Here is a 55711-nt window from a genome sequence, read left to right on the forward strand (position 1 = left end):
GGGTGGTTGGTACCGGGGTTCTGCCCGACGACGAAGATCAGCTCAGAGTCGTGGATGTCGTCCAGGGACACTGTCCCTTTGCCGATGCCGATGGTGGGGTTCAGCGCCGAGCCCGAGGACTCATGGCACATGTTCGAACAGTCCGGCAGGTTGTTCGTACCCAGGGCCCGGGCGAACAGCTGATACATAAACGCGGTCTCGTTCGCGGTCCGGCCCGAGGTGTAGAAAACGCACCGGTCAGCCGTGGTGGCCCGGACGTGTTCACCAATCAGCTCGAAGGCCTCCGCCCAGGAAATCGGGGAGTAGTGGGTATCGCCGGCGCGGATCACCACCGGTTCACTCAGCCGGCCCTGGTTGCCCAGCCAGTACTCCGTCTTCTCCGACAGCTCCTTGATGGAGTGATTGGCCCAGAACTCAGCGCCCACGGTCCGCAGGGTGTTCTCCTCGGCCACCGCCTTGGCCCCGTTCTCGCAGAACTCGGCGGCCTTGCGCTTCTTGTCCGATTCCGGCCACGCGCAGCCCGGGCAGTCGAACCCGCCCCGCTGGTTCAACCGCAGCAGCGACTGGGCGGTGCGGGTCACCCCGGCCTGCGCGACGGCACGTTCCAGGGCCACCATCACGGCCTTCACGCCCGCCGCTTCGGTCTTGGGCTTGTGGACTTCGAGGTCGTCCTCGTTGATGTCTGCGACGGGGGCGGGCTGCTTACCGAACTTCATTGTTCCAACTTCCTTACCGGCATACGTCCTACCGGTCCTGTTGCACTGCTGGTCCTGTTGTATTGCTGACGGCACCACGAGGGCGCGCCAGGTCTTCCCTGGCGCGCCCTCGCTGGCACCGATGGTGATTCCACTGCTGAAGGGTCCGCCGCCTACTGGCCGACCTTGGCCAACGTTTCCTGTTCGGCCGCGATGGTGGTGTTGTCGCCATGGCCGGTGCGGACTACTGTCTCCGGCGGGAGGGTCAGCAGGCGTTCGCGGATGGAAGCCAGGATGGTGGGGTAGTCGCTGTAGGAGCGCCCCGTAGCGCCGGGGCCGCCGTTGAACAGCGTGTCACCGGTGAAGACCGTTCCTTCACTTTCCAGGTAGAAGCAGGTGGAACCGGGGGAGTGCCCGGGCGTGTGGATGGCCCGCAAAGTCGTCCCGCCTACCTCAAAGACGTCGCCGTCGGCCAGTTCCCGGTCCGGCTTTGAGTCCGGGTAGACCTGCTCCCAGAGGACCAGGTCTTCCGGGTTCAGGTAGATGGGGGCGCCAACGGCGTCGGCGACCTCGCGCGCGGCGCCGATGTGATCATTGTGGGCGTGGGTCTGGAGGATGGCCAAAACCTTCCGGCCCTGGACCTGGTTGATGATTGCGGCGGCGTCGTGCGGGGAATCGATGATCACGCATTCTTCGTCGTTGCCCACGATCCAGACGTTGTTGTCCACGTCCCACGTGCCGCCGTCGAGCGAAAACGTGCCCGAGGTGACCAGGTTCTCGATCCGGACGCCCATCAGGAAACCGCCGCCGGCTCGATCTCAACGACGGAACGCAGGACCTTGCCCTCATGCATCCTGGCGAAGGCCTCCTCCACCTGGTCAATGCCGATGCGTTCGGTAACAAACGCATCCAGGTCCAGGTTGCCCTGCTTGTAGTGCGCCACCAGCATCGGGAAGTCGCGGGAGGGCAGGCAGTCGCCGTACCAGGAGGACTTCAGCGACCCGCCCCGGCCAAAGACGTCCAGCAGCGGCAGCTCGAGCTGCATGTCCGGCGTCGGGACACCCACCAGCACCACCCGGCCGGCGAGGTCGCGGGCGTAGAACGCCTGCTTGTAGGTTTCGGGGCGGCCGACGGCGTCAATCACCACATCTGCACCGTTGCCGCCGGTCAGGGCCCGGATGGCCTCGATGGGGTCTTCCTTGCTGGAGTCGATGCCGTGGGTGGCGCCGAGGGACCTGGCCATCTCCACCTTGTTCGCGTCGATGTCCACGGCAATGATGGTGGTCGCGCCGGCAAGTTTGGCCCCGGCGATCGCGGCGATGCCCACGCCGCCGCAGCCGATCACAGCCACGGACTCACCGCGCTTGACTTCACCGGTGTTGATCGCGGCACCGATGCCGGCCATCACGCCGCAACCGAGCAGGCCGACGGCGGCAGCATCAACCTCCGGATCCACCTTGGTGCACTGCCCCGCAGCGACGAGGGTCTTCTCGGCGAAGGCGCCGATGCCCAAGGCCGGGGAGAGCTCCGTGCCGTCCTCCAGCGTCATTTTCTGCGTGGCGTTCGCGGTGTTGAAGCAGTACTGGGGCTGGCCCTTGGCGCAGGCACGGCACTCACCGCACACGGCACGCCAGTTCAGGATCACCCGGTCGCCCGGAGCAACCGAAGTCACGCCGTCACCGACCGCACTGACCACGCCGGTGGCCTCGTGGCCCAGCAGGAAGGGGAAGTCATCGTTGATGCCGCCCTGTTTGTAATGCAGGTCCGTGTGGCAGACCCCGCACGTGAGGATATCCACCAGCGCCTCGCCCGGACCCGGGTCCGGAACCAGGATGGTCTCCACTGAGACCGGGGCGTTCTTTTCCCTGGCAATGACTGCCTTGACTTTGTGAACCATAAGCTGGTTTTCCTTTCCTGAGCCCGGGACTCCAGGCCGCGGTATTCCGGGCAGTTCAACCGGCCCGGGTTCCACCTTCTCATTGCTGGCGCTCCGCACTCCAGAACGCGTGGCCGGCCAGGCCTTCTATTGCGTAATGCACAACACGATGCATATAGCGCGTACTCGAAATATGTCAGCCGTCACGAGGGGTGTCAATAGAACGGCCCGGTACTACGCTGCGCCCATCTGTATGTTGGCAAGTTATTTGCAACATCTAGCGCAACTCGGCTCTTGTCACTGCAACGCCTGGGCCTTCTACCTTCGGATGCTCCCGCGCGGCCGCGCTCAGCGTGTGCTCGATGGCCAGGGCTGCAGGACAAGCGGGGGCCATTGACTATGGCGCTGATCACCCATACGCTGTTGCAACAAGGTTGCGGTGCTTGCAACTGTGCCGTCTCCCGCTTAGAAGAACCGCAGAAAGGCCCACCACGATGACCATCACCACCGAGAACGCCACCACCGTCGCCGAACTGGAGCGCACGAAGGTCCTCAAAAACGGCGAAAAAGTAACCCTCACCTTCTCGGACGCCGAGTTCGAACGCAGGCTCGCCGGGCTCCGCCGCATCATGGCAGAGAAGGACCTCGACGCCGTCGTCCTCACCAGCTACCACTCCATCAAGTACTATTCCGACTTCCTGTTCACCACCTTTGGCCGCTCCTACGGCATGGTGGTCACCAAGGATGACACCGTCACCGTCACCGCCAATATCGACGCCGGAATGCCTTGGCGGCGGAGCTACGGCGACAACATCGTTTACACGGACTGGCGCCGCGACAACTACATCTTCGCCATCCAGGAAGTCCTGCGCACCCGCGGCATCAACCCGCGCCGCCTCGGCGTCGAGGACGACTCCCTGCCGCTGGACAACCGCAACAAGATCCAAGCCGCATTCCCGTCCGCAAACCTGGTGGACGTGGCGCAGGCAGCCATGCGCCAGCGCATGATCAAGTCCGCCGAGGAAATTGAGGTCATCAAGCACGGAGCCCGGATCGGAGACCTGGGCGGCGAAGCCATTCGCAACGCCATCGCCTCCGGGATCACCGAATATGAGGTCGCCCTGATCGGCACCGAGGCCATGGTGCACGAGATCGCCCGGACCTTCCCCAACTCCGAAATCCGCGACACCTGGGTGTGGTTCCAGTCCGGCATCAACACCGACGGCGCACACAACTGGGCCACCACCCGCAAAATCCAGGAACACGACATCCTGTCCCTGAACTGCTTTCCCATGACCTCCGGCTATTACACAGCCCTGGAGCGCACACTGTTCTACGGCGAGCCCGATGCACGCTCCCTGGAGCTGTGGAACATCAACGTCGAAGTCCACAAGCGGGGCCTCGAACTCATCAAGCCGGGGGCGGTCTGCAAGGACATCGCCGCGGAGCTGAACGAGATTTACGTGGGTCATGGCCTGCTGGCCAACCGCACCTTCGGCTACGGGCACTCGTTCGGCGTCCTCAGCCACTACTACGGCAGGGAGGCCGGGCTGGAACTCCGCGAGGACATCGACACCGTGCTCGAACCGGGCATGGTGGTCTCCATGGAACCTATGATTACGGTCCTGGACGGCCAGCCGGGCGCCGGAGGCTACCGTGAGCACGACATCCTGGTGGTGGGGGAGGACGGCGCGGAGAACATCACCAAGTTCCCGTTCGGTCCTGAACACAACATCATCGGCGCCTAATTTCCGCGGAAGCGGCGCCATCCAGGTGGCGCCGCTTTCGGCCGCCCTTAGGGAATGATGGGTAGCACCATGAGCGCAACAGAATCCGAGAACACAGGCAACGGCGACAGCAAGGGCGCTTCCGTCATTGTTAACGCGGTCGCCGTCCTCCGGACCTTCACGGCAGAGGAGCCACTGCTGGGGGTCACCGAAATTGCCAACCGGGTCGGGCTGCACAAAAGCACCGTCTCCAGGATCCTGGCCACCTTCGAACAGGAACACCTTGTGGAACGGGACGCGGAGACCCGCCGGTTCCGGCTGGGACTCGGATTGATTGCCGTGGCCGGACCACTCTTGGCCGAACTCGAGGAGCGCCGCGTTGCCTACCCCGTGCTCCGCGAACTGTCGGAGCAGACCGGCGAAACCAGCGCCCTCATGGTGTGGAGCGGTGATGAGTCCATTTGCGTGGAGCAGATCGCCAGCCACCACCAAATCAAACACACTACTCCGCTCGGTGCGCGGTACAACGACGCCCTCAGTGCCTCCGTGCAGGTGTTTCTGGCCCACGAACAGGAACCCCGCGTCCGTTCGCTCCTCAGCAGCGGCGCCATCACGTACCCGGGACTTGAGGAGTCGAGCCTGGACGCCTACCTTGTCCGGTTGAAAGATGACCTCCAGCGCGGCTGGGCCATCAATTACGGGGAAACCTCCATCGACGAAGTGGGCCTCGCAGCACCCGTTTATGATCATCGCGGCGAGGTGGTGGCCGCGGTCCTGATCCCGGCGCCCCGGTTCCGTGTATCCCAGGACCGGCTGCAGGCGCTCGGAGAATCCTGTGCCGCCGCGGCCGGGAAGGTTACGGCCCGCCTGGGTGGAAGGTTGCGCGGGAGCGCCACGTAGACTGGCAGGATGCGGTTGGTAGCAAGTGACATTGACGGAACGATCCTTGGGCACGATGGCAGGATCAGTGACCGCACCGTCCGCGCCTTCCACGCCTGCCGGGACGCCGGCGTCGAACTCGTGTTTGTCACTGGCCGGCCGCCGCGCTGGCTGCACCCCCTGCAGGACCAGCTCGGCCACGCCGGCACGGTCATCTGCTCCAACGGCGCCGTGGTCTGGGACCTGGAAGCTGAACAGCTGGTGTCCGCCCGCGCCCTGGCCATCGAGTCCGTGCTGGAGATCCGCCGGATCATCAAGGAGCTCCGTCCGGCCGCCCTGTTCGCGGCGGAAACACTGACCGGCTTCCACCTTGAACCCGGCTTCATCGAAAACGGGTCCAGCGAGCTGCTCAGCGAGTTCACCCCGGCGCCGCTGGCCGAGACGCTCACCGCCGACGACGCCGTCGTGAAGTTCCTGGCGATCGTCCGGGAGGGCACTCCGGACGACTTCCTGGCCGAGGTGCGGCCCGCCGTCGAACATCTGGCCGCCGCCACGCACTCCTCGCCGGGCGTGTCCATGCTGGAGCTGTGCCTTCCCGGCGTCAACAAGGCCGTGACGCTCGCCGAATATGCCGCCACGCTGGGCATCGACGCCGCCGACGTTGTGGCGTTCGGAGACATGCCCAACGACATCGAGATGCTCCGCTGGGCAGGCCACGGCTACGCAATGGCCAGCGGGCACCCGGAGGCCATTCTCGCAGCCGGTCAGCAGGCACCACATTTTGACGACGATGGCGTGGCCCAGGTTCTGGAGGCCCGGCTGGCGTCGCTGGGTGTCAAACTTTCCTAAGCCCAATTCACAGCTGGCGCTCACCTTGCGTTCACTTCTGCTTCGTAGCGTGGGCCGGGGGAGCCAACACCTCCCCTTTTCGGCTCAAGGGGTAACGATGGCAAAAAACGTCAGGCGCGACGCTGTTGATGTGCCGCTGCGCAGGGCAACGCCCGCGCCGCATTGGAAGCAGCTGAGCCAGGGCGACCGCGTCCGCGTGGTCTTCTCGCCCGGTTTCGAGGCCGGCGGCCTGGTGGACGCCATCACCGGGGACCACACGGCGGTGTGGATTAACCTCGACGGCGGACGGGGCCGCACCATGCTGCACTGCAGCGACGGGGCGGAAGTTTTTGCCGAAGAGGAGTAAGCCTCTGCAGCAGCACCGCAGGTCCGGGGACTCCGGTACGCTCGCAGGGTGAGTTTGCCGTTCTTCAGCAGCCCTGGTGCTACCGGTCCCCAGCCGCCTGTCGCCATGGCCCACCGCGGGTTTTCGCAGGAGGGGCTGGAAAATTCGATGGCCGCGTTCCGCGCCGCCGTCGACCTCGGCTACCGGTACCTGGAAACCGATGTGCACACCACTGCGGACGGCGTTGTGCTTGTCTTCCACGACGACACGCTGGACCGGGTGACGGACGGGATCGGGCGGGTCGCCGGCCTCACCGCCGCTGAAGTGGCCCGCGCCCGCATTGATGGCCGTGAGCCGATCCCGACCTTCGATGATCTGGTCACGGGGCTGCCCGGTGTCCGCCTGAACGTGGACGTCAAGGACTGGAACTCCGTCCGGAGCCTCGCCAGTGCGATCGAACGCCACCAGGCCCACTCCCGCGTCCTGGTCACCAGCTTTTCGGACCGGCGACGGCGGGCGGTGCTGAAGCTGCTGAGCCGTCCGGTGGCGTCGTCGGCCGGGGTTGTCTCCGTGGGCCTGTTCACCGTGCTGGGCCGGGTGCTTCCGGGCCCCCTCTTCCGGTTGGTCCTGCGCCCGATCCTGCATGATGTCCACGCGCTTCAGGTTCCCGTGCGGTACGGGGCGATCGAAGTGGTCACGCCCGGATTTGTGCGCCGGGCTCACGCAATGGGACTGGTGGTCCATGTGTGGACGGTCAATGATCCCGCGGAGATGCGCCGTCTGCTCGAGCTCGGCGTGGACGGGCTCGTGACCGACCGGGCGGACCTGCTCCGGGACGTGCTGCAGGAGCGCGGCGAGTGGCAGGGGCCGGAAAGGTCCCAGCCTCCCCAGGCCTGACGAGCGTTTCCCTTGCCGCTTGGTCTGTTACGGCCCCAGCCCGTCCGGATGTCGTGGATCAGGTGGCCGGGGGCCGGGGGGAAGGTCACGGAACCTGCCCGTCTCCGCCCGTAGGGGCCGCGGCGCTTCCCGTGAGCCCGGTTGCCTCTGTGCTTGTCGTCCCGGCCCCGGCCGATTTCCGTGCCTCGTCTTCGGAAGGCGCGTCATCCTGCTCCGATGCCCTTTCATCGATGTCGCCGCCAAGGGGAGCATCTGATACCGGACCCGGAGCTGCGCCGGGCTTCAGGCCAGGAGCTTTTTGCTTCTCCGCTTCCATCGCATTGGATCCCTCGCTGATGGTGGAGTGAACTTCCACGGGGTCGTTAGGATCTGTGGGGTCGGGAACGTCCAGTTTTTCCGTGGCCTTGCTTGTCCCTGCAAGGTCCTCCATGGCGTTCTCCGCTGCCTTGCCGATGCTGTCGCCGATACCCATGAGACTGCTCCTTCTGACATCGTGTGCCGGGCGCCCCCAGTGGACTTCCGGAGATTACCCTTCCAGAATTATCAGCATGCTTACAATTAGTCCAGAGCTGGGGTGCCAGACCACGGCCGGGCAGGAAGGGCGAGCACAGTGAGCAGCTACCATCCGGAAAACGACCCCGCGAACCCGGACCAGCCGGGCAAAAATCAGCCGGGCAAAAACCAGCCGGCCGCCAACGGTTCCGGCGCCGGCCAGCAGGGAGGCCGGGACTCCGCCGGCTCGGCCAATCCCGACCCGGCGGCGGGCAACGTCACGGGGCTGGAGCCCGGCGGTGGAGTGCCTCCCGGGGAAACTCCTCCGGCTGAGGACCAAATGAGCGCCGACCAGGGCCGCGACGAATAGTCCGCAGCGGACAGCGACTGTTCACAGGTAACGTCCGGCCGCCGGCTACGTCTGGGCGTTCAGCGGACCCGCCGGCTCTCAGCGGGGGTCGGCGGGCGGAGACATCCGGCCGGAGTCCTCAGTGCCGACGAGTTGGCGCTTCAGCCCATCCAAATCGACGCTGGTGTTCCAGCTTGTCCAGTCCTGTGGCCGGACCGACGGCCTGCCCAGCAGGTAGCCCTGCCCCGCGCTGATTCCAAGCTCCGTCAGGACCTTGAGTTCGCCGATTGTCTCAATGCCTTCCGCGACCAGAATGGTGCCGATCTGCCCGGCGAAGTCCACCAGGCAGGCAACCATGGCCCTTTGGATACCGTCATTGTCCACGCCGCCGATGACGTTCCGGCCTACCTTCAGGAAATCCGGCCGCAGGTGCACCATCCGGCTCAAAGCGCCGGCCCCCGAGTGGGTATCGTCCACGGCGATGCGCAAGCCCTTTTCGCGCAGCGGGTTGACGGCTGAAATGAACTGCGGGTACTCCTCATTGCTGATGGTTTCCGTCAGTTCAAGCACCACGCGGCTGATGGGAAGGTCGATGTGCTGGAACAGTTCCGGCAGCCGGGGGTCCAGGCATGACGTGGGCGAAATGTTGAGCGAAACGTAGAGATCCCCAGGAAGCTCCCTGGCTGCAGCAGCGGCGGATCCGAGGGCTGAAAATTCGAGGTTCGCGCCCAAACCAACAGCCGCCGCCTCCGCAAACCACAGTTCCGCGGCTGCGCCGTCATCGCTGACGAAGCGGGACAGTGCCTCGACTCCCACTACGGTTTCTTCGGCAAGCCCGTAGATGGGCTGGAATGCCGTCATCAGCATCTGGCTCTCGAGCAGCGCGCTGATGCGTGACATGCTGCGGATCGCATCGATTTGTTCAGCGAGTTTGGGTGGGACGGCCGTCGGTTCGAGGCGCATCTTCCGGGCGCTGTCCAATGTCTCACCCGTATTGGCGTCGCTGCGCCGCGTTTCCAGGAGATACTCCAGCAAAGCCCGTTCGGGCACGCCAGGATTCTCATCGAGGCTGTTGCTAAGACGCTGCCGGACAGCGGCACCGGACGGATCCGGATCCGCCATAACAGCGGCGATGATTCCCCACGCCTGTACACGAACCGACATTAGCTACGCCCCCAGTTGACGAAGTAATGACCCAATGGCCCTTTTTTGTTCAATTTCCAACCGCTTCTAAAGTCCTGCGCTGCTGATAAGCCGCGATGCTCACGGCGACGATAATCAGACCCAGCACGATGATCGTATATCGGGGCGAACAAAAGCGCAGTAGTTTTCGCTTTACTGTTTCGCGCTTTCCGGTTGGGCCGCGAGCAGTTGGGGGACCTGCTCCGGAGGGACAGGCCGGCTGAAGTAATAGCCCTGGGCGCTCAGGCAGCCCAGGCCTCGGAGTATCTCGGCCTGCTCCGCAGTCTCGACGCCCTCCCAGACAGCCTCCAGGCCGCAAGCGCGGACGAGTTGCAGGACAGCAGCCACCAGGGCCGGCTGCGCGGGATCGGTGCCGAGGCCGGTGATGAGGGAACGGTCCACCTTCACCCGGTCCACCGGCAGCCGGCGCAGGTAGCTGATGGATGAGTACCCGGTCCCGAAGTCGTCGATCTCGATCCCCACGCCAAGCCCGCGCAGCCCGCCCAGCGAGTAGCGGTCCAGCTCGTTGCCCTTGACGATGGCCACTTCCGTCAGTTCCAGGACCACCTGCTCCGGCCGGACACGTGTCTCCTTGAGGACATTGCGCACGTCCTCAATGAACTGAAGGCTTTGCAGGTCGGTGGCGGAGATATTGATCCGGACGGAAAAATGGCTGTCCACGAGGGACCCATCGATCCATTGACGAAGCTGGCGCACTGCTGTGCGAAGAACCCAGAAACCAAGCTCGGAGATCAGCCCGGCATCCTCGGCCAGTGGGATGAACTCATCCGGCATGATAAGCCCGCGCGTCGGGTGGTTCCATCGGACCAGGGCCTCCACGCCTTCGATCCGGCCGGAGCTGAGCTCCACCACGGGCTGGTAGTGCAGCGTCAGTCCGTCACTCTTGATCGCAGCCCGGAGGTCCTCCACGAGCTGGCTGCGGAGCCTGCGGACCAGCAGGAGGCCGGGCTCGAAGCGGTGGAGCCTGTTCTGGCCTTCGGCCTTGGACGCATACATGGCGACGTCGGCCTCCATCAGCATGTCCTCTGGGGTCTGCCCGGCATTGCCGACACTCAGCCCGATACTCGCGCCGCAGCGCACGCTTCGCCCCGGCAGTTCAATGGCTTGATTCAACGCCGCAAGGACGCGGTGCCCCACGATGGCCGCCTGGTCTGCAGAGACCGCCGGCATAACGATCGCGAACTCGTCCCCGCCAAGGCGTGCCACGACGTCGGTGGCACGCACCGCGCCGCGGATCCGTTCCCCTACCGTGATCAGGACCTGGTCTCCGGCGGTATGGCCCAGGCTGTCGTTGATGGATTTGAAGGCATCGAGGTCAAGCAGCAGGATGACAGGCCCTTCATCGGGTTTGTCGTCGTTAATGGCGGCGCGCAAGGCATCGATGAGCGCCGAGCGGTTTGCCAGGCCGGTCAGCGGGTCCTGCATGGCCATTTTCTGCATTTCCAGGTGAGCCTCATGCAGCAGCCGGGTGCGCACCTGCACGCGCTGTTCAAGTTCTTCGTAAATGATTTGCAGGTCCTCGGCCAGGAGGTTGGTGCCCATGATGATGGCGTCGAGTTCATCACGGGCTTCGGATACCTCGATCCGGGAGCTGAGGTCTCCCGATGCCAGCCGGACAATGCCCTCCAGCAGCTGGGAAAGCCGGGGGTCGTTGTCAGCAAACATCGGTCCTCCTTCCGGCGCTCAGTTGGCCTGGTTGCGGCAGGAATCCAGCGGGAGGCTGACGGTGACCGTTGTGCCTGCGCCCAGGGTGGAAGCCACATCAATGCGGCCGCCGTGGCGCGCCACGATGTCCTTGGTGATGGCCAGGCCCAGTCCGCTTCCGGGGATGGCTCCGGACATGGCATTGGATGCACGGTAGAACCGCGTGAAAACGTGGTCAATTTCCTCGCTGGAGATGCCAATGCCGGTATCCGCGACGCTGACGGTGGCCCACCTGGTGCCGTCGGCCGCCGCATGCGATTCGCTGCCCACCTCGATCCGGCCGCCGCTGGGGGTGAACTTGATGGCGTTGGACACCAGGTTGGTGAACACCTGCTGCAGCTGGACCTCGTCCGCCAGGATTTCAGGATCTTCAGGCAGGGGGTCGACGGCGATGGTGACGTTCTGCAGCTGGGCCAAAGGACGCAGCGCGCCGGCAACAAGGTCCAGGGTTTGTCCCAGGCGTACCGGGGTGAGATGCATCAGGTTGTCATCGTGGCCGTTGCGGGAAACGCTCAGCATGTCCTCGATCAGCATCCGGAGCCGCTCCGTGTTCCGCACCACGATGTCCAGCATCTGGTGGACTTCAGGGGACACCGGCTGCTCAGTGCTCTCCTGGATCATGTCCAGGTACGCCATGATGGACGTCAGCGGCGTCCTCAGCTCGTGGTTGACCGTGGCGAGGAAGTCTGTTTTCGCCTTGTCCAGCTGCTGGAGCTGCTTAACCACCTGCTGCTGGCTGCTGATCAGGTGGCTTTGAATCAGCCCGTGCGCGGCGTTGCCCGCCACGTGCTGGATCAGTCCAAGCTCCGCGCGTGACCATTGCCGCGGCTGGTCACGCATCATGATCCAGATAATGCCCAGCGAGGAGCTTCCGTCGCCCATCGGCACGGCCAGTAACGACGCGGCGGGAGCAAGGCGCGGGGCGCTGGATGCTTCGCCCGCCCTTGCGTCCTCTTCGGACCCGTCGAAGGAGAGCGTCTCGGCGGCTGCCCAGAGCACGTTGGCCGTGTGCCGGGCAGAGTCCTCATCAGGAAGCGCTTCGGTGGAAAGTTTTTCGAGCCCGGGCCTGGTCCACGTGGCGGTAATCGGGGGAACCCGCTCGTCCTCAAAAGTGGTGAGCCGGACGTGGTCGGCTTTGAACGTCCTGCCGAAGCCCTCTACTACAAGGTAGGCAATCTCCTGCGGATCGTTGGTGCCGCGGACGGCAGCCGACACCAGGCGCAGCTGCTCGCGGAGACCTTCGGCTTCCTGCCGGGCGGCGGCCCGCCGGGAGACCTGCCTAATGAGTGCTGTGGCCCGGTGGACCAGTTCTTTGGGCGGCACAGGTTTGGCGACGCAGTCGTGGACGCCGGGGGGCTGCATGGCTGCGAGTTCAGCGGGGCTGTCCAGGTCCACCATCACCAGGACGGGTGCTTCTGCTTCCACCGCCGACAGGGACGTATCAAGCACGACGACCGACGGTTCGCCTGCTTTGAGCAGGGCGGCCAGCCCGCCTGCATCCCCTGCCGTGCGTACCTCGTAACCGGCGTCACGCAGCGCCTGCGCGTTAACCGCCAGCCTTCCGCCGTCGGGGTCCGCCATCACAGCGGTGCGGGGCACAGTCGAGTCCCACGGCATGTCAGCCGTCACAATGCCCCCTTCGATCCCAGTTGAGTACATTGTAGGGCTGGCGCAGGCTGTATGAACCCGTAGAAGTTGAACATCCCGCAAGAGTGACGAAACAACCGGAACCTGCACGGCCGCCGCACTGCAGATTGGGCCACTTTGCCGCGGTCCGGTGGTGGGCACCATATATTTGATCCGTGTCCTCCCCAGCGAAATCAGTCCGCTCTGCCTGGCAGAAGTACCTGATGATCCCCAAACTTGTCCGGTTGTCCCGTTCCGCGCACAAGGACCGGGCGGTGGCGTGGGACAGGTACTGGGCAGGCATCAACGTGACCGGCGCGGGTGGTGAGGTTCTCTGGGACTCCGGCAGGGACAGCGAATTCCTGGGGTACAAGGATGTCCTGGTGCGCCACCTGGACCCTGAGCTTCCCGTGGTGGACGTGGGGTGCGGGCACGGCACCTTCACGCGTGCGCTCGCCGGCGTCTTTCCTGACGTGATAGGCGTAGACGTCTCAGCCCACGCCGTTGGCCGCGCCCGGACGGAATCCGGAGGGGACGGCAACAGTGCGCGGCGCCTGCGCTACGAGGTGCGGGACATGACGGCGCCCGGTGCTGCAGCCGGGTTGGCGGGCGGTCGCGGGGCCAACGTCTTCATCCGCGGCGTGTTCCACGTGCTCAGCACTGATGACCAGCTGGCCCTGGTGGAAAACCTGCGGCTCCTCGCTGGCAGAGGCGGAGCCGTGTTCCTTGCGGAAACGAACTTCCAGGGAAACCCCGTGGATTATGTCTCATACCTGGGCGCCACCACCAGGGGCATCCCGGCGCCGCTGGAGCGCGCCATCCGCGAACTGCCCATGCCTGGCCATTTTGGCCCGGCCGAACGGGCGCGCGTCCTTCCCGACGAGACTTGGGAGCTCCTCGAGGACGGGGCCGTCGACATCCAGACGAACCAGATGACGGACGTGGCCGCACAGAGCCTGATTCCCGGCTATTTTGCGGTGGCCCGTCCCCGGACCTAGCCGCAAAAGAGGGGCAGAGGTACAATCTTCATCCGCCCCGTCCACGGCCCTGCCCCCTTGACAGGGAGGCGGAGCGGGAGGCTACATAGTAAGTAGACTTACTAGTTAGCTGCAGGGGAAAGGACGGACATCATGGCACAGGACAAAAGTAATAAAACCCGCGGGGCTGAAGCGGACCAGGAAGAAGAGGACCTGGGCGCAGGCCCGGATGACGGGAAGGTCCGCACTGGACCGGAATCATCCAAATCCCTGAAGTATTCACAGGAGGTCACCTCAACGGAAGACGAACCGGAGCGCGAGGGCCGGAGCCTGGTCACCACGCACCATGAAGTCATCAGGCAGTGGGCAGAGGACCGCGACGGCGTTCCCGCCACGGTGGAAGGCACCGAGCACGGTGACCACCTCGGAGTGCTGCGAATCGACTTTGGTGGCGAAAACGACAAGCTCCGCCACGTCAGCTGGGAGGAATGGTTTGAAACCTTCGACTCCCGCCAGCTGAACTTCATTTACCAGGAACAGCGCAGCGACGGCGAACAATCAAACTTCTTCCGGCTGGAAAACCCTGGCCGGGAAGACGCCTAAGCCGCATTCGTCCAGCCGTACCCGGCAAGACCAGCACCGGACCACTTCCGGCGCCGTCCCGTCGTCGGCAGGCGCAAACCAACAGGAACAACCATGCGCGAACTAATCCCTTCCGGTTCCCTCCGCGGGATGCTGCTGCCGCCAACCTACGGCAGGCACGTCACGGACAGCACCGCATTCACCGTTTTGTCCGTCGAGATCTGGACCGCCGGCTTGGTGGTCACCATCCAGATGGCCTCCGACGACGGGCCGGAGCCCAACATCATCCTCCAGGACCACTTCGGTACCGAGTATTCGCTGCGCAACTCCGCGAATCTGGGCTCCCGCAACCTGCAGGTCTTTACCCCCTCGGTGCCGCCCGGAACCCGGAGCCTGACGGTCAAGTCGGCTGACGACGCCCGCGCCCGTCCCGTGGTTACCTTCGCCGTGCCGCTCCTGACCATGCGGGACGCCCCGGCCGACTCCGACGATGACGGTTACCCCTCGCCGCCGGAACTCCGCCGCCCGGCCTGAATACAAAGGAGCGCCATGAAGGACACCACAGGGTTCAGCCCCACCACCGCCATCGTTACGGCGTCGGACTCCGGAATCGGGAAGGCTACAGCCGTGGCGCTGGCCAGGGCGGGCATGGACGTGGGCGTGACATGGCATTCGGACAAGGCCGGTGCCGAGGCGACTGCCGAAGAAGTCCGGAGCCTGGGCCGCAAAGCAGTAGTCCGGCAACTGGATACCACTGAACTCGGGGCCGCCGGCGGGGTCATCGATGAACTGGCCGAGGAGCTCGGTGGGGTGGACGTGTTCGTCAACAACGCCGGAACCGGAGACGGGACCAAGTTCCTGGACCTGGACGTGGACACCTGGATGCAGACCCTGGACACCAACCTCAATGGCGCATTCGTGTGCCTGCAGGCGGCTGCCCGGCGCATGGTCCAGGCAGGCAGGGGAGGGCGCCTGATTGCCGTCACCAGCGTCCACGAGTTCCAGCCGCGCGTGGGATCATCGGCCTACGATGCCTCAAAGCACGGCCTGGGCGGCCTGATGAAAACACTGGCGCTGGAACTTGGTGAGCATGGCATCACGGCCAACAGTGTTGCCCCCGGCGAGATAGCCACGCCCATGACCGGGCAGGAGGATGAGGACGCGACGGCGAAGGACAGGCCGGGAGTGCCGCTGGGCAGGCCGGGGGACGCGCGGGAAGTGGCTGCCGTGATTGCCTTTCTTGCCTCGCCTGCGTCGAGCTACGTCACCGGCGCTTCGTGGGCCGTGGACGGCGGGATGCTGCAGATGGGCCCGCATGGCGGCTCGCACATTACCGGCCATGATTGGCGTGAGGGGTAAGGCTTAAGGCTGGGCTGCTTAGGGAAGGGTGTTTGTCCGCATTACGGCTTGGGCAAGCGCTTTCCTTTGCCGTGCTGGCATGATGGAGCCCATGCGCATTCTTATTGCTCCGGATAAGTTCAAGGGTTCCCTCACGGCTGCTGAAGCGGCTGCTGCCATCGCGGAGGGCGCCCTGCGTGTTTACCCGGATGCCGTCGCCACGCAGTTCCCTATCGCCGACGGCGGCGAGGGCACCCTCGAAGCTGCCGTTGCTGCCGGCTACGAGGAGCGGATCAACGCGGTAGTGGGGCCCATCCTCGCCCCTGTTGGCGCGGCGTGGGCCATCCGGAAGGGCAGCGGGGGCAAGGTCACCGCCGTCATTGAAACCGCGCAGGCGTCCGGGCTGGCAGAGATGGAGCCCACCCCCGCGAACGCACTCCGGGCCCACAGCTACGGCTGCGGCCAACTGATCGCCGCAGCCCTGGAAGCCGGCGCCACCGAAATTGTGCTGGGGCTGGGCGGATCGGCAATGACCGACGGCGGCAGCGGTGCCCTGCGGGCCCTGGGCTTGAAGCCGCTGGACTCGGCCGGGAACGTGGTGCCGCTGGGCGGCGGCTCACTCGCCGACGTCGTGAGGCTGGACGCTTCCGAACTGGACCCCCGGCTGGCCGCCACCACCTTCCGAATCGCCGTCGACGTACGGAATCCGCTTTACGGATCGCTGGGCGCCGCGCACGTCTTCTCCCCGCAAAAGGGCGCGGACGAGGAGGCCGTGGAACTGCTCGACGCCGGACTCCGCAACTGGGCGTCCCTGCTCCGCGAGGCCACAGGCCGGGACGTCAACATCGAGGGGGCGGGCGCCGCCGGCGGCTTCCCGGCGTCGTTCCTTGCCTTTACCGACGCCGCGCTGGAAGGCGGCTTCGCGCTTGTTGCGGGACTGACCGGTCTGGCGGAGCAGCTGTCCGGAACGGACCTGGTGATCACTGGCGAAGGCTCCATGGACGTCCAGTCGCTGACCGGCAAAGCCCCGATCGCGCTCGCTGATGCCGCCCGTGAACGGGGCATCCCGGTCATCGTGGTGGCAGGCAGGATACTGGTGACTCCCGAAGACCTCGCCGGGCATGGCGTGGTCGCTGCGGCGCAGCTGTTGGACGTGGCGTCAGGTCCGGAGGATGCCGTGGCCAACGCCGCCAAGTACCTGGCTTGGGCAACAACCCAGGTACTTGAAGGCGCGTAGCCAGATGTAGCGCCGGCAGGCACTGCCTGCACCTAGACGATGGTCTTGTTGCCGCGGCGGCGATTCCAGATCAGGATCACGATGAGCGTCAGCAGGATGACCCCGCCGATCACCCAGGGAGTGTTGTCGGTGCGGGTCGACTCGTTCTGACCCGATTCACCCGTTCCAGGATTGGCCGGGCCGGTGGAGGCGGTATCCCCGGGAGAAGGCGTGGGAGATGCGGCGGACAGCGCAACGGTGGTTTCCGCTCTGTCCGCGGCCGGGGAGGCGTGGGCGGCATCGAGCGAAAACGCCGGCGAGGCAAGCAGCAGCAGGGCCACCAGGGCACTTCTCAAAAGGGTCTTCATAGGGTTCTCCTGTGGTTCTCCGCGGCCGGTTGTCCGGCCGCGCGGCTTGTAACGGCGGATAGATGAAGCTGGGCGACAGTTTGGTTGACTGGTTCTGGAGCCGGTTCGCAAGGCGGCGCTGCGCGCCCTGGGACAGGCGGTGAATTACCTGCCGGCCTCGGCGCGCCTGTTCAGGTGGATGGGGACGTAAACCAGCAGGATCACCATCACGGCCATCAGCGCTCCGCCGGCAGTCAGGCCGGCTGTGCGTCCTGCGGTGACGTCGAACACCAGGGCTGCGGTGCCGGCACTCAGCAGCGCGATTCCGGCAAGGGTGATCTTGGCGATGGTGTCCCCGCTGGAGACCAGGGTTTCCTTGAGCCGCTTCCGGAAGAGCCGCCGGTGGACACTGACCGGCAAAAGGATGAGCGCCGTGGTCAGCGCGGCGATCACCACGTTGGTCAGGTAGAGGACAATCTGGAAGTCGTCCAGGTCTTCAAACCGTTCCTGGAAGGGCAGGGTGAGGAGGAAGCCGGCGAGGATCTGTACGCCCATCTGCAGCACCCGCATCTCCTGCAGCAGTTCTGCCCAGTTGCGGTCCATTTGTTCCTCATGGGTCTCATTCCTGCCGGTCCGGCCGGTGTAATCCTCCACATCCGACATTTCCGCTCCTTTCTGCGCCGTCCAGCCCCTGGCTATCTGTCTACCCTCCAGGTACCCAAAACAGGGCCAACGTTGCGCCGCGCCCCACATTTGGTAAGTTTACTGATTATTCGTGCGGAACGGTGGACTTTGCTCCTCGGGCCGGGATAGCTTCGAAGGGCCGGTGCACGGCTGGGCCCTCGGAAACCGACACAGTGAGCGGGCGGACTATGAGCGACAGGGAAAAGCAGACAGATCAGCCACGGGATCCCCGGGGCGGCTACCACGCCGGAGGGTTCCCCAAGCAGGAACAGAAGCAGCCCGGGCTGACGGCACCCATGGAGCCCAAGCCGGACCATGGCGAGCTCAGCTATGAGGGGCACGGGAAGCTGCAGGGCAAGGCAGCGCTCATCACCGGTGGTGACTCGGGAATCGGCAAGGCAGCCGCCATCGCTTTTGCCCGCGAGGGCGCTGACGTTGCCATCTCCTACCTTCCCGACGAGGAGGAGGACGCCCAGGACACCGCGGACTGGATCCGGAAGGCAGGCCAGCAGGTCCTCCTGTTTGCCGGCGACGGCCGTGAAGAGGAGTTCAGTACCCGGATCGCCAACGAGACGGCAGCCGAGTTCGGACGCCTTGATGTTGTGGTCCTGAACGCGGCCTACCAGAAAAACCGCGAGAGCCTCCAGTCCCTGCCCACAGAGGAGTTCGACCGGGTTTTCAAGACCAACCTGTATTCGCTGCTGTGGACGGCGCGGGCGGCCGTTCCACACCTGAAGGCCGGCGCCTCGATCATCACCACGTCATCCGTCCAAGCGTTCAACCCTTCGCCCGGCCTCATTGATTACGCCATGACCAAGGCCGCCCAGGTGGCGTTCACCAAAGCGCTTGCGCAGGAGCTTGGCCCCAAGGGCATCCGGGTCAACGCCGTGGCACCCGGACCGATCTGGACCCCACTGATTCCGGCCACCGAATGGCCGGAGAAGCTTCCGAAATTCGGCCAGGACACGCCGCTGGAACGGGCGGGCCAGCCCGCCGAGCTTGCCGCGGCCTACGTGCTGCTGGCCTCGGAGGACGGGTCCTACATTTCCGGGGCCGTGCTGCCGGTCACCGGCGGAAAGGGGCTCTAAGCAGCCCCCGTAATTCAGCTTCCATTCAACGCACAACAGGAGGAACCATGACGCAGGAAAACCAGCACGCCCAGCCGGAATCGGATCCCGGCGGATACGGCACTCCCACCGCTGAACAGGAGATGGGAGGAGCCCAGGGCTCGGACGGCCCGGCCGCAGGCGGCACAGGCGGCGTGGACACGAATGAGCCGCAGTCCGGTACCGGCGGGGATCCCTTGCCCCGGGACGTGGACCTTCCCTCCGGCGAAGCTGAACTGGATGAGACGAACGACGATTCCCAGGGGTCTGCCCCGGTATCCTCCGAGCCCGGGCAGGAAGCCACGGGGATTCCGGACGGCAGCGGCAGTGACCTGCCCAAGGAAAAGTCGCCGAACGACGACGGCGGCGAGAGCTTCGACGCCGGGTAACGGGTGGGTGCCGATCCCTGAGGACAGTGCACCTGATCACTGAAGGCCTCCTTCCCTGTTGCCCCTTGTGCCAGCGGCCGGAGGCCTTCGCCGTGCCAGGGCATACATCCATGATGATGTGGGTACGGACCACGACGAACCCCGCTATCAATGCCGAGGCAGGAGCCAGGAGGTTAGCTGTGAGCAGGAGATCATCGGAACAATGGGCACGGCGTGTTGAGCTGCCGGACAGCGTGGCAGTGGATGTGCTGATACCCACGTGCAACCGCCCGGCAGAACTGGCCGTGACGCTGGCCGGTTTGGCCGGGCAGGGCGACCCCACCTTCCGGGTGGTGGTCAGCGACCAGTCCACCGATATCCCTGGCTGGCAACATCCTGCGGCGGCAGCAATGGTCCGCGTCCTCGAAGCCCAGGGGCGCCCGGTCACGCTGCTCCGCCACCTGCCCCGGCGCGGACTGGCGGAGCACCGCCAGTTCCTGCTGGATCAGTCGACTGCCGGCAAATGCCTTTTCCTGGATGACGACATCTGGCTGGAACCGGGAACCCTGGAGCGGCTCAGCCGCGCTCTCGACGAACTGGACTGCGGCTTTGTGGGGATGGCTCCACAGGGCCTGTCGTACCTGGATGACAGACGGCCCGAGCAGACGGCCGGCTTTGAAGCGTGGGACGGCCCCGTGACCGCGGAGCGCATCCGGCCCGGCGCGCCCGGATTTGACCGCTGGCCGCTTCACAACGCGGCCAATCTCAGCCACCTCAGCGCTGACCTTTCCCTTGCACCGGGGGAGTGGGTGCCCTACCGCGTGGCCTGGCTCGGGGGCTGCGTGCTCTACCGGCGGGAGGCCCTGAACGCCGCAGGTGGCTTCGCCTTTTGGACAAGCCTTCCCGTTGCCCACGCCGGTGAGGACGTAGTGGCCCAATGGCAGGTCATGGAACGGTACGGCGCCGCCGGTATCCTTCCCTCGGGCGCTGTCCATCTGGAGTCCCCTACTACGGTGACGGACCGCCGGGTGGAGGCATACGACGTCGTACTCAGCGCAAATGAGCAGGCGTACGCAGGGAACGCCGCGGCAGCGGACTAGGCAGGCAACCCCGCTGCCCCCTCCCGCGCGCACGCCGGGGGACGTATCCTTATAACCAGGTTTTGCAGTGAGCCGCGAGCGCTTCAACCAAGGCGTGCAACATGGCCGCTGAACCCACGGAGCAGGTTGGCTGGGGACCTCTTCCCCTGCCCCCGGAGCCGGTTTTCGACAGCAAGGACGTCGAAACCTACCTCTGGGAGGTCACCCGTGAGTTCATGTCGGACCTCGAGGGCGAAACCCGGGGTATCGGCTGCGCAGCCACCCTCTTCCGCCTGGGGAAGGCGCGCACCCTGGCTGCAAGCACCGAGCGGGCGCGCGAGGCGGACCGGGAACAGTGTTCCTTTGCTGACGGACCGGTCCTCGAGGCGCTGCGCAGCGGCGAGTTCGTGTTGCTTTCCGACGTCAGCAGGGACCGGCGCTGGCCCGGATACGCGAGTGCGGCCGCCGGCCACGGTGTCCAGTCTCTCCTGTCAGTGCCCATCGTGTCCGAGGGCGGGACAAGCGCAGCCATCAATCTATACGCGTCTTCGCCCCACGCCTTCACCAGCGATGACCTCCTCCGAAGCCACAGCTACGTGCAGCAGGTTGCCCGCGCACTGCGCGTAGTGGTCAGGGTGGCCGAGCGCGCGGAAGCCACGGCGGGTCTTGCCGTGGCCCAGAGTTCCCTGGTCCTGGTGGATTTGGCGGTGCGCAGCCTCATGGACGAGTACGGCCTCAGCCGGGAAGGGGCACTGCGGTTCCTGCAGAGGGAGGCGTCGCACCATGAGCTGGGACTGCGGGATGCGGCCCTGAACGTTGTTGCCCCTGGCCCGGGCCGGGATCCTTCCGCGCCTCGGCGGGACCTGTCTGATGACCTGGAGGACTTCCGCCTGATGGCCCCGGCGGAGCTGGACCAGCCGCTGGAGGCAGTTGCTGTCCCGGAAACGCACCCTTCCACGACGACGACGACGGCGAAAGGACGGCCGGCATGACCATCGAAGAGCAAGAGAAGCGCCCGGGACGGCCGCCGGCAGAACGGCACCCGTGGCACCGCTTTGTGGCCCTCGGCGACTCCTATACCGAAGGAATCGGCGACCCGGAACCCCGGAGCATCGGCGGGCTCCGGGGCTGGGCTGACCGTGCCGCCGAGGAGCTCAGCAACGGCCAGAGCGACTTCGCCTACGCCAACCTAGCCGTGCGGGGGATGGTGCTCCAGGAGATCCTGGACCGGCAAATCGAACCTGCCCTTGCCCTGAAACCGGATCTGACAGCAATGTCCGGCGGCGGTAACGATGTGATTTTCCATCGGGGCGACCCGGATAAGCTGGCCGAAAAGATGGACCAGGCGGTGGGCCTGTTGGCTGAAACCGGTGGAACTGTCCTGCTGTTCGCCGGGCCGGACTGGGGCAATACGCCGGTGTTTGGCCAGATCCGGGGAAAGCTGGCCATCTACAATGAGCACCTCCACAGGATCGGTATGCGCCACCATGCCGTGATGGTGGACCTGTGGTGCCTGCCGGCGCTTCGCGACGCCCGGACGTGGGACAGGGACCGGCTGCACCTTTCGCCGCTGGGCCACCACGCCGTGGCTGTCGCCACCCTTGACGCGCTGGGAGTGCCGCATTCGCTCAAGGCCCTGGAGCCGCGGCCTGTTCCACCCCATGGCTGGACGCAGGCCAGGACGGATGACCTGATCTGGGCGCGGCAGTACCTGTTCCCCTGGGTTCTTGGCCGGCTGCGGCCCCACCCGGTGGAGTCCTGGGCCGCAAAGCGGCCGCGGCCGGGCCCTGTCTTCGGCCTTGGCCGCCCTGGTCCGTTCCCTCCCGGCCACCCTGCCAAACCTGAAGACACGGAGGAAGCCGGCGAAGTGGCTTAGCTGATGGGGCCTTAACGCTTTTTCGGCGCGCGCTTGGCTGCTGCGTTCATGGCCGCCTTGGCTGCCGGCGGCAGGCCGGCCTGCTCGGTTTCGGGCTCCGCCACTGTGCCCCGGGCCTTCGCGATGGCTTTCATCCCGTGGTAGATCACCAGGGCAGCGGCGGAACCGAGGGCAATGCCCGTGAATTTGAGGTCGCCGATAGTCCATGTGTAATCGGCGATGCCGATGATCAGGGCCACGGCTGCGGTGGTGAGGTTCACCGGGTTGGAGAAGTTCACTTTGTTCTGCACCCAGATCTTCACGCCCAGGATGCCGATCATGCCGTACAGCATGGTGGCCGCGCCGCCCAGGACACCCGGCGGTACGGTGGCGATGAGCTCGCCGAACTTGGGGGAGAAGCTCAGGAGGATGGCGAAGACGCCCGCCACCCAGTAGGCCGCCGTCGAGTAGACCTTGGTGGCTGCCATAACGCCGATGTTTTCGGCGTAGGTGGTGGTTCCGGAACCGCCGCCGAAGCCGGCCAGGACGGTGGCGGCGCCGTCGGCCATCAGCGCACGGCCGGAGACGCCGTCGAGGTTCTGGCCGGTCATTGCGGCCACGGACTTTACGTGGCCGATGTTTTCGGCAACCAGCACCAGCACCACGGGTACGAACAGGCCCAGGACGCCCACATGGAATTCGGGGGTCTGGAACTGCGGGAGGCCCACCCACGCGGCGGCGTCCATCTTCTCGTAGCTCACCTCGCCGCGCAGCATGGCCACGAGGTAGCCCACCACCACACCCACGAGAATGCTGAGGCGGCCCAGGATGCCGCGGAAGAGGACGCTGACCAGGATGATGGTGGCCAGCGTAATCACGGCGGTGACGGGGGCGGCGTCGAAATTGTTTTTCGCGGCGGGGGCAAGGTTAAGGCCAATCAGTGCCACGATGGCGCCGGTGACGATCGGCGGCATGAGCCGGTTGATCCAGCCTGCACCAAACTTCTGCACGATGGCGCCCACCAGGGCAAGGGCTGCGCCGGCCACCACCACGCCGCCGAGGGCTCCGGGCACGCCGAACTGCTGTTGGGAGGCCGTGATGGGCGCTATGAACGCGAAGCTCGAGCCGAGGTAGCTGGGCACCCGGCCCTTGGTGATCACCAGGAACAGCAACGTGCCGATGCCCGAGAAGAACAGCGTGGTGGCCGGAGGCATGCCGGTGATGATGGGCACCAGGAACGTGGCGCCGAACATGGCCACCACGTGCTGCATGCCCACGCCGATGGTCAGTGGCCAGGCGAGCCGCTCATCCGGGGCCACAACGTGGCCGGGCTTGATGGACTTGCCGGTGCCGTGCAGCTTCCATTTGATTCCGAGCATGCTCATGGGCGGAGGGCCTTTCAAAAGGGTGAGGTGCCTGGCGAGGGCGAAGATCAACTTGCTCCAGAGTACCGCCCGCCTTTGCAGCCGGTCAGCTGTGTTTGATGTCACCCGCCGTCACGGGAAGAGAAGACGGCTACTTGAAGTTGCAAGTATGGAAAGCAACGAGGCCGTCCCCAGTAGCGGGGAGGCCCAGCGAAAGGTAAGCCAATGACCATTGCCCATGAAGAAGCGGTTATCGATTCGGCCGCCGTCGACGCCATTTTCGCCCAGGCCCGCACCGCCAACTCCTTCACCGGAGACGTGACCGACGAGCAGGCGCAGGCTATCTACGAGCTCACCAAGTTCGGCCCCACCGCATTCAACTCCCAGCCGCTGCGCGTGACCTACGTCCGCTCGGACGAAGCCCGCGTCACGCTCGTTGACGCCCTCATGCCGGGCAACCGCGTCAAAACCGCCTCCGCGCCACTGGTTGCGATCCTCAGCTACGACACCGACTGGGCCGGGCAGTGGGACAACTTCCTCCCCGGCTACAACGCCCCGAAGGCCATGTACGACGCCAACCCCGAACTGGCCGCCGCTACGGGTAACAACAACGCCCACCTGCAGGCCGGCTACTTCATCCTGGCCGTGCGCTCCCTCGGGTTTGCCGCGGGCCCGATGACCGGCGCAGACTTCGGCGCTATCGACGCCGCGTTCTTCCCCAAAGGCGACCAGAAGAGCTTCCTGGTGGTCAACATCGGCCAGCCCGGAGCGGACGCTTGGGGCGAAGTGAAGCCCAAGTTCTCCTACGAGGACGTCGTCCGCACCGTCTAACCCGGACGCCCCATCACTTCCTGCGTCTTTTTCACCAACGCCCCATCACCTCGTGATGGGGCGTTGGTGTTTTTCGCGCATTAGGTGATGGGGCGTTTGGGATTTAGGTGCGGAACGTGATGGGGCGTTCGGGGGCGGTGGGAGACTGGGCCTATGCGGAACCTCATCTTCGTGGCGTTCGTCGAAACGGTGGCTGACCATGCGGTTTTCCTGCGCACTGACTGGCCGCTGCACATCACCCTGGTGAGGTTCGACGCCGACTCCCCTGACAGTGCCGACCCCACCGAACGCGTGGCCGCACTTGCCGACGCCCCGGCGCGCAGGGCCTTGGGTGCCAGCCTCACCGTGGGGGAGGACGCAGGGTTTGGCCGGAACGGCTCTGTGCCCGTGAGCCTCATCCAACCGCAGCCGGACCTGCAGGCCCTGCACGAACAGCTGGTCGCCGCAGTCGGGAGCCTGGACGGCAAGGTCCTGACACCGGCCCACACCCTGTCCGGCTACCGGCCCCACGTTTCACACCACGGCGGCAAACGGCTAAACCCGGGCGACGCCGTCGTGCTGGACCGGATCGCGCTCGTGGATATGGCGCCGGACGGTGACCGCACCGTCCGGCGCATCCTGCGGCTGTGGGACCGGGGGACGCAGCAACAACTTAGGCGATGACGCCGTCCACCAGGGCCTTGGCTTCCGCCTGCACCTGCTTGAGGTGCTCCTCGCCCTTGAAGGACTCGGCGTAAATCTTGTAAACGTCCTCTGTTCCGGACGGGCGGGCGGCGAACCAGGCGTTCTCCGTGACCACCTTGAGCCCGCCGATCGGCGCACCGTTGCCCGGCGCTTCCGTGAGCTTGGCAAGAATCGGCTCGCCGGCCAGTTCAGTTGCCGTAACGTCCGACGGCGACAGCTTGCCGAGTGCCGACTTCTGCTCCCGTGTGGCCGCGGCGTCAATGCGTGCGTAAACGGGCGCCCCGAACTGGTCCGTCAGGCCCTTGTAGAGCTGGGACGGAGACTTGCCCGTGACTGCAGTGATCTCCGAAGCCAGGAGGGCCAGCAGGATGCCGTCCTTGTCTGTGGTCCAGACGCTGCCGTCCTTTTTGTTAAACGAGGCGCCGGCCGATTCCTCGCCGCCGAACGCGCCCTCACCGGAGAGCAGGCCCGGTACAAACCACTTGAACCCGACCGGAACCTCCACGAGCTTGCGGCCCAGGCTTTCGGCGACGCGGTCAATGATGGAAGAGGAGACCAAGGTTTTGCCCACCACCGAGGCGGGGTTCCAGCCGCTGCGGTTGCGGTACAGGTAGTCGATGGCGACGGCGAGGTAGTGGTTCGGGTTCATCAGCCCGCCCACCCCATCAACAACAGGTGTGACGATGCCGTGGCGGTCCGCGTCGGCGTCGTTGCCCGTGGCAATATCGAAGACCGGCTGGCCGGAAGATGACGCGCCGGCCATGCGCTGGATCAGCGAGGCCATGGCGGCGGGCGAGGAGCAGTCCATCCGGATCTTTTCATCCCAGTCCAGCGTCATAAAGGCCCACTGCGGATCCACGGTGGGGTTGACCACGGTGAGGTTCAGGTGGTGGCGCTCGCCGATCTCGCTCCAGTAATCCACCGCGGCGCCGCCCATGGGATCAGCGCCGATGCGGACGCCGGCCTCGCGGATGGCATCCAGGTTCAGGACCGAAGGCAGGTCATCCACGTAGCTGCTGAGGAAGTCGAACTTGCCGGTGGTGTCGGCGGCCAGCGCGTCGGCCAGCGGGATACGCTTCACCCCGCGCAGGCCGTTTTCGAGCAGTTCATTGGCTCGGTTGGCGATCCAGCCGGTGGCATCCGAATCGGCGGGCCCACCGTGCGGGGGGTTGTACTTGAAGCCGCCGTCGGCCGGCGGGTTGTGGCTGGGGGTAACCACGATGCCGTCAGCCTGGGGAGCGCCGGCGCCGGCGTTCCGGTTGTACGTGAGGATGGCGTGGCTCAAGGCCGGGGTGGGAGTGTAGCCGTGCCGCGCGTCGATGAGGACCTGGACGCCGTTGGCAGCCAGCACCTCGAGCGCGGAGTTCTGCGCCGGCTCGCTGAGGGCGTGGGTGTCCTTGGCCAGGAACAGCGGCCCGGTGATGCCCTGCCCCGCCCGGTACTCCACGATTGCCTGGGTGATGGCGACAATGTGCTTTTCATTGAAGGACGCCTTGAGGCTCGAGCCGCGGTGCCCGGAGGTGCCGAACGCCACGCGCTGGCCGGGATCACCCAGATCCGGCGTGATGTCGTAATACGCGTCAAGGAGCGCAGTGATGTCAACAAGGTCCTGGGGTTGGGCAACTGTACCCGCGCGGCTAGCCATGGCTACAGCATGCCAGACCCAGGCTTCAGTCAAAACGACCGGTCCACAATCCGGCCACTTTAGCGCGCCCTGTGACGGAACAACGTCATCAAGTAGGTAGCCAACGTGAGTACCCGGCCTGCAAAGTACTTATATACCGGCGCCCTGACGCCCTGTTACTTTCGAAAAATCGGGCGGGATGTCCGCAAGCAAAAGGGCGACGGCGGCCTTCCGCCGTCGGCCTTCGAGTGGGGAAAGCAGGGACGGCCATGGGGGCAGTGGACGGGGCAGGGGAGCAGTCCAGGCTTGCTGCTGAAAGGGTCGCGAGGCTCAAGCGCAAGCTCGACCAGGCCGAGCGCTCCACCAAGGCCTGGGACGCCGACGCGATTGGCGGGCGGGTGGTGGCGGAGAAGCTCAGCGAACTGGTGCCGCGCGGCTGGTACGTGCTGCATGACGTCCACTGGCCGGGCCGGCCCAAGGCCAACCTGGATCATGTCCTGGTGGGGCCGGGCGGCGTGGTGGTGGTGGACGCCAAGAACTGGACCGGGGAAGTCCGCGTCTCTTCCGGCGTGCTGTGGCAGGGCCGTTATGCGCGCACCCAGGCTGTGGAGGGCGCACTCGCCCAGTGTGCCGCCGTCGCCTCCGTGATGGCACCGCCGCACCGCCGGTTGGTCCGTCCCCTGATTTGTATGGCCGCGCAGCCGGATCTTTTTGGTGTGACGAACGCGGACGTGCCGGTGGCCGGTTCCCAGCGCGTGGTGGGAGCCATCGAAGCGTTGCCGCCGGTGCTGGACCAGCAGGCCGTAGTGGGGCTCTACGCGCACCTCGGCCAGCAGCTCACGCATGAACAGGAGCCAGGCATCACGGCCTTCCGCAACGTCCGGCCCGGCACGGTGGTAAGGCCTGCCGGTGCCCGCCCGGCGCCCTCGAACACCGACAGCGAGCCTCGTCCCGGGCCACGGCCGGTCTCCGCGCGTCCTGTGCCTCCCCGTTCACGGCTTCGGGGAAACCTGCCGAAAACGATGGCGGGCGGGCGGAACCCGGAGACCCGCCAGCACGGCGCAACGGGCGCAGGAACCCTGGCGCTCCTGGCGGCGTTCGTTATTTTCGCCGTGTACGTGTTGCCGTACTGGGGGCAATAGACGGTGCCGGCGGCGGTAGGCTGGAGAGCAAAACTTCCAGGGGGAAACTTTGACTGACCAGCCCGCCCACCGGCCTGACTCCCAACGCGCTGACAGCAGCGGGCCGTCGGGCTTTCAACCGCCGCGGTTCGCCGCGCCCTACGGCGCAGAGGCGCCGACCCAGCCGCACTACGGGCAGGGCAGTTACGGACAAGGCGGCTACGGGCAAAACCAGCACGGAGACCCGGGACCCTTTGGCGCTCCCTACGGCCAGCCGCCGAGCCCGTACAACCAGCCGCCGGGTCCCTACAGCCAAACCGGGGTTCCCTATGGCCCGCCCGGGTACTTCAGCGCGCCTGAGCCCAAGACACTCAGCATCGCGAGCATGGTGTGCGGCATTGCCTCGGTGATCATGGGCTTCCTCCTCCTGCCGCAGATCGCCGCGATCGTCACCGGCCACCTGGCGCTCAAACGCGAGCCGTCGGGCAAGGGAATGTCCATCACCGGCCTGGTGCTGGGGTACCTCTGCCTGCTGGGCTATGCCGCGTTCTGGCTGTTACTCATTGTCGGGCTGGCCGTCGCCCGTACCACCAGCGGTACCACCCCGACCTTCTGAACCAGCAGCCGACGTCGGCCCGCGCTGATGCGCCCGGGCCTCCGTAGTGCTTCTGTGCTTTGGTCGCGGCCGGGAGTGGAAGGCTTTCGCGGGGCTGTCCGGATAGATTGATTCGGCCGGCGCACCGTGCGGTGGCCTGGCTGCACTCTCAGCGGAGCAGTTCCACGTCCGACACCAGCTCGATGTGGGCCAGCATCGCTTCCCCTGCCGCGTCGGGATCCTGGGCCCGGACGGCGTCGGCAATTTTGCGGTGGGAGGCGAGTGACTGCTCGGGGCGGCCCGGCTGGCCCAGGGACTCCATCCTTGTTTCGAGGATCATTTCGGCGATAAATGCCATCAGCTGCGCCAATACTGCGGAGTGCGCTGCTCCGGTGATGGCCTCGTGGAACAGCTCATCGCCGTGGGTGCCGCGGTCGCCGTCGTTGATCTCCTGGGCCATAACCTCCAGGGCATGTTCGATCGCGGCGAGGTCTTCGTCCGTGCGCCGGACCGCTGCGAGGGAAGCAAGTTTCACCTCCAGCGTGCTGCGCGCCTCAACAATCTCAGGCAGCCTGCTCCGGTGCTCCCGCAACCCCTTGATCACTGACGCCACGCTGGGCCGCCGCGCCAGCACCGCTCCCGTCCCGTGCTGCACATCGATGACCCCCAGCACCTCGAGGGCCACGAGGGCCTGGGCGAGGGTGGCCCGGGAAACGCCAAGCCGCTCCGCAAGATCACGTTCAGCGGGCAGGAGATCGCCCGGCCGCAACTGGGCCGATTCGATATAGGCAAGGATCTGCTCCACCAGCTGTTCGTACAGCCGGGGTCGGGTTACGCGCTCCAGTCCAAGCCGTGCTGTTTTCTCCACAAAGCCCTCACTACGTCGTAGGTTCCTCCAGACTACATTGCTCCTCCTATTGACAGATAGACTCACTGTCTAAGAGGCTAGTCCAGTGAGCCAGTTACTCACGTCACACTTTCGCTCCCAACGGAGGACCAACGATGTCCGCTCCTGTCCTGTCGATCATCATCCTGGCGGCAATGTTCCTGCTTGCCACCGTCCTGCCCCTGAACATGGGCGCCCTCGCCTTCGTTGGCGCGTTCCTGCTCGGCGCCGTCGTGCTGGGCATGTCCACCAACGACATCCTGGCCAACTTCCCCGGCGGCCTCTTCCTGACCATCGTCGGCGTCACCTACCTGTTCGCCATCGCGCAGAACAACGGCACCATCGATCTCCTGGTCCGCGGCGCGGTCAAGCTCGTCGGAAGCCGCGTGGCCCTCATCCCCTGGGTCATGTTCGCCATCACCGCTGTGATCACCGCTGTGGGCGCGCTGTCTCCTGCCGCCGTCGCCATCATTGCCCCGATAGCTCTCAGCTTCGCCGGCAAGTACAAGATCAGCCCGCTCCTGATGGGCATGATGGTGATCCACGGCGCCCAGGCGGGCGGCTTCTCACCCATCGCCGTCTACGGCGTGACCGTGAACGGCATCCTGGCCAAGACGGACCTTGCCTTCAGCCCTACGGCCCTGTTCCTGTCCAGCCTTATCTTCAACGTCGTTATCGCCCTCGTGCTCTTTGTAGTCCTGGGCGGCAAGAAGCTCCTCTCATCCAAGGTGAGCCACTTCGTGGAACAAGCGGCAGAAGCACGCATGGCTGTCAGCGTGGGCGCCAAGGCCGGCCCGGACGTGCCCTTCAAGGGCTTCGGCTCCGGCATGTACGGTCCCCGGGATCCTGCAGGCGACGGCGTGGCAGCCACCAAGGAGCGCTCCGCGCGCATCCCGCAGCTGGTCACCATCGGCGGCCTGATCGCACTGGCCGTCATTGCCCTCGGGTTCAAAGTGGACGTCGGCTTTGTGTCCATCACCATCGCCATCGTGCTGGCACTGGTCTCACCCGCCGCCCAGAAGGGCGCCATCAACAAGATCAGCTGGTCCACCGTGCTGCTGATCTGCGGCATGCTGACATTCGTGGGGGTCCTGGAAGAAGCCGGGACCATCGAGTTCGTCTCCAACGGCGTGGCCGGCATGGGCATGCCCCTCCTCGCCGCACTCCTGATTTGCTACATCGGGGCCGTTGTCTCTGCCTTCGCCTCGTCCACCGCCATCCTTGCCGCGCTCATCCCGCTCGCGGTGCCCTTCCTCTCCTCCGGTGAAATCGGCGCCGTGGGCGTGATCTGCGCCCTGGCTGTCGCCGCCACCATCGTGGACGTTTCCCCCTTCTCCACCAACGGCGCGCTGGTACTCGCGAACGCTCCTGAGGGCGTGGACAAGGACAAGTTCTACAAGCAGATCCTGGGCTACAGCGGCATCGTGATCGTTGCCGGCCCCGCCCTGGCCTGGCTGGCGCTGGTGGTCCCCGGATGGCTGTAGCGGACCGGACATCCCGCCAAACTTCCCCGCCTGTTGAGAAAAGGAACCAGCGCTTGAGTAGAACTGATAAGACCCAAGGCCCGCTGTCCGGCCACCTCGTTGTGGACCTGAGCCGGGCCCTGGCAGGACCGCACGCCGGCATGATGCTGGCGGACCTGGGTGCACGGGTCATCAAAGTCGAGAACCCCGCAACCGGGGACGACACCCGCGGCTGGGGCCCGCCCTTTGTTGGCCCCGAGGACGACCTGCAGTCCACCTACTTCATGTCCTGCAACCGCAACAAGGAGTCCATCAGCCTGGACCTGAAGTGCGACGACGGGCAAGCGGTGCTGCGGGGACTGCTGGAACGCGCGGATGTGGTGATCGAGAACTTCCGCCCCGGGGTCATGGACCGGCTGGGCTTCTCTCCCGCGGCAATGCATGAGCTGAACCCCCGGCTGGTCATCCTCTCCATCACCGGCTTCGGCCATGACGGACCCGAGTCCCAGCGCAGCGGCTATGACCAGATCCTCCAGGGCGAGGCAGGGCTGATGTCCCTCACCGGGTCCGGGCCAAACGATCCCCAGCGCGTGGGCGTCCCCATCGCGGACCTCCTCGCCGGCATGAACGGCGCGTTCGGGGTACTGGCGGCTTTGGTTGAGCGGGACCGGACCGGCAACGGGCAGGTGGTGCGCACCTCCCTGCTGGCATCCCTGATCGGAGTGCACGCCTTCCAGGGCACCCGCACCACGGTGGCGGGGGAAGTCCCGCAGGCCCAGGGAAACCACCACCCCTCCATCGCGCCCTATGGCCTGTTCGCCTGCAGGGACGGAAGCGTGCAGATCAGCGTCGGCAGCGAAAAGCTGTGGTCCTCATTCGCCGCAGCCTTCGGCCTCGAGCCGGCGGCACCGGGCTTTGCCAGCAACGCCGAAAGGGTGCGGAACCGTACCGGGGTCATTGCCGCCGTCGAACGCGCCTTTGCGGACTATGGAGCAGCGGAACTGCTGGACAAACTGAACGACGCCGGGATCCCGGCGGGCAAGGTGCGCTCGCTGGATGAGGTGTACGCGTGGGAGCAGGTGGCGTCACAGGGCCTCGTGGTGGACGTGGACCACCCGCTGCTCGGCAAAGTCAGCCTGCCGGGCCCGCCGCTGAGGTTTTTCGCGCCCGGTGACGCTGCGGAAACCACCGTCACCGACCACGATGCACCGCCCCTGCTGGACGAAGACGGGCAGTCCATTCGTGAATGGCTGGGCATGGCTGCGGTTGCCGCCGGGGTGAAATAGCATGCCGACAACCGAAAAAGTCCGGCACCTGGGCGCCGCCGAACTGCTTGAAACTGTGGTGGACGCAGGCTCTTTCGTTTCCTGGGACTCGCCGGCACAGGAGCCGCCGCTCTCAGAGGACTACTTCCGCGACCTGGCCAAGGCGCGGGAACGGAGCGGGAGTGATGAATCCGTGATCACGGGTGCAGGGCTTATCCGGGGCCGCCGGGTTGCCGTGATCGTCAGCGAATTTTCCTTCCTGGCCGGATCCATCGGCCACGCGGCGGCGCAGCGGATCGTGGCCGCCGTCGAACGGGCCACCGCTGAGGGTCTGCCGCTCCTTGCCGGCCCTGCATCCGGCGGGACCCGGATGCAGGAGGGAACGCTGGCCTTCCTGTCCATGGTGAAGATCACCGGGGCGGTGCGCGCGCACCGCCAGGCAGGCCTCCCGTACCTGGTATACCTGCGGCACCCCACAACCGGCGGCGTTATGGCATCGTGGGGATCCCTGGGTCACATCAATGTGGCCGAACCGGGCTCTCTCCTGGGGTTCCTGGGCCCGCGGGTCTATGAGGCGCTGCACGGGGAGGCGTTTCCCGAGAACGTCCAGGTGGCGGAAAACCTGTTCAACAAGGGGCTGATCGACGGCGTGGTGGAGCCCGGGGATCTTGCTGACCTGGTGGGCCGGGCCTTGGACATCCTTTGCGCCAGGCGAGGGGCGCCGCCGGAATCGCCCGGGACGCTCGCTATCCGTCCGGCGGCAGTTGATGCCTGGACTTCCATCGGCATTTCCCGGCGCCCCCGCCGGCCGGACCTGCGGCAACTTCTCAAGCACGGTGCCAGCGATGCCCTGCCGCTGAACGGAACAGGGCAGGGCGAGAAGGACCCCGGCCTGCTGCTGGCCCTTGCCCGCTTCGGTGGGCAGTCCTGCATCGTCCTGGGGCATGCCCGTCCGCTGCGTCGTGATGCGGCCGGAATGGGCCCCGGCTCACTGCGGGAGGCACGGCGCGGCATGAAGCTCGCCGAGGAGCTGCGGCTGCCGCTGTTGACGGTCATCGACACCGCGGGCGCGGCCCTCTCGCAAGAGGCTGAAGAAGGCGGGCTGGCAGGTGAGATCGCGCGCTCGCTGCACGAACTCATCGGGCTGGAGGCGCCGTCCGTTTCGGTACTGCTCGGCCAGGGGGCCGGGGGAGGAGCACTGGCGCTGCTGCCCGCCGACAGGACCATCGCGGCTCAGCACAGCTGGCTTTCACCGCTGCCCCCGGAAGGCGCCAGCGCGATAGTCCACCGGACCATCGCCCATGCTCCGGCAATGGCGCAGGCCCAGGGCGTGAACGTGGCTTCCCTTTATGCCAACGGACTGGTGGACCACATCGTGGATGAGCGGGACGACGCGTCACTGGAACCCCACGACTTCTGCCGGCGGATGGCGCTCGCCATCGAGTACGAGCTGGCGTCGGTTGCCGGCACCCCCGTGCCGGGGCTGGTGGCGGCACGGTCCGCGAAGTACCGGAGCCTGGGCGCAGGCTGACCTGCCGCGCCGGCCATGGTCCCGGACGTGCTGCCGCTGTTGCTGACCTGGGCGGCCGCCGTCGTGCTATTTCCGCTGCGGCGCCCGCGCGCGGTGCGCATTCCGGCGCAGCTGCAGGATCCGGGCCCCACCCGCCACGGCCACCAGGACGCCGCCGGTCACGCTAGCGATAAACAGCGCCATCCCGAGCGGGACGAATCCCTCGAGCCCGAAGTAGCGGACGGCCACCTGGTCCTGATTCTGCAGGATGAAGATGATCAGCAGGATCAGGAGTACCAGGGCGGCCACGACGGCGGCCCACACCACTCCGGCGCGGGTCACCCCCGGCTGGTCAGCGGCAGGTCGTGGTCCAGTTGCCGGCGCGGCATCTGTTGCGGGCATGCTCGGGCTAACGCCTGTCCCGGAGGCCGGGTAATCGGCCGCGGAAGAGGTTCCGGCCGAAGACCGGGCCTCGGTGTGGTTTCCGGTGCCAGGCTCCGGCTGCCGGTCCGGCGCGGGAGACGGGTAGTTCTCCGTGCTCATGCTGTTTCCCTTCCTGCGACGTGAATACTAAGCATGCTTATGGCCCCACCCTAATGGGAGGTCTTCCTGCAGCACAACGCGGGAAAGACGCTGTGCCCCACAGCGCTGCGTGCCCGCGATGCGACTCGGGTCCCCCTGCGACCAGCCGGTGTGGTGCGCAGCGAGCGGGCACGGCGGAGGCTGATCCCAGCTTCCACATAGGGCCACCGTGAGTGCGGTCCCTCGACGCAGCGGAAGGGCCTCCACTGGAGTCCCTTCCGTTGTCATGTGCCGTGCGGGCGTCAGACCCTCTCCTCGCTCCGTTCAGCTGACGGGGTGCGCGGAGACGGCGTCCTGCGCCAGCTCGGGAATGCCCAGAACGTAAAGTCCTGTGCCTTGACTGGCTTCTCCGGCGTTTCTACCGGGGTTTCCTGCTTCACCTCGGGCTGGCGGTCAGCTTCTTTTCTGGTGCTCCGCCCGAAGTCCTTGTTGTAGGAATAACACATCACAGGCCTCCTCATGGTGACTGCCCTTTAATCGTCCTCCTGTTCGCCCACGGAGTCGAGGAGTCAACCTGGGCAGAATTAGGCCCGCGTTAGGTCCAGGTCAACAAGCCCTTTGGCTACGCTCTAGTACCCCAACTGCCGAGCCACCTGCAGCAGGAGCGCCTCCGAGCCCACGGGCCCTACCAGTTGGATCCCCATCGGCAGCCCGAGGCCGGGGGTGTTGCCCGTCCAGTGGACGGGGATGGTGACGGCGGGCAGGCCGCACACGTTGACCATCGAGGACCACGGCGCGAATTCGCACTGTTTCCGGTAGTCGCCGTCGGCATCCCCTGCCCACTGTGCTGCCGGCCAGGGCTCACTGCCGTGGGCCGTCCCGGTGAACCAGCCCACGGGGCGCGGTGTCTGGGCGAGCGCCGGCATCAGCAGCAGGTCCCACTGCGCGTACTGCGCCACGGTGTCGCGCTGGAACTGCCGCAGGAATGCAATTGCTTCGTTCAACTTCGCCGGGCTGCGCTGTTGCGCCCGGCGGCGGAAGGTCCGGGTCAGCGGCGCCAGCAGCGCTTCTCGGTGGGGACTGATCCTGGCCGCGCCCACCGGAGCGGTCCAGGCGGTGGTGAACGCATCCGGGTAGCGGTTGTCGTAGCGGATGTCCGCTTCGCTGAGTGTATGGCCCGCATGCTCCAGAAGTTTCTCCCCCGTCCGGAGCGCGTCCAGCGCCTCCTGGTCCGGAGTGAAAGGAAAGGTGCCGGACCAGGGGCTGTCCAAAGTGACGCCGATCCGCAGCCGCGGCGGCTCCTGTTGCACCCGGGCGAGGTAGCCGCCGTCCTGCGCGGACCCGGGCGAGGGAGCCAGCGCATCCAGCATCAGGGCGGCGTCGGCGGCGCTCCGGGCCAAGGGGCCGGCCACCACCAGACGAGCCGGATCGGCCAGGCTTTCCCCGGCCGGCACCACGCCGCGGCCCGGTTTCAGGCCCACGAGCCCGCAGGCGGCGGCGGGAATGCGGATGGAGCCGCCCCCGTCCGAGCCAGGCGCGAACGGAAGAAGCCCGGCGGCAACCGCAGCGGCGCTCCCGCCGGAGGATCCCCCGGAACTTCTGCTGGGCGCGTGGGGATTGCGCGACGGCGGCGCTACGCGGTTTTCGCTGTAGGCCGTCAGCCCGAATTCGGGCACCTGGGTCTTGCCCAGGGACACCACGCCCGCATCCTTAAGGAGGGCTGCCAGCGGACTGTCACTGAGGGCTGGCTTGTGGTCAAGGGCGGCACTGCCGTGCGTAGTCACCACGCCGGCCACGTCCGTAAGGTCCTTGAACGCCAGGGGCATGCCGTGCAGGAGCGGCAGCTCATCAGCAGGAAGGCTGCTTCGGCGCGTGTCTGCCGAGCGGGCATTCGCCATCGCCCGCTCGGCAGTGACCGTGACAAACGCCCCGAGCAGGGAATTGTGCTGTTCTACCCGATCCAGGAAATGCGCTGCCGCTTCGGCCGAGGAGACCTCTCCCTTCCGGAGGCTGTCCCGAAGGGCGACGGCGGACAGGTCGTGGAGTTCAGCCAAGGTACCGCGGCTCCAGGCGTTCCCCATCGTGGCTCTGGAAGGCGGGACCGTAGGTCACGGCACGCCCGGGGTGGCAAGGATGGTGGGCTGCTCTGCACGCAAGGGTTCCTCCTAGGGTCTTCCCAGAAGCCTAACTTGCCGTACTTCCGGGCACGACGGGGCCGCGGGCACTAGGCTTAACGCTGAACCCGATCTGCCAGACAGGACTTCCCATGAGCGATTTTGATACCGTCCGCGTCAACGACCTCCCTGCCGACGCCGCCATCCTGGACGTCCGGGAGGATTACGAATGGGTTGCCGGCCACGCTGACGGCGCCCGCCACATCCCCCTGGACCAGCTTCCCGCACGGCTGGCCGAACTCGATCCGGACCAGGACCTGTACATCATCTGCCGCACCGGCGGCCGGTCCTTCCGTGCCGCACAGTGGCTTACGGGCCAGGGCTACACAGCGATCAATGTCTCCGGCGGCATGGACCAGTGGCTGGAAGCCGGGAAACCGCTGGTCTCGGACAACGGGTTGAAGCCCCTGGTTCTCTAGCGCCCTTTACACCTGCTTTCCGGGCGCCCCGGCCAAGGTCGCTCCCATGCCTCCGAAGGAATACCTATGCCTGCGCCCTCTGCCACGTACGCCTTCCTTGGGCCCGAAGGTACCTTCACTGAGGCGGCCTTGCTCAAGGTACCTGGCGCTGGGCAGGCTACCCGCGTCCCGGCGTCAAACGTCAACGCCGCCCTGGACAAGGTGCGCGAGGGCTCAGTTGGCGCGGCGATGGTGCCGATCGAGAACTCGGTGGAAGGCGGCGTGACGGCCACACTGGACGCCATCGCCACCGGTCCCGAACTGCGGATCATCCGGGAAGTCCTGGTGCCCGTCAGCTTTGTGCTGGTGGCCCGGCCGGGAATGCGGCTGCAGGACATCCGGCGGGTCTCCACCCACAGCCACGCCTGGGCGCAGTGCCGGCTTTGGATGGACGCCCACCTTCCGGGGACCGAGTATGTGCCGGGATCCTCCACCGCGGCCGCGGGCATTGGGCTGCTGGAAGAGGATTGCCAGTACGACGCCGCCATCTGCGCGCCGCTGATTGCCCGGGAACAGCCGATGCTTTCCGCCCTCGCCGAGGACATTGGCGACAACCCCGGTGCCGTGACCCGCTTCATCCTGGTCAGCCGCCCCGGCATCCTTCCCGAACGCACCGGAGCGGACAAAACCACGGTTGTGGTGCCCCTGCCCGAGGACCGCCCCGGCGCCTTGATGGAGATCCTGGACCAGTTTGCCAGCCGGGGTGTGAACCTCAGCCGGATCGAGTCCAGGCCCACGGGGCAGTACCTGGGGCATTACTTCTTCAGCATCGACGCCGACGGCCACCTCGGTGACGCGCGGGTGGCTGACGCCCTGGCAGGGCTTCACCGCATCAGCCCGGCCACGCGGTTTCTTGGCTCCTACCCGCGGGCGGACAGCCTTGAGACGGTGGTTGAGCCGCATACCTCTGATGATGCCTTCGAAGCGGCCCTGGAGTGGGTGGACGGGTTGCGGCCGCAAACCGGGCGTACGGAAAACGGTTCCGCCGCTTCGCCGACAGCGTAGGTAATTGCCTTCATTACCACTTCCGCGGGCTGTGGACAATGCGTATGCTTACTTGATCCACATCGGGGGATGGCCCTTAACGAAGGGAGCGGGTCATGAGTACCAACAGCTCTGACAGCGATGGCCAGGGGATGATCGTCAATCCCCGCCCCACCGCCGACAACCAGGACTGGGACGGTGACGAGGCCGACCGGGCGGACCGCCTGCGCTTCGAAGAGGAACAGGCCATGATCCGTGAGCAGTCCGAGGCCCGCGCCGCGGCAAAAGCCGCCGCCGAGGCCCACAAGGAAGCCCACGCCTGATCGTCGTTTGTCAGACCAGGGAGCCCTGCCCCTTAACCCTGATCAACAACGAACGCGGCTCCACCTGGACAGTAACCCGCGTGGCTTCGCCCGCCGTGTCACCATCGAGCTGTGTGGGCATCGGCTCAGGGCATTTGATGACGATCCTGCCCGACCTGTAAATGGTCATGATGGGCAGTTTCCCGCTGTGCTTGAACATAATTTTTACGTACATCAGCAGCCAGCCAATGGCGCTGCGAGGGCTCATCACCACCACGTCCAGCATGCCGTCGTCGATCATGGCCTGCGGGATGAAGTCGATGCCGCCGGGGACCAGGCCGCAGTTGGCAAAAAGGATGCTGCGGATGTTCCGGACCTGATCCGGGCTGCCGTCCAGCGAGATTGAGATCTTCTTCCGCCGGCCGGGCAGATGACGCATGCCCGCCTCGGTATAAGCAAGCCAGCCGAACGTCTTTTTCAGGCCCGCGTTGGTGTCGGCCAGGACCTCGGCGTCCATGCCGATGCCCGCAATCACCAGGAATGTTTGCTCGGAGGAATGGCCGGTCCGGGAGTTCTCGATGCCCATCCGGGCGGTGTCGATATACCGCTGGTGGCCAAAGAGGGCTGTCTGCACATTGCCGTGGAGGTCGTTGACGTCCAGGTCCACATTGCGGGCCAGGAGGTTTCCGGTGCCCAGCGGAATGAGGCCCATTGCGACTCCCGTTCGCGCGAGGGACTCAGCCGCCACCCGGACGGTGCCGTCACCGCCGCCCACCACAACGACGTCGGGCTTGTGCCCCAATGCCGCCTGCACCTGCGAAAAGCCGGGGTCCTCCGCCGTCGTCTCGTAGAACACGGGCTCATCCCAGCCGGCCGTGAGGCAGGCGCGCTGGATGGTGGCCCTGGCTTCGTCCGAGCGGGCTTTGATCGGGTTGAGGATCACCGCCACCCGCTGCTGGCTAAGCCCCGGTTCGTGCGCGTCCCCGCCCACCGCGCTGCGCACATGCAGCGCCTTGAGCCTGCGGACTCCCCACCAGCTGGAAACGGCGAAGGCAAGCGCCACCGCTATCAGCAGGTAGAGAATCAGGTCGCTCATGGTGGTTCAACAGTATCCCGGCGGCAGGTGCGCCGGTCCCGCCCGCCGGCCGCCGCCGTCGGACTCCTGCGGATTGGATACCCTTATGGGGTGATCGACGTAAAAGACCTCAGCGAAAACCCGGACAAGTTCCGAGCCAGCCAGCGCGCCCGCGGCGCGGACGAATCAGTGGTGGACGCGATCATTGCCGCGGACTCTGCACGCCGTGCGGCGCTGATCCGCTTTGAGAACCTCCGGGCCGAGCAAAACGTCTTCGGCAAAAAGGTGGCCCAGGCGAAGGGCGACGAAAAGAAAGCCCTGTTGGCGGAAGTGAAGGAACTGGCCAACTCGGTCAAGGCCGCCTCCGCTGAGGCTGACGCCGCGCAGTTGAAGCAGGAAGAACTGCTGCGCACCATTCCCAACCTCATCGAGGACGGCGTCCCAGAGGGCGGCGAGGACGACTACGTGGTGGTCAAAACCGTTGGCACGCCGCGTGAATTCCCGGACTTTCAGCCAAAGGACCACCTGGAAATTGGTGAGCTGATCGGTGCGATCGACATGGAGCGAGGCGCGAAGGTGTCCGGCGCCCGGTTCTACTTCCTCCGCGGCGTGGGTGCCCGGCTGGAGATGGCGCTGCTGCAGATGGCCATGGACCAGGCCATACAGGCTGGCTTCATCCCGATGATCACACCAACTTTGGTGCGCCCGGAGACGATGCAGGGCACTGGCTTCGACGTAAAGCACGACGCCGAGATTTACCGTCTCGCCGAAGACGACCTTTACCTCGTGGGCACCTCGGAGGTGGCGCTTGCCGGGTACCACGCGGACGAGATATTGGACTTTTCCAAGGGCCCGATCCGCTACGCCGGCCAGAGCTCGTGCTACCGCCGTGAGGCCGGTTCGCACGGCAAGGACACCCGCGGCATCATCCGCGTGCACCAGTTCAACAAGGTGGAGATGTTCATCTACACCACGGTTGAGGAGGCCGCCGCGGAGCACCAGCGGCTGTTGGCCTGGGAAGAGGAGATGCTGGCCAAGTGCGAGCTGCCGTACCGGGTTATCGACACCGCCGCAGGTGATCTTGGCACCTCTGCCGCCCGGAAGTACGACTGCGAAGCGTGGGTTCCCACGCAGGGCGCCTACCGCGAGCTGACCTCTACGTCCAACTGCACCACCTTCCAGGCCCGCCGCCTGAACATCCGCGAACGTGCGGTGAATGCGGAGGGGGTGGCCAAGGGTACCCGTGCTGTTGCCACCCTGAACGGAACCCTGGCCACCACTCGCTGGATCGTGGCTCTCCTGGAGCACCACCAGAACGCCGACGGCTCAGTCAACGTGCCCAAGGCGCTGCAGAAATACATCGGCGGGCTCGAGGTCCTCCCGGTCCTGTAGGTTTCGTTTGGTCCCAGGCTCGTTCGCGGATCCGGACCTTGAGGGCCCGGTTTCGCGAACGAGACTAGGTGCGGACCCTCGGCGGGGGAGGTCAATACCCGCACCGGGGACAACCTGTTGGTATTTACCAACTGTTAATAACACTGTGGCGCGCGTCCTAGCGGGTTTTCGGCGGCGTCTGCTCTACTTGATGGATGACAACGCTGACTGAAACCTCGGTCGCCGGCAACGATGACCGGCGAGAGAACGAGAACAACAACGCAGACCACAAGCTGATGGTCGCCCTTGACGTGGACGGCACCCTGGTGGACCACGACGGGCACATGTCCCCGGCCGTTCGCGAAGCCGCGCAGGCTGTGGTAGCAGCCGGGCACGAGGTAATGATTGCCACCGGCCGCTCCCTCAACGCCATGCTGCCCATTATCGAGAACATCGGAATCGAGCGCGGCTATGCGGTCTGCTGCAACGGCGGCGTGACACTGCGGCTCCAGCCCGATCTGGAAAACGGGTACGAGGTCATCCATAAGGCCACTTTCGATCCGGCTCCCGCGCTCCGTGCACTCCGCGAGCGGCTTCCGTCGGCCAAGTACGCGCTGGAAGACGAGGACGGCAACTTCCTGTCAACCGAACGCTTCCAGGATCCCAGCTTCGGTGTCGAGGCCGTCGGCGTGGACTTTCACACCATGCTTGAGGCCACGGCCGTGCGTGTGGTGGTGTTCAGTACCGAAAATACGCCCGAAGAGTTCACCGAGGCGATCGAGCAAATAGGCCTTGCCGGGGTCACATACTCGGTGGGTTGGACCGCGTGGCTGGACATCGCCGCTGCCGGCGTGACCAAGGCCAGCGCCTTGGAAAACCTGCGTGGCCGCCTCGGCATCGAGCCGCATCTTACGGTTGCCGTCGGAGACGGCCGGAACGACATCGAGATGCTTAACTGGGCCGGACGGGGTGTGGCCATGGGCCAGGCACCCGAGGAAGTGATCGCCGCCGCGGACGAGGTTACCCACTCAGTGTTCGACGACGGCGCCGCCCACGTGCTGCGCAGCCTCCTCTAAGCTGCCGGGAGGACTTCCGTGCTTCTGGCCCACATTGCTGCCTTGGCCGCCTGCGCGGTTCTGGCCGGCCTGGCCGTTTTCCAGGCCGCTTTGATAGCCGGTGCCCCGCTGGGCAGGTTCGCGTGGGGTGGACAACACAACGTTCTACCCGCCGGCCTGCGGATAGGAAGTGCGGTGTCAATCGTCCTGTACGCGGCCTTCGGGTACGCCGCTCTCGCCAAAGCAAGCATGGTGCCGGCCCTGGGCAATGGGACAGTCACGTCGGTGCTCGCTTGGGTGCTGACAGGCTATTTCGCGCTCGGCGTGCTGATGAACGCCATATCGCGGAGCAAACCGGAGCGTGCCGTTATGACGCCGGTGGCTCTTTTCCTGGCCATCGCCTATCTGGTGCTCGCCCTTAAGTAATCGCCCTGCAGGCAGCCCGGGCGCCTGCGCGAAGGGGACGCCCGCCGTCAGGCAGAATGGGAAGCATGACCCTTACGACGTTCGCCCTCATCCGCCATGGCCAAACTGACTGGAATGCGCAGCGCCGGTTGCAGGGATCAACTGACATTCCGCTGAACGACGTGGGCCGGGCCCAGGCGCGGGACGCGGTCGCTGTCCTGGCTGCCTACGAATGGGACGCCATTGTGTCTTCGCCGCTGAGCCGCGCTGCCGAGACAGCGGACGTAATCGCGGCAGGGCTGGGGCTTAGCGACGTCCGTCGGATGCCGGAACTCACCGAGCGCAGCTTCGGGCCCGCGGAGGGCATGCAGGCCGGGCCCGAACTGGACGAAATGCGCATTCCCGGCGGATTCCGCGGCGCCGAAAGCGAGGAGGAGGCAGCAGACAGGGGACTGGCAGCCCTGGAGGCACTGGCCGAGGAATACCGCGGCCGCCGGCTTCTCGTCGTCGCCCACGGGACGCTGCTCCGCGTGACCCTCAGCCGCGCCGTCGGCAACACCCTGACGAGCATCGACAACGCCGTACTGAACCTCGCACACCACCACGCGGTCGACGGCTGGCAGCTCGAATACTTTAACGGCGAGCCGGTGATGGCGGCCAGCCAGGGCTGACCAGGTCCACCCGGCGTCACCCGAACAGCAGGGCGGCTCCGAGCAGGAGTGGGACCGACAGTACTGTCGTGATCACCGCGGTCGACTGCGCCAAGGCCTGACCGACACCGTAGCGGATGGCGTAAAGGACGACGTTCTGTCCCGTCGGCAGGATTGCGCAGGCGATGACGACGAATGTGCTGAATTGGTCCAGGTGAAAGACGTAGGCCGCCAAGGCCCACGCCAGCGCAGGCTGGATCGCCGATTTCAGCACTACGGCCACGGTGGTTGGTGCCGCGTCGCCAGTGCCGCCGCGCAGGCTAATCCCGTGGAGGGACATGCCGAAAATGATCAGCATGAGCGGGACTGTCATCTGGGCAGCCAGGGATATGGGAGCGAGCACCAGTTCCGGTACCTTCACCTCGAGCGCGCTCAGGAGGATGCCCAGAATGGCTGCAACGGTGACGGGGTTGCGGAAGGGTGTGCTGAGGACCTTCAGGACCGACAGCTTGTGTCCCTGGGGGTCTGCGAGGTCAAGGATAGTGAGGGCAATCGGTGTCAGCAGGGCAAGCTGGAACAGCATGATCGGGGTGACGTAGGTAGCGCTGCCGAATACGTAGACGGATAGCGGCACTCCCAGGTTTGTGGAGTTCACTATTCCTGTAGTCAGCGCCCCGATGACAGTTCGCCGGGTACCCCACCGGCGGAACGCCCCCACCGCCACGAAGATCATCATGCATGCGACGGCGGTGATCACCGAGATGAGGCCAGTGGTGCTCAGGACCTCGGTAACATGCCGGGTGGCGATCATGGAGAACATCAGGCTTGGGAGGCCGACAGTGAACGAGAGGGCCGAAAGAACCTTGACTCCCTGTTGCCCGAGTACGTTGTAGCGGGCCAGCAGGTAGCCCGCAAACAACACCATGCCAACAACAAAAAAGCCCTTTAGTACAGCCTCCAAAAGGCAGGCCTCAATTCTGCTCGCGGGTTGATTGCACTTGTAAACCTACCCGGCTGCAAGCAGCAGCAGTGGAAACCTGGCTGGAGTGCGGGCTTCTGGGCCGTGGGCGGCCTCATCCCCATAACTTTTTGCACGGCTCCGACAGCCCGCTAAAAGCCGCTACCGCACCTCGAGGATGAGCCCCAGCAGCCGCGCTGCAGCAGGCCGGGCCGCATGTTCCTCGTTCCACTGCGACCGCGCTACCGCTTTGCTGACTGCCTGCGTGGTGATGCCCAGTTCCTGGGCCACAGCCTTCTGCTGGCCGCGGACGCCGGGGGTCAGCAGGTCAAGGACCCGCCACTCGGCCTCGGAACGGTCGCGGACGATGTGCCCCAGCAACCGGAGCACGGCCTCAGCGTCGTGGGCAACATCGGCCAGGGGCCCCTCCACCGCTACCGGAACCCGCTCCTTGCTGTTCCGCAGCCGGTCCACCGCACGCCGGGCGTACACCAGCCCGTGCCCCGAGGCGTCCTTGATCTGGTTGGGCAACGGCTCGTTGACTGGCCCGACGCCGATTCCCGCGTACCAGGAACCGCAGCGCAGGGCGATCAGCGCGGCCTCCACGGCCTGATGCGGGCAGTCCACGATGCCCTGGACCTCGTCTTCCACCGACCGGTCGAAATCCAGGCGCGCAGGAATGTGCCGCAGGTCCTTGAGCAACTGCGGCACCTTGTCGCCGTCACGCCGGCTGTCGATTTGGTTGATGGTCAAAGTGAACATTTGAACCAAAGACTACCCGCTGGTAGCGGCGTGGAGGCAAGCGGGGTTGCCTCGCCCGGAGCCATCTGATGCGATGGACCGACGGCCGCCTTTGGCGGCGAACGCGACGTGAGGATGGTTATGGCCGGCACCATGGGGCAGGACGAATTCGAACTTGTAGACCGCTGGTGGCGCGCCGCCAACTACCTTTCCGTGGGCCAGATCTATCTCCGCTCCAACCCGCTGCTGCGCGAACCGCTGAAGGCCGAGCACACGAAGTCCCGGCTGCTGGGCCATTGGGGCACCACGCCTGGACTGAACTTCGTGTATGCGCACCTGAACCGCGTGATCCGCCGCGACTCCGCCGAAATGCTTTTTGTGGCAGGTCCCGGGCACGGCGGCCCTGCCGTCGTAGCCAATGCCTGGCTGGAAGGGACATACTCCGAAATCTACGGCCACGTGGGCAGCGACGCCGATGGCATGGCCGAGCTGTTCCGCCAATTCTCCTACCCGGGCGGCATCCCCAGCCACGCCGCTCCGGAGAGCCCCGGCTCCATCAGTGAGGGCGGTGAACTCGGGTACTCCCTCGCCCACGCCTACGGCTCCATACTCGACAATCCCCAGCTGGTGACCGCCGTCGTGATTGGCGACGGCGAGGCGGAGACGGGTCCGCTGGCCGCCAGTTGGCACTCGCACAACTTCCTCGATCCGGCCACGGACGGCGCGGTGCTGCCCATCCTGCACCTGAACGGCTACAAAATCGCCAACCCCACCATTTTGGCCCGCATGCCCGAAGCGCAGCTGGAACAGCTGCTGCGGGGCTACGGCCACGAGCCCTATTTCGTTACCGTGAAGGACCCGGACAACACCGAGCAGGCGCACCGGGAGTTCGCCGTGGCGCTGGACTCCTGTATGGCCGGTATCCGGGCCATCCAGGAGTCCCGGCGCACGCCGCCCGCCACGACGGACGGAAATGACAGCGAGGCGCCGCGCTGGCCGATGATCGTGCTGCGCTCGCCGAAAGGCTGGACCGGGCCCCGCACCGTTGACGGGCTGCAGGTCGAGGGGACCTGGCGGAGCCATCAGGTGCCGCTGTCGGAGGTCCATAGCAACGAAGACCACCTGCGGCTGCTGGAGGAGTGGCTGCAGTCCTACCGCCCGGAAGAACTGTTCGACGGCGACGGCAGGCTCCGGCCCGATGTCGCCGAGGCTGCGCCCACCGGTGGTTTCCGGATGAGTGCCACGCCGCATGCCAACGGCGGCCTGTTGCGGCGCGCGCTGAAGCTGCCCGATTACCGGGACCACGCCGTCGAGGTTACGGGCGCGGGGACCGAGCGGGTCAGCCCGATGATCACGCTGGGCTCGTGGATGCGGGACGTCATCGCGCTGAACATGGAAACGTTCCGGCTGTTCGGCCCGGACGAGACGGCGTCCAACCGGCTCCAGAACGTCTACGAGGTCACCGATAAGGTGTGGCAGTACCGGATTGACGACGTCGATGAGCACCTGGCGCGCTCCGGAAGGGTGATGGAGGTGCTGAGCGAACACCTGTGCCAGGGCTGGCTTGAGGGCTACCTGCTGACCGGCCGGCATGGCGTCTTCAGTTGCTACGAGGCCTTCATCCACATCGTTGACTCGATGTTCAACCAGCACGCCAAGTGGCTGAAGGTGCACCGCAAGCTGCCCTGGCGCCAGCCGGTCGCCTCGCTGAACTACCTGCTGTCCTCGCACGTGTGGCAGCAGGACCACAACGGGTTTTCGCACCAGGACCCGGGGTTCATTGACCACGCCGTGAACAAAAAGGCTGAGGTCATCCGCGTGTACCTGCCGCCGGACGCCAACACGCTGCTGTCCGTGATGGAGCACTGCCTGGCCTCCACCGACTACGTGAACATCGTGGTCAGCGGAAAGCAACCGTCACCCACATGGCTCGGGCCCGCCGACGCCGCCGCCCACTGCCAGCGGGGGCTGGGCATTTGGGAGTTCGCGGGGTCCGAGGTCCCGGGGGAGGAGCCCGACGTCGTCCTGGCCTGCGCCGGCGACGTCCCCACTGTGGAGACGGTGGCCGCGGCGGAGCTGCTCAAGGCCGGTGCGCCGGGGCTGAAAGTCCGCGTGGTCAACGTGGTTGACCTGATGCGGCTCCAGGACGAAAGCGAACATCCGCACGGGCTTCCTGCACGGGACTTCGACGGGATCTTCACCACGGACAAGCCCGTCATCTTCGCCTATCACGGCTATCCCGCACTGATCCACCGGCTGGCCTACCGCCGCAGCAACCAGGAGGGCCTGCACGTGCGCGGCTACAAGGAGGAAGGGACCACCACCACGCCGTTCGACATGGCCATGCTGAACGGCATCGACCGGTTCCAGCTGGCCATCGACGCCATCGACCGTGTCCCGGGCCTGGCGGAGAAGCATTCGCTGCTGCGGCAGGAGCTCCAGGACAGCAGGATCCGTGCCCGCGGGCACACCCGCACCCATGGGGAGGATCCGGAGGAAATCCGGAACTGGAAGCTGGGCGGCTGACGGTACGTTCCTTGTGTTGCGCCAAGGGACGCCGTGGGATGACATGCCATGGCTTGATGTGCTCGGCAACGACATCCACTACACGGACGCCGGCCGCGGCCAGCCCGTGGTTTTGCTGCACGGCCATGCATCGGCGGCGGCATGCTGGGAGCCGATCGTCGCTGAACTGGAGCAGGACCTCCGGGTACTGACGTACGACACCTACGATCACGGCTGGTCCTCCAACTCCCCGCGAAACGGACCGCTGGTTGACCGGGCTGCGGAGCCGGAGTACTTCATCAACTCGCTCGGCCTGGAGAACCCCGTGATTGTGGGGCAATTCATGGGCGGCATGACTGCGCTTCGCTGGGCCGCCCGCCACCCGCGCAGCCTTGAGCAAAGCCAGGGGGAGTTCCTGAGCGCCGACCCGTTGGACGTCGACTGGTTCCAGCAGGGACTGGAATCAGTAAAGAGCCCGCTGACTCTTTTGATCGGGGACGAGGAAAGGCCGCGTATCCGCCGTGGGGCTGAACACGTTGCCGCCACGGTCCCCGGAGCCCGCCTCCTGGTGGTGGAGGACGCCGGCCATAACGCCTACTTCCAGCGCCAGGACATCCTGGTGGAAGCTGTCCGCAACACGGTTGCCAGCAGGCGGGGACGCTGACGCGCTGCGGGCTGCCCTGACGTGAGCTTGAGGGCGCCGGGAATCCCGCCCTTTTCGCCAAGATCGTCACCTCGGGCGAAGGCCGCCCACAAGCCCCGAAGCTCCCGCCCCACTGCGTTTACGTCCTCCCACCTGGCGCCCGCAATCAGTCCCACGCCGTCCCAGGTAGTTCGGTTACCAAACAGGAGCGGTAAATCGATGGTGTGCGCTGCGCCGAAGATGTTGTGCGGCGCGTGCCAGTGCAGGACATAGCTATGGGCCTTTCCGCCCGCCTGGGCATGCCGCCGGGCGAATTTCCGGGCAGCCCGGCCGTAGACGGTTTCGGTGACCACCCAGTCGATGGCACGGATGGCTGCGGTTCCTGCAAGGGGAAGCCGGGCCAACCGGCTGAGGTGCGGGCTCCGGGGCAGGAACAGCCGCGCCTCCTCCGACGTGTGCCCAATCAGCACTTCAATGCCGGGGGCCGAACGGTTCCAGGCGGGTTCAATATCCGGTTCTTCCGGCAACGGCTCATGCCCGTACTGGGTCCCGAACGGCATGGCGGCCAGCATTCCGAATTTCCGGGCCACCTGCGCCACGTGATCCTCCCGTTCCACCACTTCCATCGCGGGAGTTTCCGCGGAGACCGCCTCGGCCGCGATGCCCATAGCGTGGTTCATTTTGGCCCGCCCGCGCGAGATGCCCAAAGGTGCGCTCTGGATGATTGCCCGCTGGAACAGCGCAGGTGCGTCCACGGTGGCCATGAGATGCGCGATCGCGTCGCCGCCGGCGGACTGCCCGAAGGCGGTCACCCGGCCGGAGTCGCCACCGAACGCGCCGATGTTCCGCTGCACCCAGCGGAACGCCTCGAGCTGGTCCAGCAGGCCCAGGTTGCCCGGCCGGCCCGAACGTGTGGCCAGGAAACCGAACAGTCCCAGGCGGTAGGTTACCGAAACCACCACCACCCGGGTCTCGGCTACCAGTGCAGCGGGGTCGAAGATGGCGAGGTCGCCGGATCCGGTGGTGTAGGAACCGCCGTGGATCCACACCATCACGGGCAGCTTCTCGCCCCGGGCAAGATCGGCGGGCATGGTGATAGAGAGGTTCTGGCAGTCCTCGCTGCCCGGAAGTTCACCGTAGCGGGTGCCCAGGACGTCGTCGAGGAACGGCACCGGCCCCTGCGGACAGGCGGGAGCCAGAGAGGTTGCGGCAAACGGTTCAGTCCAGTCCGAGGCCGGGACGGGTGCCTGGAAACGCCCGGCAGAGGCGTACGGAATGCCGGTGGCCCGGACGACGCCGCCGTCCCGCCAACCGGTGACGGGGCCGCAGGGCGGGTTGAAAGTGGGTGCGGAGTTCACGCACCAAGAGTTTCATATCTTGCTTGGAAGTCCTGACAGACGACGACGGCGGGTGCCCGGCTCTCGCGAACCGGGCACCCGCCGTCAGTGCGGATCAGTGGCCCGTGGGCACGTAACGCTTGATGGAGGCTTCCAGCTCGGCTTCGGCTGCGGCGCGGTCGCCCCAGCCCTCGGCCTTGACCCACTTGCCCGGCTCCAGGTCCTTGTAGCGGGTGAAGAAGTGCTCGATTTCCTTGATCAGGAAGTCGCTGACGTCGCTGACTTCCTGGATGTGGTCGAAACGGGCGTCAACCGGGACGCACAGGACCTTGGCGTCTCCGCCGCCGTCGTCGGTCATGTTGAAAATGCCAATGGGGCGGGACTCAACAATGACGCCGGGGTGCAGGTCGAAATCCTGCAGGAGCACCAGTGCGTCCAGCGGGTCGCCGTCTTCGCCCAGGGTGTTTTCGAAGAACCCGTAGTGCGTGGGGTACTGCATGGAGGTGAAGAGCACGCGGTCCAGGCGGACGCGGCCGGTCTCGTGGTCAACTTCGTACTTGACGCGTGATCCCTTGGGGATCTCGATGGTCACGTCATGCTTCATGGAATGCTCCTCGGCAATTGCAGGGGGTTCGCGGCATACCGGACGGCTCACCAAAGGAGTGTCCGTGCCGCCGACTATTATTGAGGATATAGCGAGAGGCCCTGGAATCAGGAACTTGTGGGGATATTTCAGGACTTGAGGACCAGCACCGGCATGACCAAACCAACTTCCGCGGAACCGTTGCTGGGCCATGTCCGCCGCGGCGTCCGGGCCGGCGTCGCGGGCCTGCGGCGGTCCTGGCCGATGCTTTTGCTGACAGCCCTCCTGATGGTCCTTATGGCCCCGGCTGCCCTGCTGGTTGCCCCCGGTTTCCTGGGGCCCGAGCCCCCTGCGCCCGCTCCACCGGCGCCGGCATGGCAGCAGGCTCCGGCTACGCTGGCGCCCGAGCAGGGACTTGCCCCGCTGGATAGCACCGCTGCCGTCCCGTTGGCATCCGGCGTCAGCGCACAGTTGGAGCCCCTGTTGAAGGCCGACGGCGGCGGCAGCTTCACGGGGCTGGTCCAGGATGCGCTCACTGGCCAAGTCCTCTTTGACCGTGGCGGTTCCGAAAACAGGGTGCCCGCCTCCAACCTCAAGCTGCTCACCGCGGTGGCGGCCCTCCGCTCCCTTGGTCCCGAGCACCGGTTTACCACTTCGGTGGTTGCAGGTCCGGCCGCCGGGCAGGTCGTGCTCCTAGGGGGCGGCGACGTCCTCCTTGCACCCGGGGATTCCAACGAAAACCAGGTGATGGGCCACGCCGGCCTTGCCACGCTTGCTGCCCGGACTGTCCAGGCCCTGAAGGCCGCCGGAACATCAGGTGGGATTAAGGTCCTCGTGGACGATTCCCTGTTTACCGGTCCGGCCCTGAACCCGGCCTGGGAAAGCGGGGATGTGGCAGCAGGTGAAGTAGCGCCGGTATATCCCCTGGCACTGAACTCGGCACGTTTCGATCCTGCGGTGACCACCGGGCCCCGCCCCCAGGACTCCGCAATCACGGTGGCCGAGGAGTTTGCTGCCCGGCTGCGAACGGCAGGCGCGGCCGCGGGACTGACCGTGGCAGCCGCCGTCGAACGATCCCCGCGTCCGGGGCAACCAGGGGGTGGGCCAACCGAAGATGCCGGCGGGGAACCGCCAGTCCTGGCCGAGGTGCACTCAGCCACGGTGGCCCAGCAGGTGGACCACATGCTGCAGGAATCGGACAACTACCTCGCGGAAGTCCTCGGACGGATGGCATCACTCGCGGCAGGGCAGCCGGGCAGCAACGACGGAGCCACGGCCGCAGTCCGCACCCAGCTCGCCGAAGCCGGGATTCCGGCTGATGACGTGAAGCTGGTTGATGTGTGCGGCCTTGCCATGGGCAACCAGGTTTCAGCCCGGCACTTCGCCGAGGTGGTGCGGGCCATCACCACCGGCACGGACAGCAGGCTTCGCGCCGCCTTGGACGGCTTTCCGGTGGCCGGCCTTACCGGAACCCTGGATGCCCGCTACGGCGATGAGTCAACAGCCCGGGGCGCAGGGTTGGTCCGTGCCAAGACCGGCACGCTGAATTCGGTGCTGGCGCTCAGCGGCTACGTGGTCGACGCCGACGGCCGCCTCCTGGTCTTCTCCTTCATCGGCAACGGGCTCACGCCCGGCGCTGCAGGCAACAGGGTGGCGTTGGACCGCGCTGCTACGGCGCTCGCGGCCTGCGGCTGCCGGTAGCGCTGCCGGTAGAGCGATAGCGCTGGCCCAAAACCTGCCGCTATGACTCCCGACGCACCGGCTCGATGGCTGGCAGCTCCGGATTAATGGTGCTGACCGATTGAAGGCTGGACGCGTGCAACTCCGGTTCGGCAGCAACAGCCGCGGTTGCGGTGGTACCCAGCAGGGCAGCCATTACGATGGCGGCGATTACCGGCTTCCAGCCCTTCCGGGGTTCGGCGGTCAGGGGAGCAACGGGGCGGTAGGGAATCATGGTGTTCTCCTTTCGGGTGGTTGGACGCTTGGTTACTACTGTGCCGGAGCGACTTAGGCCGCGGCTTTCACCCTCCTGTGAACCGGCTGTGCAACGGTAGCGGCCCAGGCCGGGCCCCGTGCCGGCGCAACGAAGTACAGGTTCGCCGGTCAGCGAACTTAAGGACTATCTCCAGCCTGCTGTGTTCTGATGGGAACTATGGAGTCCACTGCAGGTGAGTCGTCAGCCCCAACGTTGTCCAGCCAGGCCTCGTCCCTGATCAATTGGGACCTTGCCGCCTCCACCGCGGCGCGGCTGGCTCCCGCCGGCCCCGTCCTGAACCAGGCCGCCATCGGTGACGCCGTGGAAAGCCTGCGGCGGCTTGCCGACGCCTCGGTTGAACACGTCCACGAGATCACCGGGCTGGAAGCGGCACGGGATCTCCGCGACTCAAACGTTCTGGTGGTGGACCGCGCCTCATGGGCGAAGGCGAACACCCAAAGCTTCGCCGTAATGCTGAAGCCTGCCATGGAAAAGATGCTCGAAAGCAGGCGCGGCACCCTGAGCCCTGCCGCTGCCAGTGTCAGCGGCGCCATCACCGGCAGCCAGTTAGGCGCAGTCCTGGCCTTCCTGTCCAGCAAGGTCCTGGGCCAGTACGATCCGTTCGCCGCGCTCGCCGAAGGGTCCACGGCGCCGTCGGGTGGACGACTGCTCCTGGTGGCCCCCAACATCGTGGCCGTGGAGCGTGAACTGAACGTCACCCCCGAAGATTTCCGCCTGTGGGTCTGCCTCCACGAACAGACGCACCGGGTCCAGTTCGCGGCCGCCCCGTGGCTGCGGCACCACATGCTGGAACAGATTGATGAACTCAGCGCCCACCTGCTGGGCAACGTTGACACCCTGATGGAGCGGGCCACCGCCGCCGCCCGCTCACTGAAGGACCGCACCGGTAACGGAAACACCCCGGGGCGTGGTGCCATCCTGGACCTCCTGCAGGATCCGGAGGAGAAGGCTGCCATCTCGCACCTGACCGCTGTGATGAGCCTGTTGGAAGGCCACGCCAACGTGGTCATGGACGCTGTGGATGCCAGCATCGTGCCGTCCGTGAAGACCATCCGGCAGCGGTTCAACGACCGCGGCAAGGACCGCGGCGTGATCGAGAAGTTCATTCGCAGCCTGTTGGGCCTGGACGCGAAAATGCGCCAGTACTCTGACGGCGCCCGTTTCGTCCGTGCAGTGGTGGACGTCGCGGGAATGGAAGGCTTCAACCGGGTCTGGGAGTCCGCGGACCGCCTGCCCACAGAACCGGAAATTCACGACGCCAAGCTGTGGCTTGAGCGGATGGGACTCTGATCAACACCGTTCCCGAACCCGGCCAGCTCACCCAACCCAGCGGCCGACGCCGGCCCGGAAGACTGGCGCCCGTCCTCGGCACGGCGCGCAGAATGCTCCAGGACGCCCTGGCCCAAGCCGGTTATCCGCAGCACGTCCTCGTCGCGTGCAGCGGCGGGCCGGACTCCCTCGCCCTGGCATCAGTGGCCGCCTACTTCGCCCGCCGTGGGCATGTTGATGGCCACCCCATCACCGTGGGCGCGGTGGTGGTGGACCACCAGTTGCAGGAGGGTTCCGGGCAGGTAGCGGAAGAGGCAGCCAGGGTTTTGCAGGAACTGGGCCTTGCACCCGTTGAGATCCGGACCGTAACGGTGGTCGGAGAAGGCCTCGGGCCGGAAGCCGCGGCGCGTGAAGCCCGGCACGCAGCACTTGAAGCAGCCGCGGCAAACCAGGGAGCGGACGCCATCCTGCTGGGCCACACCCTGGACGACCAGGCCGAACAGGTGCTGCTGGGCCTGGCCCGTGGATCCGGCACCCGCTCGCTGGCAGGAATGAGGCCGGCACGCGGCAGGCTGCTGCGGCCGTTCCTGGGGCTTCGCCGCGCGGACACCGAGGAGATCTGTGCTGTCGAGGAACTGCAGCCATGGCACGATCCCAGCAACTCGGACCCGGCCTTCGCCAGGTCCCGCACCCGCGTGGAAGTACTGCCGCACCTCGAGGAAAAGCTTGGCCCCGGCGTCGCGGAATCGCTGGCGCGCACGGCCTCCATCCTGCAGCTGGACGCCGACTATCTGGAGGATGTGGCAGAAGCCACCTTTACGTCACTGGTGGAGCGGACCGGCCGGGAATTGAGCCTTCCCGAGGAGGCCTTGCGTGCCCTGGCCCCCGCCATCAGGTTCCGGGTGATCGCCAAGGCGGCGGCCGACGTCGGCGGCCAACAGCCCAGCTACCAGCGCCTTTTGGCGGCGGAAGCGCTGCTGCGGCGGCAGGGCTCGGCGGGCCCGGTTGAGCTGCCCGGGGGCGTGGGCGTGTACAGGTTGTCGCTGGCGCAGCTGGAAGACGTGCCGGCCGCGGACCGCCCTGCCGCCGCGGATGAGGGCGCACCCGTTCCCCGCGGAGGCGCACGCTGTGGGAAGCTAGTATTCCGGCGTCAAAAGCCGCCCGCAAAATAGTCGCACCCCGCATCTACACAGGAGCCATTGGTGGATTCAAACGACGTCCAGGCAGACCTCAAGCACGTTCTCTACACCAAGGAGCAGATCCAGCAGCGGATCCTGGAGCTCGCTGCGCAGATCGACAAGGACTACGAGGGCCGCGAAATCCTGATCGTGGGCGTCCTCAAAGGCGCTGTCATGGTCATGGCCGACCTTGCCCGGGCACTCCACAGCCACATCTCAATGGACTGGATGGCCGTTTCGTCCTACGGCTCCGGCACCCAGTCCTCCGGCGTTGTCCGCATCCTGAAGGACCTGGACACGGACCTGATGGGCAAGGACGTACTGATCGTCGAGGACATCATCGACTCCGGCCTCACGCTGTCCTGGCTGAAAACCAACCTGGAGTCCCGCGGCACCGCTTCAGTTGAGATCTGCACTGCCTTCCGCAAGCCCACCGCCGCGAAAGTGGAAATCGACGTCAAGTACGTGGGCTACGACATCCCCAACGAATTCGTGGTGGGTTACGGCCTGGACTACGCCGAGAAGTACCGCAACCTCGACTTCGTGGGAACCCTCGCCCCGCACGTTTACGAGTAAGCCCACACCGCGCGAGATGGCATTTAGCCGCAGTATTGGGACCCCGGACTGCCGTCAAATGCCATCTCGCGGAAGTTGCCGGCCGTGAAGGCCGGAGGCAGGGCTGTTGGCATCAGGGATGTAGCGGCTGCCGCCGGGGTGTCCGTCACCACCGTCTCCCACGTCCTGAACGATGTTGCCTACGCGCGGATCAGCCCGGAAACGCGGAACAAGGTCCGCTCCGCGGCCGTGCAACTGGGCTACGGGCCGAACCGCCTGGCGCAGGCCCTCCGCAGCAGGCGCAGCGGGATGCTCGGCCTGGTGAGCGAGGACATCGCCACCACACCGCATGCCGGGCGGATCATCCTGGGCGCAGACGATGCTGCCCGGACGCGCGGCTACACACTGATGGTCATCAACACGTCGGGGACGGCCAGCCCGGAGTCCCGCGATGCGGACGTGGAGGCGCTGCTCGACCGGCAGGTGGACGGCATCCTTTTTGCCACCATGCAGCACCGGATCGTGGAGGCCCCGGCCAACCTGGGCAAGGTGCCGGCCGTCCTCGTCGATGCCGTCAGCGCAGGTGTTGGCTTTCCCTCAGTAGTCCCGGACGAGTGCGGCGGCGCGCGCACCGCCGTCGAAACCCTGCTGGCCGCGGGGCACACCCGCATCGGCTTCATTAACAACGCAGCGGACTCACCCTCCACCCGCGAGCGGCTCCGCGGTTTCCGCGTGACCCTCACCAGCGCCGGGCTCGACGGCGCGGCGGCGCCGGTGGAGGCAGCCTCCTCCGATGCAAACGGAGGCTACGAAGCCGCGCGCAGCATCCTGGAAGCCGACAACCCGCCGTCGGCACTGTTCTGCTACAACGACCGCATGGCGATGGGCGCCTACCGCGCGGCCGCGGAGCTGGGCCTGGCCATCCCGGAGGAGCTTTCCGTTGTTGGCTTCGACAACCAGGAGCTGATCGCCGGCAACCTGCACCCGGGGCTGACCAGCATTGCCCTGCCCCACTACGAGATGGGCGCGTGGGCGGCGGAACGGCTGATCGACACGGTGGAAGGGACGTCCGGGCTTGACCGAGTAGCCCCGGAACCGGTCCTCCTCAACTGTCCGCTGGTACCCCGCGGCTCCGTAGCCGGCCCCCGGATCTAGGCACAGCAAAGCCCCGGCCCGGGTGGCGGCGGCCACTACGCCCAGAGGGAACTTTTGCCCCGCACCATGCGTGATCTACTCCGGACGGTGTATAGCTAGAAGCTGACGCAGCACCATCACGCGCGCAGACTACTCGCCGTGCAGCACTACCAGGAGGGACGGGGCCAGCCCCCGAACAGATGAAAGCTAAGAACTTCTTCAAAGGCCCGGGCATCTGGATCGTTGTCGTGATCGGCATGCTCCTGGTGGCTTTTGCGACGCTGGCTCCCGGCGGTGCC

58 protein-coding genes (2 of these 58 cut by a window edge) are annotated in these 55711 nt (G+C 66.0%); 38 read left to right on the top strand and 20 right to left on the bottom strand.

Annotation, left to right across the window (positions count from 1 at the left end):
• The 3 genes from M1E07_RS02355 to M1E07_RS02365 form a co-directional block, all read right to left on the bottom strand.
• A protein-coding gene (locus tag M1E07_RS02355) for an FdhF/YdeP family oxidoreductase (RefSeq protein ID WP_461188698.1) crosses the window boundary here: on the bottom strand, window positions 1-716 show its 5' end (the start). It extends 1648 nt beyond the left edge of the window; only the first 716 of its 2364 coding nucleotides appear in the window; it begins with the start codon at window positions 714-716; its stop codon lies off the left edge, out of view.
• A gap of 152 nt (window positions 717-868) precedes the next feature.
• Window positions 869-1489, bottom strand: a complete 621-nt coding sequence (locus M1E07_RS02360) for an MBL fold metallo-hydrolase (protein ID WP_461188699.1) — start codon at window positions 1487-1489, stop codon at window positions 869-871.
• Window positions 1489-2592, bottom strand: a complete 1104-nt coding sequence (locus tag M1E07_RS02365; protein ID WP_461188700.1) for an S-(hydroxymethyl)mycothiol dehydrogenase — start codon at window positions 2590-2592, stop codon at window positions 1489-1491. The genes M1E07_RS02360 and M1E07_RS02365 overlap by 1 nt, the downstream gene beginning before the upstream one ends.
• A 473-nt stretch (window positions 2593-3065) precedes the next feature.
• Here M1E07_RS02365 and M1E07_RS02370 point away from each other — a divergent pair, with 473 nt between their 5' ends.
• The 5 genes from M1E07_RS02370 to M1E07_RS02390 all read left to right on the top strand — a co-directional run bounded on the left by M1E07_RS02370 (window position 3066) and on the right by M1E07_RS02390 (window position 7248).
• Window positions 3066-4319, top strand: coding sequence for an aminopeptidase P family protein (locus M1E07_RS02370; RefSeq protein ID WP_461188701.1), 1254 nt, complete (start codon window positions 3066-3068; stop codon window positions 4317-4319).
• A gap of 69 nt (window positions 4320-4388) precedes the next feature.
• Window positions 4389-5198 (top strand): IclR family transcriptional regulator, encoded by an 810-nt coding sequence (locus tag M1E07_RS02375; protein WP_461188702.1) that lies wholly within the window; start codon window positions 4389-4391, stop codon window positions 5196-5198.
• 9 nt (window positions 5199-5207) lie between these two features.
• Entirely contained in the window at window positions 5208-6026 is an 819-nt protein-coding gene (locus M1E07_RS02380) for an HAD family hydrolase (RefSeq protein WP_461188703.1), read from the top strand.
• Between the two features lie 97 nt (window positions 6027-6123).
• Window positions 6124-6372: a hypothetical protein gene (locus M1E07_RS02385; protein ID WP_461188704.1), complete on the top strand. Its 249-nt coding sequence runs from the start codon at window positions 6124-6126 to the stop codon at window positions 6370-6372.
• Window positions 6373-6420: 48 nt separating this feature from the next.
• Entirely contained in the window at window positions 6421-7248 is an 828-nt protein-coding gene (locus tag M1E07_RS02390) for a glycerophosphodiester phosphodiesterase (protein ID WP_461188705.1), read from the top strand.
• 85 nt (window positions 7249-7333) lie between these two features.
• Here M1E07_RS02390 and M1E07_RS02395 read toward each other — a convergent pair whose 3' ends face one another.
• Window positions 7334-7720, bottom strand: coding sequence for a hypothetical protein (locus tag M1E07_RS02395; protein ID WP_461188706.1), 387 nt, complete (start codon window positions 7718-7720; stop codon window positions 7334-7336).
• Between the two features lie 138 nt (window positions 7721-7858).
• Here M1E07_RS02395 and M1E07_RS02400 point away from each other — a divergent pair, with 138 nt between their 5' ends.
• On the top strand, window positions 7859-8110 hold the full coding sequence (locus M1E07_RS02400; RefSeq protein ID WP_461188707.1) for a DUF6480 family protein: 252 nt from the start codon (window positions 7859-7861) through the stop codon (window positions 8108-8110).
• Window positions 8111-8188: 78 nt separating this feature from the next.
• Here the strand turns inward: M1E07_RS02400 and M1E07_RS02405 are convergent, their stop codons facing one another.
• From M1E07_RS02405 to M1E07_RS02415, 3 genes are all read right to left on the bottom strand, one after another.
• Entirely contained in the window at window positions 8189-9253 is a 1065-nt protein-coding gene (locus tag M1E07_RS02405; protein ID WP_461188708.1) for an EAL domain-containing protein, read from the bottom strand.
• Between the two features lie 171 nt (window positions 9254-9424).
• Window positions 9425-10957: a putative bifunctional diguanylate cyclase/phosphodiesterase gene (locus M1E07_RS02410; RefSeq protein ID WP_461188709.1), complete on the bottom strand. Its 1533-nt coding sequence runs from the start codon at window positions 10955-10957 to the stop codon at window positions 9425-9427.
• A gap of 18 nt (window positions 10958-10975) precedes the next feature.
• Entirely contained in the window at window positions 10976-12613 is a 1638-nt protein-coding gene (locus tag M1E07_RS02415; protein ID WP_461190466.1) for an ATP-binding protein, read from the bottom strand.
• A gap of 233 nt (window positions 12614-12846) precedes the next feature.
• On the opposite strand from M1E07_RS02415, the gene M1E07_RS02420 reads away from it, so the two are divergent.
• The 5 genes from M1E07_RS02420 (at window position 12847) to M1E07_RS02440 (ending at window position 16756) form a co-directional block, all read left to right on the top strand.
• On the top strand, window positions 12847-13620 hold the full coding sequence (locus tag M1E07_RS02420; protein ID WP_461190467.1) for a class I SAM-dependent methyltransferase: 774 nt from the start codon (window positions 12847-12849) through the stop codon (window positions 13618-13620).
• 132 nt (window positions 13621-13752) lie between these two features.
• Window positions 13753-14202, top strand: a complete 450-nt coding sequence (locus M1E07_RS02425) for a Rho termination factor N-terminal domain-containing protein (RefSeq protein ID WP_461188710.1) — start codon at window positions 13753-13755, stop codon at window positions 14200-14202.
• 93 nt (window positions 14203-14295) lie between these two features.
• Entirely contained in the window at window positions 14296-14715 is a 420-nt protein-coding gene (locus tag M1E07_RS02430; RefSeq protein WP_461188711.1) for a hypothetical protein, read from the top strand.
• 15 nt (window positions 14716-14730) lie between these two features.
• The gene (locus tag M1E07_RS02435; RefSeq protein WP_461188712.1) at window positions 14731-15540 is read left to right on the top strand and encodes an SDR family oxidoreductase; all 810 of its coding nucleotides are present in this window, start codon (window positions 14731-14733) and stop codon (window positions 15538-15540) included.
• Window positions 15541-15631: 91 nt separating this feature from the next.
• Entirely contained in the window at window positions 15632-16756 is a 1125-nt protein-coding gene (locus M1E07_RS02440) for a glycerate kinase (protein WP_461188713.1), read from the top strand.
• A gap of 32 nt (window positions 16757-16788) precedes the next feature.
• On the opposite strand, the gene M1E07_RS02445 is transcribed toward M1E07_RS02440, so the two are convergent.
• Window positions 16789-17103 carry a LuxR family transcriptional regulator gene (locus M1E07_RS02445; RefSeq protein WP_461188714.1) on the bottom strand — a complete coding sequence of 105 codons (315 nt, stop codon included), beginning with the start codon at window positions 17101-17103 and terminating at the stop codon, window positions 16789-16791.
• Between the two features lie 144 nt (window positions 17104-17247).
• On the bottom strand, window positions 17248-17745 hold the full coding sequence (locus M1E07_RS02450) for a DUF6328 family protein (protein WP_461188715.1): 498 nt from the start codon (window positions 17743-17745) through the stop codon (window positions 17248-17250).
• Between the two features lie 209 nt (window positions 17746-17954).
• Here M1E07_RS02450 and M1E07_RS02455 point away from each other — a divergent pair, with 209 nt between their 5' ends.
• From M1E07_RS02455 to M1E07_RS02475, 5 genes are all read left to right on the top strand, one after another.
• Entirely contained in the window at window positions 17955-18854 is a 900-nt protein-coding gene (locus M1E07_RS02455; protein WP_461188716.1) for an SDR family oxidoreductase, read from the top strand.
• A gap of 47 nt (window positions 18855-18901) precedes the next feature.
• Complete coding sequence (locus M1E07_RS02460; RefSeq protein WP_461188717.1) at window positions 18902-19261, top strand: hypothetical protein; 360 nt, start codon at window positions 18902-18904, stop codon at window positions 19259-19261.
• A 179-nt stretch (window positions 19262-19440) separates the two neighbouring features.
• Window positions 19441-20340, top strand: coding sequence for a glycosyltransferase family A protein (locus tag M1E07_RS02465; RefSeq protein ID WP_461188718.1), 900 nt, complete (start codon window positions 19441-19443; stop codon window positions 20338-20340).
• A gap of 101 nt (window positions 20341-20441) precedes the next feature.
• Window positions 20442-21311, top strand: coding sequence for a GAF domain-containing protein (locus M1E07_RS02470; protein WP_461188719.1), 870 nt, complete (start codon window positions 20442-20444; stop codon window positions 21309-21311).
• Window positions 21308-22195, top strand: a complete 888-nt coding sequence (locus M1E07_RS02475) for an SGNH/GDSL hydrolase family protein (protein WP_461188720.1) — start codon at window positions 21308-21310, stop codon at window positions 22193-22195. Before M1E07_RS02470 ends, M1E07_RS02475 begins: the two co-directional genes overlap by 4 nt.
• 11 nt (window positions 22196-22206) lie before the next feature.
• Here the strand turns inward: M1E07_RS02475 and M1E07_RS02480 are convergent, their stop codons facing one another.
• Complete coding sequence (locus M1E07_RS02480) at window positions 22207-23559, bottom strand: uracil-xanthine permease family protein (RefSeq protein WP_461188721.1); 1353 nt, start codon at window positions 23557-23559, stop codon at window positions 22207-22209.
• Between the two features lie 204 nt (window positions 23560-23763).
• Between M1E07_RS02480 and M1E07_RS02485 the strand changes: the two genes are divergently transcribed.
• Together M1E07_RS02485 and M1E07_RS02490 are read left to right on the top strand one after the other, a co-directional pair.
• Complete coding sequence (locus tag M1E07_RS02485) at window positions 23764-24369, top strand: malonic semialdehyde reductase (protein WP_461188722.1); 606 nt, start codon at window positions 23764-23766, stop codon at window positions 24367-24369.
• A 153-nt stretch (window positions 24370-24522) separates the two neighbouring features.
• Window positions 24523-25032 (top strand): 2'-5' RNA ligase family protein, encoded by a 510-nt coding sequence (locus M1E07_RS02490; RefSeq protein WP_461188723.1) that lies wholly within the window; start codon window positions 24523-24525, stop codon window positions 25030-25032.
• On the opposite strand, the gene pgm is transcribed toward M1E07_RS02490, so the two are convergent.
• Window positions 25022-26698: a phosphoglucomutase (alpha-D-glucose-1,6-bisphosphate-dependent) gene (gene pgm / locus M1E07_RS02495; protein ID WP_461188724.1), complete on the bottom strand. Its 1677-nt coding sequence runs from the start codon at window positions 26696-26698 to the stop codon at window positions 25022-25024. The two genes, M1E07_RS02490 and pgm, sit on opposite strands and share 11 nt — an antisense overlap.
• Window positions 26699-26946: 248 nt before the next feature.
• On the opposite strand from pgm, the gene M1E07_RS02500 reads away from it, so the two are divergent.
• Together M1E07_RS02500 and M1E07_RS02505 are read left to right on the top strand one after the other, a co-directional pair.
• Entirely contained in the window at window positions 26947-27819 is an 873-nt protein-coding gene (locus M1E07_RS02500) for an NERD domain-containing protein (RefSeq protein ID WP_461188725.1), read from the top strand.
• Between the two features lie 49 nt (window positions 27820-27868).
• On the top strand, window positions 27869-28414 hold the full coding sequence (locus M1E07_RS02505) for a DUF4190 domain-containing protein (protein WP_461188726.1): 546 nt from the start codon (window positions 27869-27871) through the stop codon (window positions 28412-28414).
• 148 nt (window positions 28415-28562) lie between these two features.
• Here M1E07_RS02505 and M1E07_RS02510 read toward each other — a convergent pair whose 3' ends face one another.
• Window positions 28563-29261 (bottom strand): FadR/GntR family transcriptional regulator, encoded by a 699-nt coding sequence (locus M1E07_RS02510; RefSeq protein ID WP_461188727.1) that lies wholly within the window; start codon window positions 29259-29261, stop codon window positions 28563-28565.
• 134 nt (window positions 29262-29395) lie between these two features.
• Here M1E07_RS02510 and M1E07_RS02515 point away from each other — a divergent pair, with 134 nt between their 5' ends.
• From M1E07_RS02515 to M1E07_RS02525, 3 genes are read left to right on the top strand one after another with little or no spacing between them, the layout of a single operon-like run.
• A complete protein-coding gene (locus tag M1E07_RS02515; RefSeq protein WP_461188728.1) occupies window positions 29396-30763 on the top strand; it encodes an SLC13 family permease in 1368 nt (455 codons plus the stop codon).
• A 53-nt stretch (window positions 30764-30816) separates the two neighbouring features.
• Window positions 30817-32028 carry a CaiB/BaiF CoA transferase family protein gene (locus tag M1E07_RS02520; RefSeq protein ID WP_461188729.1) on the top strand — a complete coding sequence of 404 codons (1212 nt, stop codon included), beginning with the start codon at window positions 30817-30819 and terminating at the stop codon, window positions 32026-32028.
• 1 nt (window position 32029) lies between these two features.
• A complete protein-coding gene (locus M1E07_RS02525) occupies window positions 32030-33538 on the top strand; it encodes a carboxyl transferase domain-containing protein (RefSeq protein ID WP_461188730.1) in 1509 nt (502 codons plus the stop codon).
• A gap of 66 nt (window positions 33539-33604) precedes the next feature.
• Here the strand turns inward: M1E07_RS02525 and M1E07_RS02530 are convergent, their stop codons facing one another.
• Window positions 33605-34060, bottom strand: coding sequence for a LapA family protein (locus tag M1E07_RS02530; RefSeq protein WP_461188731.1), 456 nt, complete (start codon window positions 34058-34060; stop codon window positions 33605-33607).
• 608 nt (window positions 34061-34668) lie between these two features.
• Entirely contained in the window at window positions 34669-36093 is a 1425-nt protein-coding gene (locus M1E07_RS02535; protein WP_461188732.1) for an amidase, read from the bottom strand.
• A 212-nt stretch (window positions 36094-36305) separates the two neighbouring features.
• On the opposite strand from M1E07_RS02535, the gene M1E07_RS02540 reads away from it, so the two are divergent.
• From M1E07_RS02540 to M1E07_RS02550, 3 genes are all read left to right on the top strand, one after another.
• Window positions 36306-36632: a rhodanese-like domain-containing protein gene (locus tag M1E07_RS02540; RefSeq protein ID WP_461188733.1), complete on the top strand. Its 327-nt coding sequence runs from the start codon at window positions 36306-36308 to the stop codon at window positions 36630-36632.
• A gap of 66 nt (window positions 36633-36698) precedes the next feature.
• Complete coding sequence (gene pheA, locus M1E07_RS02545) at window positions 36699-37676, top strand: prephenate dehydratase (RefSeq protein WP_461188734.1); 978 nt, start codon at window positions 36699-36701, stop codon at window positions 37674-37676.
• Window positions 37677-37771: 95 nt separating this feature from the next.
• On the top strand, window positions 37772-37978 hold the full coding sequence (locus M1E07_RS02550; RefSeq protein ID WP_461188735.1) for a hypothetical protein: 207 nt from the start codon (window positions 37772-37774) through the stop codon (window positions 37976-37978).
• Window positions 37979-37988: 10 nt separating this feature from the next.
• Here M1E07_RS02550 and M1E07_RS02555 read toward each other — a convergent pair whose 3' ends face one another.
• The gene (locus M1E07_RS02555) at window positions 37989-39053 is read right to left on the bottom strand and encodes a diacylglycerol/lipid kinase family protein (RefSeq protein WP_461188736.1); all 1065 of its coding nucleotides are present in this window, start codon (window positions 39051-39053) and stop codon (window positions 37989-37991) included.
• Window positions 39054-39143: 90 nt separating this feature from the next.
• Here M1E07_RS02555 and serS point away from each other — a divergent pair, with 90 nt between their 5' ends.
• The 4 genes from serS (at window position 39144) to M1E07_RS02575 (ending at window position 42534) form a co-directional block, all read left to right on the top strand.
• Window positions 39144-40424 carry a serine--tRNA ligase gene (gene serS / locus M1E07_RS02560; RefSeq protein WP_461188737.1) on the top strand — a complete coding sequence of 427 codons (1281 nt, stop codon included), beginning with the start codon at window positions 39144-39146 and terminating at the stop codon, window positions 40422-40424.
• A gap of 194 nt (window positions 40425-40618) precedes the next feature.
• Window positions 40619-41479, top strand: a complete 861-nt coding sequence (locus M1E07_RS02565; RefSeq protein ID WP_461188738.1) for an HAD family hydrolase — start codon at window positions 40619-40621, stop codon at window positions 41477-41479.
• Between the two features lie 18 nt (window positions 41480-41497).
• The gene (locus tag M1E07_RS02570) at window positions 41498-41884 is read left to right on the top strand and encodes a hypothetical protein (protein WP_461188739.1); all 387 of its coding nucleotides are present in this window, start codon (window positions 41498-41500) and stop codon (window positions 41882-41884) included.
• Between the two features lie 65 nt (window positions 41885-41949).
• Entirely contained in the window at window positions 41950-42534 is a 585-nt protein-coding gene (locus M1E07_RS02575) for a histidine phosphatase family protein (protein WP_461188740.1), read from the top strand.
• Window positions 42535-42550: 16 nt separating this feature from the next.
• On the opposite strand, the gene M1E07_RS02580 is transcribed toward M1E07_RS02575, so the two are convergent.
• The gene (locus tag M1E07_RS02580; RefSeq protein ID WP_461188741.1) at window positions 42551-43438 is read right to left on the bottom strand and encodes an AEC family transporter; all 888 of its coding nucleotides are present in this window, start codon (window positions 43436-43438) and stop codon (window positions 42551-42553) included.
• A gap of 195 nt (window positions 43439-43633) precedes the next feature.
• Window positions 43634-44233 carry a hypothetical protein gene (locus tag M1E07_RS02585; RefSeq protein ID WP_461188742.1) on the bottom strand — a complete coding sequence of 200 codons (600 nt, stop codon included), beginning with the start codon at window positions 44231-44233 and terminating at the stop codon, window positions 43634-43636.
• Window positions 44234-44353: 120 nt separating this feature from the next.
• Here M1E07_RS02585 and M1E07_RS02590 point away from each other — a divergent pair, with 120 nt between their 5' ends.
• Together M1E07_RS02590 and M1E07_RS02595 are read left to right on the top strand one after the other, a co-directional pair.
• Window positions 44354-46738, top strand: a complete 2385-nt coding sequence (locus M1E07_RS02590) for a phosphoketolase family protein (protein WP_461188743.1) — start codon at window positions 44354-44356, stop codon at window positions 46736-46738.
• Window positions 46739-46781: 43 nt separating this feature from the next.
• Window positions 46782-47381 carry an alpha/beta fold hydrolase gene (locus M1E07_RS02595; RefSeq protein WP_461188744.1) on the top strand — a complete coding sequence of 200 codons (600 nt, stop codon included), beginning with the start codon at window positions 46782-46784 and terminating at the stop codon, window positions 47379-47381.
• On the opposite strand, the gene M1E07_RS02600 is transcribed toward M1E07_RS02595, so the two are convergent.
• Window positions 47312-48718 carry a carboxylesterase family protein gene (locus tag M1E07_RS02600; RefSeq protein ID WP_461188745.1) on the bottom strand — a complete coding sequence of 469 codons (1407 nt, stop codon included), beginning with the start codon at window positions 48716-48718 and terminating at the stop codon, window positions 47312-47314. The two genes, M1E07_RS02595 and M1E07_RS02600, sit on opposite strands and share 70 nt — an antisense overlap.
• A 94-nt stretch (window positions 48719-48812) precedes the next feature.
• Window positions 48813-49301, bottom strand: coding sequence for an inorganic diphosphatase (locus M1E07_RS02605; protein WP_461188746.1), 489 nt, complete (start codon window positions 49299-49301; stop codon window positions 48813-48815).
• Between the two features lie 153 nt (window positions 49302-49454).
• Between M1E07_RS02605 and dacB the strand changes: the two genes are divergently transcribed.
• Window positions 49455-50981, top strand: a complete 1527-nt coding sequence (dacB, locus tag M1E07_RS02610; protein WP_461188747.1) for a D-alanyl-D-alanine carboxypeptidase/D-alanyl-D-alanine endopeptidase — start codon at window positions 49455-49457, stop codon at window positions 50979-50981.
• 40 nt (window positions 50982-51021) lie between these two features.
• Here the strand turns inward: dacB and M1E07_RS02615 are convergent, their stop codons facing one another.
• The gene (locus tag M1E07_RS02615) at window positions 51022-51234 is read right to left on the bottom strand and encodes a hypothetical protein (RefSeq protein ID WP_461188748.1); all 213 of its coding nucleotides are present in this window, start codon (window positions 51232-51234) and stop codon (window positions 51022-51024) included.
• Between the two features lie 198 nt (window positions 51235-51432).
• Here M1E07_RS02615 and M1E07_RS02620 point away from each other — a divergent pair, with 198 nt between their 5' ends.
• The 5 genes from M1E07_RS02620 to ftsH all read left to right on the top strand — a co-directional run.
• Window positions 51433-52566, top strand: coding sequence for a zinc-dependent metalloprotease (locus tag M1E07_RS02620; protein ID WP_461188749.1), 1134 nt, complete (start codon window positions 51433-51435; stop codon window positions 52564-52566).
• 92 nt (window positions 52567-52658) lie between these two features.
• Window positions 52659-53717 carry a tRNA lysidine(34) synthetase TilS gene (gene tilS, locus M1E07_RS02625; protein ID WP_461188750.1) on the top strand — a complete coding sequence of 353 codons (1059 nt, stop codon included), beginning with the start codon at window positions 52659-52661 and terminating at the stop codon, window positions 53715-53717.
• Window positions 53718-53747: 30 nt separating this feature from the next.
• Window positions 53748-54299 (top strand): hypoxanthine phosphoribosyltransferase, encoded by a 552-nt coding sequence (gene hpt / locus M1E07_RS02630; RefSeq protein WP_461188751.1) that lies wholly within the window; start codon window positions 53748-53750, stop codon window positions 54297-54299.
• A gap of 84 nt (window positions 54300-54383) precedes the next feature.
• Window positions 54384-55433 carry a LacI family DNA-binding transcriptional regulator gene (locus M1E07_RS02635; protein WP_461188752.1) on the top strand — a complete coding sequence of 350 codons (1050 nt, stop codon included), beginning with the start codon at window positions 54384-54386 and terminating at the stop codon, window positions 55431-55433.
• Between the two features lie 179 nt (window positions 55434-55612).
• Window positions 55613-55711, top strand: partial view of an ATP-dependent zinc metalloprotease FtsH gene (gene ftsH, locus M1E07_RS02640; RefSeq protein ID WP_461188753.1) — the 5' portion only. 1965 nt of this gene lie beyond the right edge of the window; the window shows 99 of its 2064 coding nt (coding positions 1-99); the start codon lies at window positions 55613-55615; its stop codon lies off the right edge, out of view.

The sequence above is a fragment of the Arthrobacter sp. Z4-13 genome (assembly GCF_054792705.1).

What these genes read in the sequence shown, in the direction of transcription:
- M1E07_RS02580 (WP_461188741.1), bottom strand. Translation starts at nt 43,438, where the DNA reads ATGGTGTTGTTTGCGGGCTACCTGCTGGCCCGCTACAACGTACTCGGG.
- M1E07_RS02425 (WP_461188710.1), top strand. Translation starts at nt 13,753, where the DNA reads ATGGCACAGGACAAAAGTAATAAAACCCGCGGGGCTGAAGCGGACCAG.
- M1E07_RS02410 (WP_461188709.1), bottom strand. Translation starts at nt 10,957, where the DNA reads ATGTTTGCTGACAACGACCCCCGGCTTTCCCAGCTGCTGGAGGGCATT.
- M1E07_RS02435 (WP_461188712.1), top strand. Translation starts at nt 14,731, where the DNA reads ATGAAGGACACCACAGGGTTCAGCCCCACCACCGCCATCGTTACGGCG.
- M1E07_RS02530 (WP_461188731.1), bottom strand. Translation starts at nt 34,060, where the DNA reads ATGAGCACGGAGAACTACCCGTCTCCCGCGCCGGACCGGCAGCCGGAG.
- M1E07_RS02460 (WP_461188717.1), top strand. Translation starts at nt 18,902, where the DNA reads ATGACGCAGGAAAACCAGCACGCCCAGCCGGAATCGGATCCCGGCGGA.
- M1E07_RS02565 (WP_461188738.1), top strand. Translation starts at nt 40,619, where the DNA reads ATGACAACGCTGACTGAAACCTCGGTCGCCGGCAACGATGACCGGCGA.
- M1E07_RS02500 (WP_461188725.1), top strand. Translation starts at nt 26,947, where the DNA reads ATGGGGGCAGTGGACGGGGCAGGGGAGCAGTCCAGGCTTGCTGCTGAA.
- M1E07_RS02455 (WP_461188716.1), top strand. Translation starts at nt 17,955, where the DNA reads ATGAGCGACAGGGAAAAGCAGACAGATCAGCCACGGGATCCCCGGGGC.
- M1E07_RS02420 (WP_461190467.1), top strand. Translation starts at nt 12,847, where the DNA reads ATGATCCCCAAACTTGTCCGGTTGTCCCGTTCCGCGCACAAGGACCGG.
- M1E07_RS02360 (WP_461188699.1), bottom strand. Translation starts at nt 1,489, where the DNA reads ATGGGCGTCCGGATCGAGAACCTGGTCACCTCGGGCACGTTTTCGCTC.
- M1E07_RS02620 (WP_461188749.1), top strand. Translation starts at nt 51,433, where the DNA reads ATGGAGTCCACTGCAGGTGAGTCGTCAGCCCCAACGTTGTCCAGCCAG.
- M1E07_RS02395 (WP_461188706.1), bottom strand. Translation starts at nt 7,720, where the DNA reads ATGGGTATCGGCGACAGCATCGGCAAGGCAGCGGAGAACGCCATGGAG.
- dacB (WP_461188747.1), top strand. Translation starts at nt 49,455, where the DNA reads ATGACCAAACCAACTTCCGCGGAACCGTTGCTGGGCCATGTCCGCCGC.
- M1E07_RS02415 (WP_461190466.1), bottom strand. Translation starts at nt 12,613, where the DNA reads ATGCCGTGGGACTCGACTGTGCCCCGCACCGCTGTGATGGCGGACCCC.
- M1E07_RS02605 (WP_461188746.1), bottom strand. Translation starts at nt 49,301, where the DNA reads ATGAAGCATGACGTGACCATCGAGATCCCCAAGGGATCACGCGTCAAG.
- pgm (WP_461188724.1), bottom strand. Translation starts at nt 26,698, where the DNA reads ATGGCTAGCCGCGCGGGTACAGTTGCCCAACCCCAGGACCTTGTTGAC.
- M1E07_RS02515 (WP_461188728.1), top strand. Translation starts at nt 29,396, where the DNA reads ATGTCCGCTCCTGTCCTGTCGATCATCATCCTGGCGGCAATGTTCCTG.
- M1E07_RS02555 (WP_461188736.1), bottom strand. Translation starts at nt 39,053, where the DNA reads ATGAGCGACCTGATTCTCTACCTGCTGATAGCGGTGGCGCTTGCCTTC.
- M1E07_RS02445 (WP_461188714.1), bottom strand. Translation starts at nt 17,103, where the DNA reads ATGAAGACCCTTTTGAGAAGTGCCCTGGTGGCCCTGCTGCTGCTTGCC.
- tilS (WP_461188750.1), top strand. Translation starts at nt 52,659, where the DNA reads ATGCTCCAGGACGCCCTGGCCCAAGCCGGTTATCCGCAGCACGTCCTC.
- M1E07_RS02485 (WP_461188722.1), top strand. Translation starts at nt 23,764, where the DNA reads ATGACCATTGCCCATGAAGAAGCGGTTATCGATTCGGCCGCCGTCGAC.
- M1E07_RS02405 (WP_461188708.1), bottom strand. Translation starts at nt 9,253, where the DNA reads ATGTCGGTTCGTGTACAGGCGTGGGGAATCATCGCCGCTGTTATGGCG.
- M1E07_RS02385 (WP_461188704.1), top strand. Translation starts at nt 6,124, where the DNA reads ATGGCAAAAAACGTCAGGCGCGACGCTGTTGATGTGCCGCTGCGCAGG.
- M1E07_RS02595 (WP_461188744.1), top strand. Translation starts at nt 46,782, where the DNA reads ATGCCATGGCTTGATGTGCTCGGCAACGACATCCACTACACGGACGCC.
- M1E07_RS02615 (WP_461188748.1), bottom strand. Translation starts at nt 51,234, where the DNA reads ATGATTCCCTACCGCCCCGTTGCTCCCCTGACCGCCGAACCCCGGAAG.
- M1E07_RS02380 (WP_461188703.1), top strand. Translation starts at nt 5,208, where the DNA reads ATGCGGTTGGTAGCAAGTGACATTGACGGAACGATCCTTGGGCACGAT.
- M1E07_RS02590 (WP_461188743.1), top strand. Translation starts at nt 44,354, where the DNA reads ATGGCCGGCACCATGGGGCAGGACGAATTCGAACTTGTAGACCGCTGG.
- M1E07_RS02490 (WP_461188723.1), top strand. Translation starts at nt 24,523, where the DNA reads ATGCGGAACCTCATCTTCGTGGCGTTCGTCGAAACGGTGGCTGACCAT.
- M1E07_RS02585 (WP_461188742.1), bottom strand. Translation starts at nt 44,233, where the DNA reads ATGTTCACTTTGACCATCAACCAAATCGACAGCCGGCGTGACGGCGAC.
- M1E07_RS02540 (WP_461188733.1), top strand. Translation starts at nt 36,306, where the DNA reads ATGAGCGATTTTGATACCGTCCGCGTCAACGACCTCCCTGCCGACGCC.
- M1E07_RS02375 (WP_461188702.1), top strand. Translation starts at nt 4,389, where the DNA reads ATGAGCGCAACAGAATCCGAGAACACAGGCAACGGCGACAGCAAGGGC.
- M1E07_RS02575 (WP_461188740.1), top strand. Translation starts at nt 41,950, where the DNA reads ATGACCCTTACGACGTTCGCCCTCATCCGCCATGGCCAAACTGACTGG.
- M1E07_RS02430 (WP_461188711.1), top strand. Translation starts at nt 14,296, where the DNA reads ATGCGCGAACTAATCCCTTCCGGTTCCCTCCGCGGGATGCTGCTGCCG.
- M1E07_RS02480 (WP_461188721.1), bottom strand. Translation starts at nt 23,559, where the DNA reads ATGAGCATGCTCGGAATCAAATGGAAGCTGCACGGCACCGGCAAGTCC.
- pheA (WP_461188734.1), top strand. Translation starts at nt 36,699, where the DNA reads ATGCCTGCGCCCTCTGCCACGTACGCCTTCCTTGGGCCCGAAGGTACC.
- M1E07_RS02550 (WP_461188735.1), top strand. Translation starts at nt 37,772, where the DNA reads ATGAGTACCAACAGCTCTGACAGCGATGGCCAGGGGATGATCGTCAAT.
- M1E07_RS02365 (WP_461188700.1), bottom strand. Translation starts at nt 2,592, where the DNA reads ATGGTTCACAAAGTCAAGGCAGTCATTGCCAGGGAAAAGAACGCCCCG.
- M1E07_RS02475 (WP_461188720.1), top strand. Translation starts at nt 21,308, where the DNA reads ATGACCATCGAAGAGCAAGAGAAGCGCCCGGGACGGCCGCCGGCAGAA.
- M1E07_RS02470 (WP_461188719.1), top strand. Translation starts at nt 20,442, where the DNA reads ATGGCCGCTGAACCCACGGAGCAGGTTGGCTGGGGACCTCTTCCCCTG.
- M1E07_RS02440 (WP_461188713.1), top strand. Translation starts at nt 15,632, where the DNA reads ATGCGCATTCTTATTGCTCCGGATAAGTTCAAGGGTTCCCTCACGGCT.
- M1E07_RS02450 (WP_461188715.1), bottom strand. Translation starts at nt 17,745, where the DNA reads ATGTCGGATGTGGAGGATTACACCGGCCGGACCGGCAGGAATGAGACC.
- M1E07_RS02525 (WP_461188730.1), top strand. Translation starts at nt 32,030, where the DNA reads ATGCCGACAACCGAAAAAGTCCGGCACCTGGGCGCCGCCGAACTGCTT.
- M1E07_RS02370 (WP_461188701.1), top strand. Translation starts at nt 3,066, where the DNA reads ATGACCATCACCACCGAGAACGCCACCACCGTCGCCGAACTGGAGCGC.